Raw genomic sequence first — 57671 nt, 5'->3', positions numbered from 1 at the left:
GTCTGCTGCGCAAACCAGGCAAAGGGCAGGCCGAGATGACCCACATAGATCGTCAAAAGACTGGCGACACCCATGCACCAGGCGATCGGCACGCCAATCAGGAGAAGAAACGAAAAGCTGAGAATGAGAACCGCGATGGTCATAGCGCCCGCTCCTTTTCATGTTTGGAGACAAGCGGCTGGATGACCTTTGGCAGACGCGAAATCGCAATGCAGACCGCGGACAGTCCAAGGATCAGAACCGTCGCGGTTATCACGCCCGTTGGAAGACGCAGCACCGAGGTCGGGACCATCCAGGACCGCTGCCACACGGCCCAGCCGCTGATGAGGAAGGCAACTCCCATCGCGAGCAGAACCAGGGCGGAGATCGTCTCTAATACCGCCCGGAGCCGTGGAGGCGCGCTATGCTTCAAAGCCTCAAACGCGACGTTCTCGCCACGTATCTCCGCATTGATGACGCCGATGAAGGTTATCCAGATAAAGGCGATGCCGGCGACCTCGAACGACCACTCGACCCCACCGAACTCAAAAAAGCGAGCAATGACACCTAGAAGCGTCGAGCCGAACATGACGATGAAGGCAAGCACGCCGACGAATTCAAAAATGCGTTTCAGCCACCCTCGCCCGACGGGCGAGGGTTTCACGAGACTTTGGTTCATTGGATTTACCTCAGTTGGAAGCAGCGGCTTGCTTCACGGCGGAAACCAGATCGGCGCCCCACTCGGTCGAGAACTGGGCGTATACCGGCGCAACCAGCGCGGCGAAGGGCTCCGTGTTGACGGTGGTCACCTTGACGCCCTTGTCCTCGAGCTTTTTCTGGGTATCGGCATATGTCTTCGACAATTCGCCCCGATACCAGACCACGGTGTCGACTGCCGACTTCTTGACCGCCGCCTGCTCCTCAGGGCTCAGGGACTCGAACTTGTCCTTGTTCATATACCACCAATTGGCAGTCCAGATGTAGTTCGATATCGAGAGGTTCTTAGCCACTTCATACCATTTGGAGTCGTAATAGTCGCGCATCTCCGGCTCGACGGCCGCCACCACATGCGACTGCAGGGCGGTATAGACCTGGCCGAAGGGGATCGATTCCGCGAGGGCACCGAGCTGTTTCATCGTTGCGAGGATCACCGGATTGGGAGGTGTGCGGATCTTGACGCCAGCCAGATCGGCCGGCGTTTCGATGGCCTTGTTCGTCGCAAACTGGCGGAACCCGGAATCCAGGACGCCGAGCATCAGATAGCCGCGGTCTTCTCCAAGGTGCTGGACCTTCTGACCTTCATCGCTATCGAGAAACTTGTGTACATTGTCCGCGTCCTTAAAGAGGAACGGCAGCGACAGCACGTTGAGGCGCGGATCGATGGCATCCACCGCGCCGCCGAGGCCGATGTCGATTGCTCCTGCACCCACGCCGTCGGCGATCGGGCCTTCATCGCCCAACTGCGCATTCGGAAATATCTGTACCTTGACCGAGCCCTTCGAGATCTCGCTCACTTCATCCGCGAATTTCTGGACGGCCTGATTGATGAGACTTTCGGGCGCGGAAGCGTGAGCCAGCCTCAAGGTTGTTTCGGCATCCGCCGTGCTGGCCCAGAGACTCGACAGGCAAATAACGCCGCCGGCCATTATTGTGACAAAACGATTGCGTTCCATACGACGAAACATGAATTCCCCTTTACGTTCTTGTTGTGTTGACGCAGCATCAAGATAATCGGCGGAGCGGTGTTGAAAATGACAGATTTGTTATTCTCGCATAAGCGCCGCTGATACATGCCCGCAAGCTCAGGGCTCTCCGCATATGGCAGGCATTGCTACCGCCAGCCCCGGATGGTTACTTGAACAGGATGGGGAAATAGATCTACGGCCTGGGATGAATGCCTGGCGACAGGAGTATGACACATGCGTAACCTCGATAGCGATGCTCTGGCCAGCTTTGTGGCTGTGGCCGAAACCGGAAGCTTCACGGCGGCGGCCGAGAGGCTGGGCCGAACGCAGGCGGCCGTCAGCATGGCCATCGGCAAGTGGGAGGAGCGCCTCGATCTGCGTCTGTTCGACCGCGGCCATCGCCGCGTCACCCTTACGCCGATCGGGGAGAGGCTACTGGGATATGCGCGCCGGATACGCGCGATCGAAGACGAGGCTCTGGCCACTCTGCTCGAGGGCCGGAACGAAAGCCGGGTTCGGCTCGGCATGCCGGACGACTATCTGACGCTGTTCGGCACCGCTTTGATGCAGCGCTTCGTGCCGCAATACCCAAAGGTCAGCCTCGACCTTCAATATGATTTCTCCCACCGTCTTGAATATATGGTCGAAAGCCGCGAGCTGGACATCGCCATCATCACGCAGAATGCCGTGGAGCCGAAGGGGGAGATCATTCGGCTGGAAAAGCAGGTGTGGTGTGCAGCGGCCGATCGCTATCCGGAACGCGAGAACTGCATTCAGCTCGCGCTGTTTCCGGAAGGCTGCCGGGCGCGGCCGCAGGTGCTGTCGGCGCTAGATCGGGAAGACCGCCGGTGGCGCATCGTCTATTCGTCCTCCGACATCGCCGGTATCCAGCTGGCGGTTCATTCCGGAGATTTGTTGACGGTGCTTCCGGAGTCGGCAGTCCCGGCCACTTGGCGAAAGCTCGGACCGGAGGACGGCATGCCGGAGCTTCCGATCTTACGGCTGGCAATGGTTCTGCCGCAGCAACCTCGCCTGCCCGTAAGGCAGCTTGCCACATTCCTGCGTGCCGAATTTCAACGCTCGCTCGTCGAACCCGACGGTGACATCAATGCCGCAATGTTGACGGCGTGATCGATCGCGTTCGCTGCGATCGGTCATAGGCAATCACCATCGGAAAGTTCGGCATGGCGCCGAGATTGCTTGCCATCTTCGCCGTGGGTGTCACATTATAAGTATGAACGTCTGCGGCGCGCCTCATGAATGTTCGGCCACCAGACAGAGAAATGCGAGCAAGTGACGACCAACATCAGACATATCGCCAAGCTTGCAGGAACATCGGTCTCTTCGGTCTCGCGCGTGCTGAACAATAGCGGCTACACCTCGCCCGATCTCAGGGACAGGGTTGAAGCAGCCATTCGAACGCTAAAATATACGCCCAGCAAGGACGCGCGCATGCTGCGCGGCGCGCAGAGCCGGATGATCGGATTGATGCTGCCGTCGATCGACGTGCCTTTCTTCGGTATCCTGGCCCATGCCATCGAACAGGAATTGTTCCAGCGCGGCTATCAGACGCTGATCTGCAGCACGGCGGAAAACATCGACCACGAGGCGCGCTATATTTCCATGCTGCTCGCCCAGCGCGTCGATGGCGTCATCGTGGCCAGCGCCTTCGGCGGAGCCGAGCATTTCGAGGTGCTGCGGGACGCTCGAATTCCGATCATCGCCATCGACCGCGAGCTGAGCGGCATCACCGACGAAGCGGTCATGGCCGATCATGAGGAAGGTGGGTGGCTGATGGCGCGCCACCTGATTGATCTCGGCCACCGGTCGATCGCCATCGTCGGCGCGCCGGCCCATAGCCAGCCTGTCCAGCTTCGCCTCCGGGGTATTTCGGCGGAAATGGCCAGAAACGGGATCACGCCCGCCGCGGTGGCGATGGCCGAGGAACACAGCTTTGCCGCAACCTATCCGCTGGCGCGGGATCTGCTGGCGGCGCGGCCGGAGATCACGGCAATCATCGGCACGAGCGATATCTCAGCGATCGCGGCAATCCACGCCGTCCTGGATCGCGGGTCTTCCGTTCCGCGCGATTATTCGGTGATCGGTTTCGACGATTTGCCGGAGGCAGCCTATGTCTTTCCCCGGCTAACGACGGTCGCGCAGCCGATCCGCGATGTCGGGCTATGGGCGGCACAGAGGCTGGAAGCACTGATCGCGGAACAACAGACAGACCACGAGTCACGCCAGGCCACCGTCGTGAAAGTGCCAGTCACCCTGATCCAGCGCGACTCCACCGGCCCCGTCCGCAGCTAAGCCGGGCCGGATCCATAGCAAGGCTGGAACTAGGGTCGGACAATGACCTTGATTTCGCCCGGCAATGGCGCACCGCCCACTACGCCCGCGACCTCCTCGAGACCGATGGTCTTGGTCACCAGCATATCCAGCTCCAACACCCCGCTCGCGACCATGGCCGCAGCGCGCGAATGAGTGAACGGATTGAGATAGGCGGGCCTGATATCGACTTCGTTGATGAGCAGGTCGAACGGCAGGACTGGCACCTCGACACCCGCGGGTGTCACGCCGAAAAGCACAAAGGTGCCGCCGCGCCGCGCCATTTGCAGGCCGGTCTGCAAGGTTTCGGGAACACCTGCGCACTCGATGACGACATCCGCGCCGCCGTAGGTGACATCTCGAACAGCGGCAATCGCGTCCGAAGCTGTCGGATCGAAGGCATGCGTCGCTCCGAGATGCAACGCGGTCTGGCGTCTTGAGAGCTGCCGCGTGATCAGGATCACCTCGCTCGCCCCCGCCAGGCGGACCAATTGCACCATGAGCAGGCCGATCACGCCCCCGCCCAGGATCGCGACACTGTCGCCCGGACGGATTCCGGCCTTGTCGATGGCATGAAGGCAGCAGGCAAGCGGCTCGCAGAAGGCGCCATGCACAGGATTGAGATCGGCGGGCAGCGTGAAAGCCTGCCGGTGCGGCACCGCCACATACTCGGCAAAACCGCCGTCTCGCGTCACGCCGATTGCGGTCAGCCCCTCGCACAGGTTCGGTCGTCCACGCGTGCAGGCATGACAGCGGCCGCAGGCGATATTGGGGTCGACGGTGACGAGCTCGCCGCCGGCAAAGCCAGTGACATCAGCGCCCACTTCTTCCACGATGCCACTGAATTCATGGCCCATCGTGACCGGGATCGCCGTCGGATACTCCCCCTTGTACATGTGACGATCGGAGCCGCAGATGCCGGCGGCGAGCACACGGACAAGCAGTTCGCCCGGCCCGGCAACCGGTTTCTCGACACTGCGCATGGTCATGGACCCGATCGCTTCCAAACGGACGGCTTTCATTCTTCCCCTCCTCCTCGCTGGTGAACCGACATTGCGGAATGATCAGCTCATGACGTTGCCGCCATCGACATTGTAGCACTGCGCGACGATGTATGCTGCATCCGGCCCGGCCAGGAAGGCAGCCATGGCGGCCTGTTCTTCAGCCATGCCAAATCGTCCGGCTGGAACGGCGGCGGCCACGCGGCGCTTGACGTCGCCCGGCTGCAAACCCTCCCGGCTACCGAGTTTCGCATCGACAACGTCCCACATCGGCGTGTCGACCACGCCGGGAGCGATGGCATTCACGTTGATCCCGTACCGGATCAATTCCAGAGCGCAGCTTTGGGTGATGCTGATGACGGCCGCCTTGGAGGCACAATAGGCCACCGCCGGCCCCTCGCCGCGACGGCCGGCTTGGGACGAGAAATTGATGATGCGTCCGCCCTGGCCGCGCTCCACCATATGCCGGGCAACCGCCTGCGTCATGAAAATCACGCCCTCGACATTGACCTCGAAGACCCTGGCGGTGCGCTCGCGCGATATCTCCAGAATGGATTGCACCTCATAAATGCCGGCTGCATTGACCAGGATATCGATCTGGCCGCCGGCCTCTATCGAGAAGTCCACGGCGGCATCGATGCTGTCCTGGCTGGTAACGTCGAGCGCCACGCCCCAGGCATCGGGGCCGATCGCCTCCGCGACCCCTCGGCATCGTTCGCCATCCAGATCAGCCACGATGACCTTCGCGCCCTCCGCCGCGAAGCGTTCGCAGACTGCCTTGCCGATACCGCTTGCGCCTCCAGTGACCAATGCCACTTTTCCGGAAAGCCTGGTTGTTTGCACAGAGGTCATGGCGTCAACTCCTCGATCACCGTACCGCCACGGATGGCCGATGCGGCCGCTATACTGCATGGTTTCATGTCTACTCTTCCATTTGTGTGGATCATGACCGGAACCGCCTTCTCCCAAGGCGGCCCCGATGGGCTAACCGGATACCGGCGTCGTCTCCTTCGTATCCTCTAGAAGGACCGCCATGTCGGGGATGCCGTCGGTGGCCGTCGCCCCCGCGAGGCAACGGGCGGCCGCGCCATGAGCGACGGCGCATATGCGCTCGACCGGCCAGCCCTCATGCAAACCGTAGAGCACGGCAGCGCAAAAAGCATCGCCGGCACCGACTGTGCTGACGATATCGCTCGGATCGACGGGCCGCGAACGTATGACGACGGGCAACGCGCCGGGCGCAAACCAGAAGCAGATCTCCGGAGCATGGATGACCGCACCTTTGGCGACGCCCGCCGCAAGCAGGCGTTCGCCCGCTGTCAGAAGCTCCGTCTCGATCAGATATCCCTTCGCGTTGCGAACGGTAACGCCCGTCGCTCGGCCCGCTTCCATCTCGTTGATAACAAGGAAATCGCAATATGGCAGAGCGGCGCCAACCTTGGCCGCGAATTCCGGATCTTCGCTCGATACGAAATCGACACAGGTCGTCAGGCCCGCGCCCTGCGCGGCTTCCAGCAGGCGCGACGCTCCCGAACGGCCATCCGCATCAAGCCGGTCGAGACCGGGCAACAGCATCAGATAGCCGAGGTAGAACAGCCTGTAGCCGGCATTCGCAAAGGTCGCCGGGGAGACGAGTGCATCCGTGACCGCATCATTGGCGCCGCCATGATAGAAGAAGGTACGGTTCTGCCCCGTCACATTCATGACATGCGTATGCGCCGTTGCGTGATCGGCAAGCACGGTCAACCCATCGACATCGATACCGGCAGCGACCAGGCGCGACTTGACGATCTCCCCGTCAATATCCGCACCGATGCATCCAGCTGCCGCCAGCTTTCCGGGAAAGCCGAGCGAGGCCAGGTCGGTGACGACATTGGCGGCACCGCCGCCCACGCCTAGATCCTGGTGCAGGATATGGGCGAGATTACCCTGTTCGGGCCAATAGGACAGGGTATGGACGCGGTCGACAATGAAATTGCCCGCGCAAACGATACCGCCCGTCTTCTGCTTTTCGCTGCCGCGACCCTCCTCCCCGGTCCGCATCAGCAGCCTGCCTCATTCCAGAGGGGCCTGAGCGGCGGCTCGTCTTCCTCGATCGCGGCAAACCGCCCGATCGGCTCCAGAAAGAAGTTATCGCTATTGTCGTCGTTGACCTGGCTGACCTCGCCGACGAAAACCGGGCCACCACTTTTCCGACCGTAGAAGCGATGGTAAAGCCCGGTGCGGATCGTCACGCTCTGGCCGGGGGACAGAACCAGCGGTTCCCATACGGCGAGCTTGCGCGGCAGCCCATCCACCGGAACGGTCACATCATCCTTCGTTACATTGCCATCCGCGTCGGTCGCGGCGAATTCGATGACAAGATCACCGCCGGCGCGATTGATGATGTCTTCCATCTTTGCCGCGTGGCGATGCGTCGGCGTGACCTGACCTTCCTCGACGAAGAGCAGCTTTTCGGCATAGGTGCGCTCACCCTCAACGCCGATGATGCCGTTGCGCAGGCAGAACAGCACGAGGCCACATTCGGCGAACCGGCCCGAGCCGAAATCGGTAACGTCCCAGCCTAGCTGATGGGTACGCAGATAGCTTGCCGCCTGCGGATGGGCGGCAAAATCCGCCGCTGTCCAGTATCCCCAGTCCGGCAGCGACCAATGCCAGCGTTTAAGGGTTTCGCTCGCCCGTTGAAGGGCCGCATTGATTTCGGAGCGCTTCATCAGACCGTCGCTCCGTCATACTCAACCGGCACCACGATATCCTCACGCCCGGATTTGAGCGCCGCCGTCAGCACAGCATGATGCGCCTGTGCCTCGGCCGGTGTCGCGCAGCCGAAACCATTTGCATTTCCGCCGGCCAGCTCATCGACGAAGGCAGCCCACATCTGCTGGATGGCATCGGCGAAGCCGAACTCAAAAATCTTGCCGGTGATGGCCGGGAACAGCGAGCCATAGCCGAGATCCTCGGTGCTCCATGCCTGCGTGCCGCCGGTATAGTCCATCCACTGCCATTGGCGCGGCGACTTGGTGCTGAAGAAGGCGCTCTTCTTCATGCCGAGAATGCGAATGTACCAGGTGTTGGATTCACCGGGCGCGATGCGCCAGGTTTTCAGCACCATCGGAAAATCCTGATCCGCCGTGCGTACCCGGCTGCTGATCGTGGCATTATCCCAGGTGGTGCAGGGCAGCATGCCGCCCTTGCCATCGGGACGCTCGGTGACCTTCTTGACCAGTTGCGTGTGCAGGGTGGTCGGGCGCCAGCCGAGGCGCAGCGGCACATGCAGGACATGCATGCCGAGATCGCCCATGCAGCCATAGTCGCCGTTGATATCGGCCATACGCTTCCAGTTGATCGGCTTTTGCCGGTCGATATCCGAGGAATGCAGGAAACCGGCCTCGACCTCGAGAATATCCCCCATCTCGCCGCTCTCGGCGAGTGCGATGACCTTCTGCGCACCGGGGAAGAACGGCATTTCCGACGAGCAACGGACCAGAAGTTCGGGATGCTCGGCAAGAACCGCCATGATCTCGCGGTTCTGGGCAGCGTCCATGCCGAAAGGCTTCTCGCCGAGCAGATGCTTTCCGGCCTTCAGAATGTCGATATAGAGTTGCTGATGCAGCACATGCGGCACGGCGCAATAGATCGCGTCGATCTCGGGATTGGCCAGAAGCTCCTTATAGTCGGCGGTAAACTGTCGGACCGTCGGCACATGATCCCTGAACCAGTCGAGCAGCGTCGAATTGGTGTCGCAGACGGCGGCGATCTCCGGGCGCGCCTTCACATCGGCCAGATGCAGCCAGCGCGCCGCCGCACTTGCGAATTCGCGCCCCATCAGGCCGCAGCCGATAACACCAAAACGGAATATTTTCGTCATGACATTTCCTCCCCAGGAGCCCGTCAGGCGAGATGCAGCGAGGCTTGCTCGACAGATGCGTTTTCATGGACGATCGCCATCAGGGCGCGCGTCATGCCGCCGGGATTGTTGTGCTGAATGACGTTACGGCCATAGACGATGCCGCGTGCGCCCTGCTCCATCAACTGCTTGGTGCGGCGAAGGATTTCCTGATCCGAAACGCGGCCGCCGCCGCGCACCAAGACCGGAAGGCCCTGCGCGATCTCGACGACACGGTGATACTCCTCGACATTGTCGCACGGGTCGGCCTTGATGATATCGGCACCGAGTTCGGCTGCCTGACGCACCAGCGGCAGGATCTTGTCGATCGCGCCATCGACCATGTAGGCGCCCTTGGAATTGTCCTGCATGACCAGCGGCTCGACCATCAACGGCATGCCGTAGATCTCGCATTCACGCTTGAGGCTGTTCACGTTGCGCACGCAGGCCCGATAGACCTCTGGCTGGTTCGGCAGCATCAAGAGATTGACGACGACGCAGGCAGCATCCAGCGCCACGCCCTGCTCCACCGCCCTGTCGATCATTTCGGAAAACAGCGCCGACGGCAACGGATTGCCGTAGATATTGGCGATATCGGTGCGCAACACCAGTGCCGGACGCTGCTTGCCGGGAATGGCCTGCAGAAGCGGCGCCGTGCCCGGCGGAAGCTGGATGGCATCAGGTGCTGCATCCGCAATCACCTTGATAGCCGTCTTCATGTCCTCGATGCCGGCCAGAAAAGTCCGCTCATTGAACATGCCGTGATCGATGGCGACGTCGAAGCAATTTCCGGACACACCAAAAAGGCGGTTGAGCCGCGCGGATTTCATGAAGTTCCTCCCAATATGGTAACGTTTCCACATCGATACTAAGCGACGAGTACGGCGAGTCAAGGTGAATGTGGTATCGTTTCCACATTCGTCCATCTCGAAGTCTGAACCTATTGGCGCTCGATTACAAAAGCTGTCGGATTGAGGGATTTGACGGCCCTGACGCGAGAGCGTGGCTCAGTTCAAAGGATAATGGCGACCCGTGCTAATCCAAATCGATGAGACGCTGAGCTGTAAACTTGTCCGTCACCAGCGTATCGATGACGCCGACGCGCAGCGCTCCCGCGATTGCGGCGGTCTTCTTTTCTCCGCCCGCGAGCGCGACGACACGATCGACCTTCGCAAGCTCCTCCAGTGAAATCCCGATGACGCGTTCGTCGAGCGGCGTTTTCACCGTATTGCCCTTCAGATCGAAGAACCGGAGCGAGATATCGCCGACCGCGCCGGCCTCCGCCAGGTCGGCCAGCTCGCGCGACGAAAAGATGTTGCCGGAGCGCGCCAGTAGCTCGGATGGCTCGACGGCGCCGATCCCGACGATGGCGAGGCTGATCGCGCCGAAGAAATCGATGGTCTCGCGAACGAACGGATCGGCCATCATCAGAAGCTTTGCTTCCCGTGAGCTCGTGACGCCCTGTACGGTCAATAGCTTCGGTTCTCCGCCCGTCAACCGGGCCAATCTCGTCGTCAGCTGCGTTGCATGGGTTTGAACAGATGGGTCGCCCATCCCTCCGAGCGTCTGCACAATGTATTTCGCCTGCGCGCTTTTCTGAGGATGAATGTTTTCCACCATCTTGAAGATGGTCTGGCTCCAGCTCGAGACGCCGATGATCTCGCCCTGTGTCAGCGTCACTTCCAGAAGATGTGCCGCAGCTTCCCCGATCCGCTCCATGATCGCGCCGTCGCGATCCTCCGAACACTCCACAACGATGGCCTCAGGAAGATTGAAGCGTTCGCGAAGAGCACCTTCCATGTCGGCATAGGTGCCGGCAGGCGGGATGACTGTGGTTCGAACGATATCTTCGGCTTCCGCACGCTTGAGCATGCGCGAGACGGTTGCCTGCGACAGTCGCAGATGCTGAGCAATGTCCGCCTGCCGTTTATGCTCGATATGGTACATCTGTGCTACGCGGGAAATCAGCCGAAGTTCGTTGATGCGTCCCATATTTTCCCCAGCCGTGAATTTTTATTCACCATTAGCGGGCGGCGGGCCGAACGTCGAGCGGGCAATGGCATCGCTCCACGTATTAAGTTTCTCCGGCGAAATATTTGGCTGCGGTCCTATGAGCGTATTGCTGCGCGGCAAACGCGCGATAGTGTCCAGATCCGGCCACATGCCGAGCGACAGACCGGCCAAATAAGCCGCCCCCAAGGCCGACGCCTCCGGGGCTTCGCATTGAATGACTGAATGCTGCAACAGGTCCGCAACACATTGCATCAGAAACGTATTCTTGCTGGGGCCGCCATCGACATAGAGCGCACCGATCGTCCCGCCATTTTGGCTTTGCATCGCCGCAAAGACATCGTGAACCTGAAAGGCGATCGAGTCCGTCACGGCCCTGGCCATCTGCGCGCGTGTCGTGTTGAAGCCGATCTGAGAGAACAAGGCGCGGGCGTCCGAATTCCAGTAAGGTGCGCCAAGACCGACGAAGGCCGGCACGAAGCCGGGGCCACCAGGTTCTGCCGTCGATGCCAGTTCGATCAATGCGGCAACATCCGGCAGTCCAAGTACATCCGTCATCCATGGCAGGCTGGCGGCCGAGACAAGGATGTTTCCCTCAAAGGCAAAGGTCGGTTGTCCGGCAATGCGCCAGGCGACCGTGGTGGTGATGCCATTGCTCGGAGCGATGAAGTGCGGCAGCGTGGTCATGACGGACGAGCCGGTTCCGAACGTCACCTTTCCATCACCGGCCTTATAGGCTCCATGTCCGAAAAGCGCGGCGTGGCTGTCGCCGATTACCGCACGGATCGGTGTGCCATCGCGCACGCCAGGCACATTCGCGGTCGTTCCGAAATCTCCGGAACTATCCAGCACCTCCGGCAATACCTGTTTGGCGACGCCGAACAAGCCGCAAAGCTCGTCGCTCCATTGCTGAGACTTCAGATCGAAGAGCTGGCTTCGCGCCGCATTGGAGGCATCGCATACATGCCGCTTGCCGCCGGACAGGCGGTGGATCAGCCAGCTATCCACCGTGCCGATCCGCACCGGACGACCCGCCGGGGCACGATCGAGCAACCAGTGCACCTTCGATCCCGGAAACATAGGGTCGATGGGAAGACCGGTGATCTGCTCGACTAGATGCGAATGACCGCGCTCGATCAACCTTGCACAGTCTTGCGCCGTCCGGCGGCACTGCCAGCTGACGACGGGGCCGAGAGCCTCTCCGGTTTCACCATCCCAGATCGTCACCGACTCCCGCTGATTGGAAACCGCCACGGCTTCGATCGTGACCTGCGGTGCCGCTTCGATGCAGAGGCGCACGGCCTCGCAGACGGACTGCCAGATCCGGTTGGGATCCTGCTCGACCCAGCCGGATTGAGGATAAGAGATGCCGACCGGAGCCGCGCCACGCGAGATCAGCTCGCCTGTCTCCGATACCAAAATGGCCTTGGAGTTGGTGGTGCCCTGATCGATTGCCAGGATGGCGCGCATGAAAGTCTTCTCCACATCAATATCGGCGCATGAGCGCTGCTTCGAGAGCCGCTAGAAGCGCTTGCTCACTTCCGCTTCAACAGGGCAAGCGTTGCCTCTGCAATGGCACTCGGAGCCATACCAAACTCATCCAGCAGAAATTCGGCAGAGCCGGTCGGCGCATAGATGCCCGGGACACCCAGACGCTTCATCGGCACCGGCGCATTGTCGACCACGACCTCGGCAACGGCCGAACCGAGACCACCGTAGATCGAATGCTCTTCAGCGGTCACGATCGCACCGGTTTCCCTAGCGGCGGCGATGATGGCGTCTTCATCGATGGGGCGCACCGTTGCCATATTGAGCACGCGCGCGTCGACACCCTGCCTTGCCAATATGTCTGCCGCTTTCAACATGCGATGCGTCAATGTTCCATTGGCGATCAGCGTCACGTCCCCACCCTCCCGAAGAAGGTTCGCACGTCCGGGCACGAACTTGTGGCCCTCCGGAAGCAGATCCGGCACGCCGACACGGGACAGACGAAGGAAGCAGGGGCCGGCATAGCTTGCGGCCCATTCGATCGCCGCGGCTGTCTCGATCCGATCGCATGGTGCAATAACGGGCAAATTCGGCAAAACGCGGGTCCAGGCAAAATCCTCGATGGAATGATGCGTGGGGCCGAGCTCACCGTAAGCCATGCCTGACGAAATCCCGATCAGTTTGACGTTGGCATTCGAATAGGAAATGTCGGCCTTGATCTGTTCCAGGGCGCGGCCGGTCAGGAAGCAGGATGCGGCGCAGACGAAGGGGATGCGCCCGCCATTGGCAAGTCCCGCAGCGACGCCGACCATATTCTGCTCGGCGATCCCCACATTGATCAAGCGATCCGGAAACTTCGACTTGAAGCCGCCAAGCTTCGAGGAACCGACCGAGTCATTGCAGACGGCGACGATCGTCTGATCGGCCGATGCCATCGCTTCCAGCGTCGCGGCAAACGCATCGCGGCAGTCATGCAAAGCGGTAGTTGAGATGGGTGCGTCCATTAAAGTGCCTCCGACAGTTCTGCGACTGCGAGTTCGTACTGTTCCTTGTTTGGCACCTTATGATGCCAGTCGACCCGATCCTGCATGAACGAGATGCCGTGACCCTTGTTGGTGTGGGCGACGATGCAATGCGGACGGGCGCCCCGATGCTGAAGCGCCGGAACGATCTCCGCCATTTCATTGCCGTTGATCTCGGTGACCTCCCAGCCGAATGCTTCAAGCTTCGGCCGCAATGGCGCAACATTGTTGGTGTCGGCAAGGGCAGCACCCTGCTGGAACCGATTGTGGTCGATGATCAGCGTCAGATTATCCAGCCCGAACTGGGACGCCGCCATGATCGCTTCCCAGTTCGACCCTTCCTGCATCTCGCCATCGCCGGTCATCACATAGGTGTGGTAGCCTGCGGAGCTAAGCTTGCCAGCCTTTGCGATACCGATGGCGACCGGAAGGCCATGTCCAAGCGGACCGGTATTGGTCTCGACACCGGGAACCTTGTTGCAATTCGGGTGTCCGTTAAGACGCGAGTGCGGCTGCAGGAAGGTCGAGATCTCGTCCTCGGGAAAGAAACCGCGCTTCGCCAGGGTGATGTAGAGGGCGCATGCGGTGTGTCCCTTCGAGAGAACGAACCGGTCCCGCTCAGGATGCTTTGCGTTATCAGGATGGATCTTCAGCACATGGAAATAGAGCGCGGTGAGGATATCGATCGCCGACATCTCCCCGCCAATATGACCCGCGCCCGCCGCATATACCGCTTCCAGATCGCGCAGACGTATCTGACGCGCGATGCGCTCAAGTTCCTTCCACTGCATGACGCTTCCTTTGTGCATAAATATTCACTACCACATATTTTTGCATAAACTGCGTTCTAGTCAAGCCAATTTCTGAATATGACCCTGCGCGACCTCGAGCACTGGCGCCTACAGGCCTATTGACACGATCAAAAAGAGGCGGTAGTGCATTTTTCAACACTTGTGAATAATTATTCTATTGTGAGGATTAAACCTTGCAATCAGTGAATGGGTGGGAGGAACAATGTCCGCACTCGGTGTTCAAGAGCCGGCTCAACAGTCCAGGAATTCGCTGGCATGGCTCGGCGGAGCGACAGGTCCCCTGATTGGACTGCTGGTGCTCTGCGCATTCTTAAGCGTTGCGACCGATACGTTTCTTTCGACGCGGAACGCATTGAACATTCTCGACCAGATTACCGTCCTCGGCATCATGTCCGTCGGAATGACCTTCGTCATTCTCATCGGCGGCATCGATCTGTCGGTTGGGTCGGTGCTCGCTTTGTCGATGATGATCATGGGATGGGTTGCAAACGTCGCCGGACTGCCGATGGCGGTCGCCGTTCCGCTGGCGCTTCTTGCCTCGGCACTTAGCGGCCTGATTGTCGGCGTGATGGTGACGAGTTTCCGCGTTCCAGCCTTCATTGCAACGCTGGCGATGATGTCGGTCGCGCGTGGCGTCGCCAATATGATCACCGACGGGCAGCAGATCGTCGGCTTTCCGGATTGGTTCACGATGTTGGCGATCGACCGGCATTTCGGCGTGATGACGGCCACCGTCTTCGTGATGCTGGCCATCGTCCTCGTTGCCTGGCTTTTCCTGCAGTTCCGCTCGGAAGGCCGCATGCTCTACGCCGTCGGCGGAAGCCCGGAGGTCGCCCGCCTCGCCGGCATCAATGTGGCGCTCGTGACGATCGGCGTTTACGTCGTTTGCGCAATACTTGCCGGCCTGGCGGGGATTGTCCTTGCCGCTCGCCTCGATGCCGTCCAGCCCTCCAGCGGCTTCGGCTATGAGCTCGACACCATCGCGGCAGTCGTCATCGGAGGCACCTCGCTTTCGGGTGGGGCCGGCGGTATCGGCGGCACCCTGATCGGTGTGCTCATCATCGGCGTGCTGCGCAACGGTCTCAATTTGCTGAATGTCTCTCCCTTCCTGCAGCAGGTCATTATCGGCGTGGTCATCGTGCTCGCCGTCGGCGCTGAAACGCTCCGCCGCAAGAAGAGATGATGTGAGCGGCCAATTCGGCCGCCCATTCCAGAATTCCTCTCCTGGCAATTGGAGAGGATCAAAAGCTCAGGGGCGGAGGAAACACCCAGGGGCAAGGTCAAACCTAAGGAGGAACTGATGAAACTTTCCCGCATTCTACTGACGACGGCTGCCGCCCTCGCCCTTTCGCTCGGATCGGTGCAGGCCAAGGAAGTCAAGAAGCTCGGCCTCGCGGTCGCCAACCTTCAGGCAAACTTCTTCAACCAGATCAAGCAGGCCGTTGAAGCCGAGGCCAAGACCCGCGGCATCACGGTCGTGACCGTCGATGCGAAGGGCGATGGCCCGACGCAGGTGAACCAGATCCAGGATCTTCTCACCCAGAACATCGATGCCCTGATCTACATCCCGGCGGGTGCCGCGGCAGCGACCATCCCCGTGAAACTCGCGCACCAGGCAGACGTTCCGGTCATCAATGTGGACCGCAACGCCGATGGCGCTCCGGGCGACACGTTCCTGGCGACCGACTCCGTCGCCTCGGCCAATGCCGTGTGCAAGCACATCATCGAAAAGGCCGGCGGCAAGGGCAACATGGTGATCATCCACGGCCAGAAGGGCACGACCCCGGAAGTCGATCGCACCAAGGGCTGCATGGACGCCGTCAAGGCAAACCCGGGTGTGAAGATCGTGGCTGAACAGTGGTCCAACATGTGGAGCCAGGATGAGGGCTTCCAGATCATGCAGAACATGCTCCAGGCGCATCCTGACGTTTCCATCGTGTTTGCCCAGGCAGACGGTCTGGCATTGGGCGCGGCGCAGGCCATCAAGGTCGGCAATCCATCGCAGAAGATCGTCGTTGGTGGCTTTGACGGTGATACTGCTGCTCTCGAAGCTCTCAAGAACGGCGTTTTCGACGTCACCGCGACACAGCAGACCCAGAAGATGGGCCGCGCGGCCGTGGATATGGCCGTCAAGATCGTTGGTGGTGAGAAGGTGCCGCCGGTTCAGCTGATGGATGCGACGCTCACCACCAAGGACAACGTCGAAGGCTTCATCGCCAACCATCCATAAATTCAGGCTCGGGAGTGGTGATATGTCGGAACCGGTTCTCTCTCTTCGGGGCATCTCGAAGCGCTATGGCCCGCTTGAAGTCCTCAAGAACGTCAGCCTCGACGTTTACGCCGGAGAGGTTGTCGCCCTCCTCGGCGAAAACGGCGCCGGCAAATCGACCTTGTCGGGCATCATCGCCGGATCACGCACTCCTTCTGAAGGAACGATGACATGGCAGGGGCAGCCCTATGCCCCCGCCTCCCCCCGCGAAGCGATCGACAAGGGCGTTGTCCTGATCCATCAAGAGCTTCAGCTCCTGCCGGAACTGACGATTGCCGAAAACGTCTTCATCGGTCGTTGGCCTATGAAGAACGGGATCGTGGACCGGGCGCAGATGATCAAGCGCGCGCAGGAGCAACTGTCACGCTTGAACCTGCACATTCCCGCCACGAGAAAAGTCGCGGGCCTTTCGACGGCAAATCAACAACTGATCGAAATTGCAAAGGCTCTGGCGCTGGATGCAAAGCTGCTGATCCTCGATGAACCCACAGCCGCGCTCGGCGGCGCGGAAACCGAGGCTCTCTTCCAACAGGTTCGCAAGCTGCGCTCCGAAGGCGTCGGGATCATCTACATCTCGCACCGAATGGACGAAATCAAACGGATCACGGATCGCATCGTCGTGCTGCGCGATGGCGAGCGGGTCCAGGAATTCGCCGATAGCGCAACACCGGTTCGCACCATCGTCGAAAGCATGGTCGGGCGCTCGCTCGACAGACTATTTCCCGCCTTGCCAGTTCCGCAGGAGCGGCCGGTCCTCAAGGTCGAGGGTCTGACTGCCGTCGACGGTTCTTTCAAGGATGTGAGCTTCGAGGTCCGGGCCGGTGAAATTTTCGGGATAGCAGGGCTCGTCGGCGCCGGGCGAACCGAATTGGTGCGGGCCATTTCCGGCGCCGATGCCCTGAAAGCAGGTGTGGTTCGCCTCAACGGAGAGCAGCTAGCGCTGCGCAGCCCGGCCGACGCGATTGCAAGGGGTATCGTGATGGTGCCAGAGGATCGGAAGCTCCAGGGCCTCGTCGTCAGCCACCGCATCGGTGAAAATCTTGTCTACGCCAATTTGGACCGGTTCGGCCGCCGCTGGATCACACCGTCGATGAAACGCGACTTTGCGAGGAAAGCCATCTCGACCTTCGGGATCAAGGGGCGCGGCGACCAACTAGCCTCCGACCTTTCCGGCGGAAACCAGCAGAAAATCGTGATCGCCAAATGGCTGATGCGCGACCCCAAGGTCGTCGTTCTCGACGAGCCGACGCGCGGCATCGACGTTGGCGCGCGCGCCGGCATTTACGACATCATCGTCGGCCTTGCAAAACGCGGCGTCGCCGTCATCGTCGTCAGCTCCGATCTAGAGGAAGTGCTTGGCGTTTCGAACCGGATCCTGGTGCTTGCGCAAGGCAAGCAAGCGGGCATTCTAGATCGCGACCAGGCGAACGACGTCTCCATCATGGAATTGGCTACAATCTAAAACGAATGAAGAAAGGAAGAGCGATGCCTGACATCACTCTGAATGCGCCCAAGCTTTTCGATCTCGCCGGGCAGATTGCCTTTGTCACGGGTGCCGGCAGCGGCATCGGACAACGCATCGCGATCGGCCTTGCGCAATGCGGCGCGGACGTCGCTCTCCTCGATCGCAGGGACGATGACGGCCTGTCCACGACGGCGGGGTTTATCCGTCAGGCCGGTCGCCGGTCGATCCAGATCGCCGCCGATGTGACGAACAAGGCCTCGCTTGCTGAGGCGGTCGAGCGGACGGAAGCCGAACTCGGCCATCTGTCGCTGGCGGTGAATGCGGCCGGCATCGCGAATGCCAATCCCGCCGAAGACATGGAAGAGGATCAGTACCAGACCCTGATGGACATCAACCTCAAGGGTGTGTTCCTTTCGTGTCAGGCGGAAGCCCGTTCCATGCTCAAGCACGGCAAGGGTTCCATCGTCAACATCGCCTCCATGTCCGGCGTCATCGTCAATCGCGGCCTTAACCAATGCCACTACAACGCCTCCAAGGCGGGCGTGATCCACATGTCGAAATCCATGGCGATGGAGTGGGTGGGACGCGGCATCCGCGTCAACACGATTTCGCCCGGCTACACGGCGACCCCGATGAACACCCGGCCGGAGATGGTTCACCAGACGAAGCTTTTCGAAGAGCAAACGCCGATGCAGCGTATGGCAGCCGTCGACGAGATGGTCGGCCCCGCCGTGTTCCTGCTCTCGGATGCCGCAAGCTTCGTAACCGGCGTTGACCTGCTGGTCGACGGCGGATTCTGCGCCTGGTGATCGCAATGCCTCGTAAACTGATCGCCGGAAACTGGAAGATGAATGGTCTGGTCTCGGATCTGTCCGAGATCACGGCAATCGCAGCAGCGGCCGAGGGTGCCGATGCCGAAGCTGTCCTGTGCCCACCGGTCACGCTGATCGACAGGGCGGCGACCGTCGCCAAGGGAACCAAGCTGCGGATTGGCGGACAGGATTGCCATGGAAATTCCTCGGGCGCGCATACCGGCGACATCTCGGCCCAGATGCTCGCCGATATCGGCGCAACATATGTGATCCTCGGCCATTCCGAGCGCCGGGCGGACCACGGCGAGACCAGCGCAATGGTCGCCGCCAAGGCATCAGCCGCCTATGGCGCCGGGCTTAACGCCATCATCTGCGTGGGTGAAACCGAGGGCGAGAGGGCCAGCGGTGCCACCTTGGCTGTCGTCGAAGAGCAGCTTCAGGCCTCACTTCCCGATGAGGCCAGTGCCACAAACACGACCATTGCCTATGAACCAGTATGGGCGATCGGAACCGGACGGGTCCCGACGGAAGAGGAGATCGCCGAAGTCCACGCCGCCTTGCGCGCAGCGCTCTCCAGGAGATTTGGAGCCGAGGCGAATGACATCCGTTTGCTCTATGGCGGCTCCGTAAAACCGTCCAACGCTAGCTCGATTTTTTCCATTCCCGGAGTCGACGGGGCGCTTGTCGGCGGCGCGTCGCTCAAGGCATCCGACTTCATATCAATCCTGTCCGCGGCATCCGGCTCGTAAGCGAAAAACGGCTGCCGACGGAATCATGCGGACAATGAAAGGGAGGAGCTTCCATGCATCGCTTCGAAAATAAGACTGTCGTCATCACCGGCGCGAGCCGGGGGATCGGCGCGGCCATCGCGAAACGCTTCGCGCGCGAAGGCGCAAATGTGCTTGTCTCGGCAAACGAAGAGACCGTCCACGCCGTTGCGGATGACATCAGAAGCGGCGGCGGCCGTGCTGCGTCCTTCGTCGGCGATGTCACGGACAAGAGCAGCGTTATCGCTCTCTTCGACACCGCAGAACGCGAATTCGGCTCCGTCGATGTCTCCATCCAGAATGCCGGCGTCATCACCATATCGCGCGTCGAGAATCTTGCCGAAGCGGACTGGGACAAGGTGATGGCGGTGAACACAAAGGGTGTGTTCCTCTGCGCCCAGGAGGCGATCGCGCGCATGCGCAAGCATCGTCGCGGCGGCCGTATCATCAACACCGCGTCGGGCCAGGCGCGGGACGGCTTCATCTATACGCCTCACTATGCAGCCTCGAAGATGGGCGTCGTCGGCATCACGCAAAGCCTGGCCAAGGAAGTCGCGGTCGAGAACATCACCGTCAATGCCTTCTGCCCCGGGATCATCGAGACCGACATGTGGGCCTACAATGATCAGGCCTGGGGCAAGCTGCTCGGCAACTACGGCCCCGGAGAGCTCATGAAGGAATGGGTTGACGGCATCCCGATGAAACGGGCCGGCTCCGGCGAAGATGTCGCCGGCCTTGTGACCTTCCTCGCCAGCGACGATGCGGCTTATATCACCGGCCAGACGATCAACGTCGACGGCGGCTTGATCATGTCGTGAGTGCGTTCACCGGGCATGTCTTGACACTCCATAAGACCTACCTCGCGCTGCCGGCGCGGGGCATGCCGGGTAAGCGCGGGCAATAGCCTGCCCGCGCCAGATCGGTCAGCGGCTGATCGTCGCTTTCAGCGCATCGATGGATGACTGGATCCCGGCCTCGGTGGACATGGTGAAATCTTCCATCTCAAGGCTGACCCAATCGTTGTAGCCAACCATCCGCACGACAGAGAAGAACTCCTTCCACCATTGCAGATCGTGGCCTGCGCCCACCGCGACATAGTTCCATGCGCGGTTTGCAACATCGGTCACATCTTTCAATTCCAGCAGGCCGTTGACGTCGGCGAGCCCGCGTTCGATACGCGTGTCCTTGCCGTGGCAATGATGGATCGCGCTCCCGAGTGCCCGGGCCGAGGCGATCGGATCCGCGCCCATCCACATCAGATGCGATGGATCGAGGTTCATGCCCACCTTCGGGCCGACCTCGTTGCGCAGGCGGAACAGGGTTTCGGGATTCCACACCAGCATCGCCGAGAAGTTTTCGAGTGCGATTTTTTCGACGCCCGTTTCGTCCGCAAGCTTCACGAGACCATGCCACAGGGGGAAAGCGCGCTCCTCCCACTGGTAGCGGTCGCGCTCCGGCATCTCATTGGGCCAGCTCTTGGTGTAGACAAGCCAGTTGGGCACCATGTCGCCGGGTGCCGCCTCCGGCAGACCGGACATGGTGACGATTTTCTTCACCCCGATCTCGCCGGCGAGGCGAAAGGTCTCTTCCATTTCCTTGCGGTGACGCTTGCCCATGTCACCCGGATCAAGCGGATTGGCCGAGCAGTTCAGGGCGGCGATCTCCAGCCCCCGAGCCTCGATTTCCCTAAGCTTAGTCCTGAGAATGCCCTTGTCCGCCAGAAGTTCGTCGGCGCGGAAATGCGGAGCGCCAGACCAGCCGCCGCCGGTCATTTCGACGCCTTCGACGCCAAGTTCCACGCATTTGTCCAGCATGTCCGTGAAGGACAGGTTTCCCATCACGTCGGTGCAGATTGAAAGTCTCATCAGTTCATCTTTCCTGAAAAGAGGTATCGAGGCGCGCCGGGGGAGTAGGAGGAAACCGGCGCGCCTCTCCCGGGTTATTCGAAACGGACCCAGACGGAGCCTGCGTCAGCGGATCGCACGCAGTTTTCCAGCCAGCGCACGCCGTCGGTGCCCGCCTTGATGCCCGGATAGTGATGATCTTTGAGGAAGGCACCGTCGCCGCGCTTCTTCGCGTCGATGGCCTGCGCGATCCAGAGATAGATGTTCGACCAGCTGTCGCCGAGGCCCTCGGTGTGCAGCGCGCCCATGCGCTCATAGCGCAGGCTCTCATCTTCGAGGTAAGGCATACCGTGGTGAAGCACCTGCGGCGGCTGTCCCTGTACCTCGTAGATTAGCTCGTTGGGCTGGGTATCGGTCCATTCGACCGAGGCCTTGGATCCGACGAAACGGAACCTTTGGCTGGCCATGGAGCCGGCATTGACCGACGACACCCAGAGGCGGCCGACGGCACCATTGTCGTAGTGCGACAGCACGTAGGCATTGTCCTCAAGCGGCGCACGCGATCTGATGAACGACTGGCGGTCGCAGAGGAGTTTCTCGATCTTTAAATGTGGCAGTACGATCTGCGACATGTAGTAGATATGCGTTCCGATATCGCCGAGAACGAAGGTCGGACCCGAGGTCGCGGGATTGGTGCGCCACTTCTGCGCGTCGGATGCGTTGGCATCGTCGCCGGAGCTGAAACCGTGGGTGTACTGCATGTCAACGATGCGGATGTCGCCGAGGATCCCCTTCTTGACCATCGCCGCCATCTGATGAAGCAGCGGATGACCGGAGAAGCCGTAGGTGACGCCGACGATCAGCCCTTTGTCTTCCGCCAGCTTGGCGATCTCGTCGCATTCAGCCACGGTGAAGAACAGCGGCTTTTCGCAGATCACATGAAGGCCGGCTTCAAGGCACGCCTTGGTGATCTCGTAATGGGTGAAATTCGGCGTGGCGATGGAAACCACTTCCACGCCATCCGGGCGCTTGCTTTCCTCGGCAATCAGGGCCTTGTAGTCGTCATAGCAACGCTCGGATGCAACGCCGAGCTTCATGCCGAAATCGTGGCCACGCGCGACGTCGAGGTCGAAAGCACCGCAGATGAGCTGGTAGCTGCCATCCCGCAGCGCGCCGGTGCGATGCTTGTAACCCACCTGCCCCGTGCGGCCGCCGCCAACCATGCCCCACCGAAGAGGACGGTCGATAAGCCTTTCTCCGTTAATCATTTTCGAGCCTTTCAGAATGCTTGTTTGTTGGTGTTTGAGAAATGTTCGCCACGGCGCGCGTTCGGGAAAGCCGCTCTCCAATCGACGGGTATCCTTTGGCCGATCATGCTCGTTGCAAGAGCGCCGGCTCCAAGGGTCATTTCGCGCCCCAGTGCTTGTCGATATACTCCTGCATCTTGCCGCGCATGAACTTGCCGGAATGGTCTGCCCGTTCCTCCCAGGCAAAGACGCAGGCGGTCATGATGCCGTCGAAGCCGATCTCGGCGAGCGTCCCGAAGAAATCGTCCCAGGGCACTTCGCCCTGCCCGATGTCCAGATGCTGGTGAACGCGGGCCGTTGAGCCGGGGGGATTGACGATGTAGCGCAGGCCCGAGGATGCCTTATGATTGAAGGTGTCGCCGACATGGACATGGGCGAGGACATCCTTGGCTTCCCGCAACATGGCCTTGGTGTCGTCGCCGAAGTAGAAGGTGTGGGGTGCGCAATAGAGGAACTTGACGTTCTTCGAATTGACCGTGCGGATGATGTCGAGCGCGGGCTGGAGGGTCTCGCACCAATCTTCCGGATGAGGTTCGACATGGAGGTTAATGCCTTCCTTCTCGAAGATCGGCACCAGCTCCTCCATCGAGCGCCACCAGGCGTCCTCACACGCCTCGATCATGGAGCCGGTGTGGCAGCAATAGCAGGAGCCCTTGTCGGGATGGGGTCCGCGACCGAACTCCGAATTCATGGTGTCGACGCCCAACTCGACGCAAATCTCGACCGCGCGCTTCCAATGCTTGACCGCTGCCTGCCTTTCGACCTCGTCGTTCGATGCCCAGCGATACATGGGAAGCAACGAGGCTATTCCGACATTTGCGTCGGAAAGCGCCTTCTTGAAGGACTTGATGCGGCCGGGAAAAACGCGGGGTGCCTTGAACCACTCGAGGAAGTCTCCGCGCGGGCTCAATTCCATCCATTCATATCCAAGCTCGGCCACCTTTGAGGGCAGCGCATCGAGCGAGAGATGGCGGTGCATGAAGGGGTCGATTGCGATTTTCATTTCTGGTCACCCGTCTGAGAGTTGTTTGGCTAGGCCACCCGAACATCGGATGGCAGTGGTTCGGATGCCGCCGCGATCGCAGCGGCACCCGCTTGAAAGAGCCGCTACCCGGCGGAATGAGCCTGGATCTCGGCTTCCAGCTCGGCCATCGCCTCGCCGCCGGCCATAAGATCGGTGATCTCCTCGCGGGTCCGTTCGCCCTTGCGGAAATCCGCCGCCTTGGCGCCCTTGATCAGCACCGCGAAATGGTCGCCGACCGTCATGGCGTGGATGACGTTGTGCGTGATGAAGATCACCGCCAGGCCACGACGCCGTGCCTCAAGTACGATGCGCAACACATGCGCCGCTTCCTTGACGCCGAGTGCCGCAGTTGGCTCGTCGAGGATCAGAACCCGGGCTCCGAAATGGACGGCGCGCGCGATCGCCAGCGATTGCCGCTCGCCGCCGGACAGGCCGCCGATAAGACGGTCACCGTCGTCGATCCGGGTAATGCCGAACTCCCGGACGGCCCTTACGGCGACGTCGTTCGCGGTCTTGCGGTCGTAGATCTTGAACGGCCCGAAGCCCTTCGTCGGTTCACGACCCACAAAGAACGACCGACCGATGCTCATGAGAGGAAAGGTGCCGCCGAACTGGTGAACGGTCGCGATCCCCAGATCCGCCGCCTCGCGCGGGTTGCTGAAGGTGATCGGCCGGCCATCGAACTTCACGGTGCCCGTTGTCGGCTTGTAGACGCCGGCAAAGGTCTTGATGAGCGTGGACTTGCCCGCGCCGTTGTCCCCGAGAAGACACAGCACCTCGCCGGGGTGGACCCTCAGAGTGATGTCATAGAGGACATCGATCGGGCCGAAGGATTTGTTGACGTTTTCAAGTTCAAGGATCGGGGTTGCCATCTCACAGCCCTCCCTTTTTTCTCTTCGGCGAATAGGTAAGCGCCATCTGACGGAACGTATTGTTCATGAGAACCGCGACCAGAAGCATCACGCCGATGATCAGGCTCGACCAGTTGCGGTCGAAGGATGTGAAATAGATGCCCTGGTTGACCACGGCGAAGGTGATGGTTCCGAAGAAGATACCGATCACCGACCCGAAACCTCCCGTCAGCAGCACGCCGCCGACGACGACCGAGATGATCGCGTTGAAGATGAACGTCATGCCGCCCGACACCTGGGCCGAATTGAACAGGATGGCCTGACACATGCCGACGAACGAGGCGCCGGTGGCCGACAGGACGAAGAGGATCACGGTCAGCTTGGTCGTGGGAATACCGGCATTGCGCGCGCTGATCCTGTCTCCTCCCATGGCGAAGACCCAATTGCCGTAGGGCGAATAATGCATGAAGAAGACGAAGAGCGCGGTGATCGCCAGCCACCACAGGATGATCACCTGGAAGGAGCCGCCCAGGAACTGGCCGAAGACGAACTTGGCCCAGGGAGCCGCCGTCAGCGCCACGCTGGTCGTCCCGGTCACGAGTACCGAGAAACCGAGCATCAGACCCTGAACCGCGAAAAGCGTGCCGAGCGTTACGATCAGCGACGGAACGGCCGTTCGTACGACCAGCAGACCGTTGACCAGCCCGACGACGATGCCGAAAGCGATAGAGCCGAGCATCCCGACCCAGATCGGCAGTCCATAATGCCCCGACAGCACGGCGACGATCATGGATCCCGCCGGGATCATCGCACCGATGGAAATGTCGAGTTCGCCGGCGATCATCAGCAGCCCAATCGGGAGCGCGACGATACCCAAGTTGGCCGCGACGTTGAGCCAGCTCGCCGCCCCTGCCGGCTCAAGGAATTTCGTGCTGCCGAAGACGACAAAGAACACGAGGACGCCGATGAGGCCGAGGAAGGCACCTGCCTCCGGTCGGCGCAGGAGGCTGCCAAATGATAGGTTGTTCATGTAGGTTACCCCAGTTTTGGGCGTGACTATGCGAACGCCGGATCAACGATCCGTTCGCTGGACTGAAGGCGTCCGGCCTGCAAAGAGTCCTGCGGGCCGGACGTTACCGATTGAAGATCAGCGCACGCCCTTGCCGACGCCAGTCAGGGTCGCTTCGATGTTCGAAGCATCGACGATCCCAGGCCCGGTCAGGACCGGGGCGGTCGGAAGGTTCGTGCCGTAATCGATATGGGACGCAAGCAGCGTGACGCCGAGCAGGGACTGCAGGTAGGGCTGCTGGTCGATGGCGAAGGTCTGCGAACCGTCCTTGATCCTGGCGAGGCCGGAGCCGTTCAGGTCGAACGTGCCGTGGATTACCTTGCCGGCCTTGCCTGCCTGCTTGATGCCGCTCGCGCCCGCATCCGCATCCGTCGCACCGATGTTGATGACACCGTCGATCGTGTCATCCTGAAGCAGCGTGGCCTTGATCGCCTCGGCAATCGCGGTCTGGTCGCCGAAGCTCGTCGCCGGGAGCGGAAGCTGCTTACCCTTGCCGCCCTTGGCGACGATGCCGTCGATAACACCCTTACAGCGGGCTTCCTGATTGGCGGCGCCAGGCACGGTATTGACGCACAGAACGTTCTTGCTGCCCTTGGAAGCGAAATACTCGCCGCCCGCCTTGCCGGCCGTATATTCATCCGAGCCGACATAGTTGATGGCACCAAGTTCGCGTGCCTTGTCGATGCTGCCGGCGTTGATGAGAATGACCTTGATGCCGGCGGCGACGGCAGCCTTGATCGCTTCGTCTTCGGCCTCCGGCACCCAATCGGGAACGGCGATACCGTTCACACCCTGGCTAATGGCCGTCCGCACGAGCTGTGCCGCGTCCGGTCCGAGATTGTCGTAGGTCTGAAGCTGAAGGTAGGTGACGGATCCGCCGTTCTTCCCCACCACGAGAGAGGCATCGTCGATCCCCTTCTTGATGCGGCTCCAGAATTCGTCGTCGGTCTTGCCGCCGATGACGGCGATATTCGCCGCCATGGCTGAAGACGCGGCAACGACGCCGATTGCGAGTGCAGCACTCGTGAGCAGCCCATGCAGGGCGCGTCGTGAAAATTTCATCTGATTTCCTCCCAGCGAACTCACCGTGGATGTCTCCTTCATCCTCGGCGTCGCGAAAAAGAACTAGCAGACACGGTATCGGCGTGGAATATATCTTGCGCTGAAATGATATTTTTGTATCATTTCGTTTCAACCCGTAATGAGATATTTTAGCTCATGAAAAAACGCCCCACCATCGCCATGCTGGCTGAACTGTCCGGCGTCAGCATCTCCACCGTGAACCGGATCATGGGAGGATCCGGATCGGTGCGAGCGGAGACGATCCAGAGGGTCCAGAACGCTGCGGAGGAGCTTGGCTTCTATGGGCTTGGCGTCATCGAGGGCCGCAAGCAGGAGGCCATTCCGAGCTATCGTTTCGGGTTCCTGCTGCAGCAGTCGACCCGCGATCTCTACCAGCTGTTCGCCGCAAAGATCGTGGAGGCCGCAGCACGACGTCACAACGAGAAAATCGAAGCTGTGATCGACTTCGTCGACATCCTCGAGCCGCAGAACATCGCCGATCGGCTCGAAGCGCTCGGGAAACGCTGCGACGCGACGGCCGTCGTGGCCGGAGACCATCCCCTGATCGGCCAGACGATCCAGTCTCTCAAATCTCGGGGCAAGCCCGTCGTTGCCTACATTACCGACCAGTCCGCCTCCGCGCGCGCAGGCTACGTGGGCACGGACAACTGGAAGCTCGGGCGGACCGCCGCCTGGTTTCTCGCACAGATGACACCGGATGCGGGGCGCCTCGCGGTGTTCATCGGAAATCATCGCTATCAATGCCAAGACATATCCGACGCCAGCTTCCGGTCCTATATCCGCGAACACGCACCGCATCTCCAGGTCGACGATAGCCGGCCCACGCACGAGGAACCACAGGAAGCCTATCGCATGGTCAGCGAACTTCTGTCCGAGCTCGACGATCTCCGAGGCGTCTTCATCATTGGCGGCGGTATATCCGGGGTGTTGCGCGCGGTTCGCGAAGCTCCCGAGGAGAAAAGCAGGAATGTCCGCATCATCTGCCGCGACATCGGCCCGGAAACGCGAAAGGGGCTCACCGAGGGCCTGATCACCGCCGCTCTGTGCCATCCACTCGAACAGACCTCCGACGCTCTGATTGCCACGATGCTCGCCGGCTTGGATAATCGCAGCAGCACGACGATCCTGCAGCGCGTGGTTCCCTTCGAGATCATCACGCCTGAGAGCATTTGAACCATCGATCAACCAGCCACGTCCACCGGCAAACCGCGTCACAGGCTCCCCGGCTTGCGCCATGGCACGGGCACGCAGGAAGACATGCTCCATCCGCCAATGTTCGTTGGTGAAGCGCGGATCGTCAGCCCATTCATCCCAGCCGTGCAACTGACATTATCTACTTGATTTTATAGACCAAAGAAAACTTCGCCTCTCTGCTGGCCTAGTCGAAAAATACCGCCATTTGGGCCATGGCTTCGAAACGGGATCGCTGGCCGCAAAGCACAATCGGTCGCCAGACTTTGGAAGGAGAAGCCGCCACAACAGAGCAGTGAAAATGCCGACAATCGATTTTCGGAATAAAACGCTGCAGATATCCGTCTGGGCCGGCTGGTCCGCACCGACGCCCGGTAGTATCATCGACGCCGTTCGCAAATTGCCCAACGACGCTACGGCCTGACAATTCAAGGGAAGAGAAGACAGTGACGCACGATCATGGCCATGACGACCACCATCACCATCATGCCGACCACTGGCGCGACAATGGCGTGAAGGTCATTCCGGGCAATTCGCTCGATCCGAACACGGCGCAGACGCCGGGCATGAACCGGGCGACCGCCATCAGTAAGGCCCGCGCCGGTGCCGAGAAGATCTGGGCCGGAACGGTGACGATCCACGCCAATGCCAAGACCGGCGCTCATCATCACGGTGATCTCGAAAGCATCATCTATGTGGTCAAGGGCAAGGCCCGTATGCGCTGGGGTGACAACCTCGAATTCGTTGCCGAAGCTGGTCCCGGCGATTTCATCTTCGTGCCGCCCTATGTGCCGCATCAGGAAATCAACGCCAGCCGCGACGAGACGCTGGAATGCGTGCTGGTCCGCTCCGGCCAGGAACCCGTCGTGGTCAATCTCGATATCGAGCCAGTGGAAAAGCCCGACGAGGTCCTCTGGATCGACCCGATCCATAAATAAGTCCCGAGAATTTCCGGGCTCAGTCGAGCAGATCGGGTTCCGCCGCCACGATCGAGTCCCAAAGAGGCTGGAATGAGAAGTATCCGCCCTTGTGGGATCCGACCTGCGACGCGGTATGCCGCGCGATATCATGATGGATCGGCTTCGGCTTTCCGGCTGCTTCCGCGAGCAATTGCGCGCGCGGCATTGTCCATGGAGATGAACCACCATGCGGCAGCCTCCACCGTCGGACCGACCGTCAGCAAGCCATGGTTCTGAAGGATAACGGCTTTCTTGTTCCCCAATGGCTTGATCCAGAACTGATCGGGAAATTCCGGGTCGCGCACCGTAACATGGCCAGCCAGTCCCTAGTCGAAGCCATAGCGGGCAAACAGGCGGAAGGTGCCGGCAAGACGCTGCTTGCGATGCAGGCGCTCTTCCTCGACGGATGGAGACGTCTCCCGTTCGATCAGCTTGAACTTCTTCGGATGCTCTTCATGCTTTGTCATGATGTTATCCGTCAATAGCGGGTCAGAGGATCGACGACGTCGGAGAGCGGCAGGCCACGGACATAGGCATCGAGATTAGCGATAATCCGATCCTTCAGCCGCTGGCCGTTGCGTGTTCCAGACCAGGAAATGTGGGGCGTGATCAACACTTTGGGATGTCGATAAAGCGGGTGGCCTTCCGGCAGCGGCTCCGGATCCGTGACATCGAGTGTCGCGCCAGCGATGGTCGATCCGTCGAGGGCAGCCAGCAGTGCTTCCTGATCGATCAGCCCGCCGCGCGCCACATTGATAATGTGCAACCCCGGCATTGCCGATGACAAGATCCGCGCATCAAGGATGTGACGGGTCTCCGGCGTGAACGGAGCAGCCAGCAAGAGATGATCGGAGCTGGCGGCAAGTTCTTCCAGTCCACTCAAAAAGCGTACACCATCCTGCGCTCCGGATGTGCTCGTTCGCCGGACGGCGAGAACCTCCATGCCGAAGGCATCCGCGCGGGCGGCGACTGCCTTGCCGATCGCGCCGAAGCCGAAGAGACCGATCGTCTTGCCTTCGAGCGTACCGGTTGCGGATTGCGCGTATTGTTCCGGCGTATGGATAGCCACCTGCCGCAGGCGCTTTTCATGTTCGAGGATCGCCGCGAAGACATATTCGGCGATCGGGTTGGCGGTGATGCCACGCCCGCAACTCACCTTGGGTCCGTCAGCCGCGACGAACCAATCCGGATAGAAGTCGATGCCGGCCGAGGCGACTTGAATCCAGCGCAGATCGTTCGGCCATTCCGGCGGACGAACACCGGGCGCGGCTTTCCAGCGCGGACCTGGACGCGTCAGGAGAACATCGACGCCCTTCGGAATGTCCCACGCCCTTTCCTCGTCGTATCCGGGCACAATGACGGGTTGCGACCAGTGCGCGCCGAGCACATCGTCGAATTCCGCGCCCAATTGGTTGAGCACCACGGGACGACGGATCGAAGCGTTACCGGGTACCGCGTTTCTGGCGTCTACGTTCACGGTGGATTCCTCAGATTATCTTGAGTGGCGGGCCGTTGAACCATCAACATCGAGCGAAGCCATCTCCACCCCTAAGCGATTGCTATTGCCTGTATAATCCAGTTAAACTATAGATTATACAGGCAAATAAATTGCAAAACGGCGGATGCCGGAGATTGATTTTTTGGATAGCCTGCAAAGGGCAGCATCATGTTTCAGCAATGACTGGCAGCCCTGCGCCAACGCCAATAACGATGAAAAAGCGGGATGACGCGGATGGCAATCAACCGCCCCGAGAAACCGAGGTCCGGTCCACCTGAAGCACATTCCTGATACCTAGAAGCAAAAGTCAGAATGAGGAAACATGCCCATGGCCAGCCAGCCCGCCTCCACCCGCATCATCCTTGCATCGCGCCCATCCGGAACACCAACGGCGGCGAACTTCCGGCTCGAGCAGCAGCCGGTCCGGGATCTGGCCGAAGGCGAGGTTCTTCTCCAGATCCTCTATCTTTCCCTTGATCCCTACATGCGGGGCCGCATGGACGATGCCAAGTCCTATGCCAAGCCGGTCGACATCGGCGGCGTGATGGAAGGCGGCACAGTCGCGCGGATCGCACGCAGCCGCAACACGGCGTTCAACCCGGGGGATATCGTCCTCTCGCATTCCGGCTGGCAAAGCTATGCGATTTCCGACGGTACTGCGTTGCGCAAGCTCGATCCGGACGCAGCACCGATCACGACGGCGCTCGGCATTCTGGGAATGACGGGCTTCACCGCCTATGCTGGGCTTCGCAATATCGGCAAACCCAAAGCCGGCGAAACGCTCGTGGTCGCGGCGGCGAGCGGTGCGGTTGGCTCTGCCGTTGGCCAGATGGCGAAGATTTTCGGGGCTCGGGTGGTTGGGATCGCGGGCGGGCCTGAGAAGTGCGACTACATACGCAAAGAGCTCGGCTTCGATATGGTTATAGATCATCGTTCGAGCGATTTTCCCGCACAGCTCGCGGACGCCTGCCCGCAGGGAATCGATGTCTATTTCGAGAATGTCGGCGGCCATGTCTGGAGCGCGGTATTTCCATTGCTGAACGGCTTCGCGCGCGTCCCGGTCTGCGGGCTGATCGCGCATTACAACGAAGGCCCTTCCGTCTCGAGCGGACATGATCAGCTCCCGGCCGTGATGCGCGCCATCCTGCGCAAAAGCCTCACCATACGAGGCTTCATACAACGCGAATTCACTGACCAGCGTCCGGACTTCTATCGCGAAGCCGGGACATGGATCTCCGACGGCCGGCTCAAGTACAAGGAAGATATCGTCGACGGGCTTGAAAACGCTCCGGAGGCTTTTCTCGGTTTGCTGGAAGGAAGGAATTTCGGAAAGCTGATCGTGCGCGTCGCGTCCTGATCTTCCTTCAGTGGTCGAACATGCCGGTGCCCCGTCCCGACGGGATACTGGCAGACGCTGGATGCTCGGGTCTTGCTCCGTCCAACTTATGGATGAGCCTGATCTCGCAGGCGACCAGTTTCTGAAGCTGCCACAGGTTCCGGTCGCGAATGCCCCATTCCTCCAGGTGTTTCACCGTCAGGTACAAATATTCGGCACAGGAGCCGATGTGACCGCATGCCCTGGCAAGCACATGCGCGACCGTCTCCAGTGGCAGCTTGCGAGAAACCCGCTTGCCCCTCGGCCCTGCCCAAAAGACCAGGGCGCGCACCGGCCCTTGTGTTGTCTCGACCGGAATCCAGCGAACGGTCGAAATGTCTTCGAGCGTGCCGACTTCCCGGCGGATTTGGCCAAGACGGTCGTCGTCGACAAGCCTGAAGGCAACGCCGTTGCAGCGCCCGCCGCGATCGAGCGCCATCATGAGACCAGGCTGCGTTCGCGTTCCGCGCCAGCGCGTCATTTGGAGACAGAAGGATCGATGCCAGCCTCGTGCGGAACCCTGGCGCGACTCCACAGCATCAAAGTCCGGTTTCCATATCAATGATCCATAGGCAAAAACCCACAACGGGGCGCCTTCGGTTTCATGAAGGAGCCGCTTCGCCAGGGCCTCTATCTCGTCTTCCTTGAGGGGAATGCGGTAAGGCTCAGGGCCGGGATCGACCTCAGTTCGAAAACTGAGCGAAACCAACTCATCCGTCAAAACCATCTTTGATCTCTTAGACATCGAAAGTTCACCCCGTCGGATTTCGTTTCCTTATCGCTACCGGACCCTCATCATGATCGATGCCTGGAGACCGTTCGAAACGCCCAGACGTAGGCAATCCTCAAGCCGACGTACCAATTCGCCACTGATAAGGCGGTGGCGTTCCATTGACGGCGAAATCTCCGATGATGCGGTCCTTGTAAATGCGAGGATTGTGAGAGGAGAGCGTGCGCGCGTTGCGCCAATGGCGGTCCAGCCCGTTCGGCTTCTTGGTAGCCGAGGCGCCCAGTGCATCGAAAAGGGTGGTGGATGCCTGCAGGGTCAGGTCCGAAATGACGGTCTGGGCTTGCGCCGTTTCGAGTTCGGCAATCGCGTTCGCCTTTTCCTCCAGCTCCGGATCGTCGATGAAGCGGGTATCGAACGCCCGCTGGATCGCCGCTGCCGCCTGGAACACAATTGCACTTGAACTATAGGCGCCGCCACGGATGCGCCCGACGACCTGCAGAACCTGCGGGTCCTGGCTGGAACGGGGGCCGGCCGCATGGGTATAGGTCCGCGTGCGTTCCGCAACGGCCTTGGCGACATCATCGGTGATCGCCCGGCCGATGCCCGCAAGGGTCGCCAGATGGACGAGCTGATAGAAGGCAGCACCATACTTGAAGCGGTCGTCGTCAAGGACGATGTCGTCTTCGGTCACCTTAACGTTGGTGAATGTGGTGGTGCCGCTTGCCGTCAGGACCTGGCCGAATCCATCCCAGTCGTCGACAACCTCAACGCCTTCGGCATGACGGCGCACGGCAACCGCAATCCCCTCGCCATTCGCGTCGGAAGCGCCAACGTCGATCCAGTCGGCGTAGAGCGAGCCGGTCGTATAATATTTGGCGCCATTCAGAACCAGGGAGCCGACGCCGTCTGAGACATGCGTCGAGAAGCGATCGAGCCCCGCTCCGTTGCCAATCTCCGTCCAGGCACTGCCGACAATCTCGCCACGGCCGATCCGCTCGAACCAGACCTTCTGCCGCTGCGCCGACTTCGAATTGAGAATATCCTCGGTGAAGCCGAAATGGGCGCGCAGCGCCTGGGTGATGTTGGAATCCGCCGCTGAAAGCTCGATCAGGAGATTGAAGAATTCCGGCAGCGTTGCGCCCTTCCCGCCATGCTCGCGTGGCAAACGAACGGCACCGAAACCGGCCTCCTTGAGCCTTTTGATGGCGTCGAAGGGCAGATCGCGCTCCAGCTCGCGGCGATTGGCATCCTTGGCGATATCATTGAAAATCGGGCGGAACGGTGCCGCGATCGTCTCGTATCTCTCACTCGGGCCGGCGCCCCAGCCTTGTGCGATCTGTGTCATCAGTGTGCGTATCCCTGTTGGTCCTGTGTTTCGGCGCGATTGCCGCCGAGATAGAAATCATGGACGTCGTCGCGCGCCCGCAGCTCCTCCGCCGTCCCGGAAATGGCGACGCGGCCGTTTTCGAGAATGTAGCCGTAGTCGGCATAGCGCAGCGCCAGATTGACGTTCTGCTCGGCGATCAGAAAGCTGACGCCGCCCTGCTTGTTAAGCGTGTGGATAATCTCGAAGATCTCCTGCACGATGATCGGCGCAAGGCCCATCGACGGCTCATCGAGAAGCAGGAGGCGCGGCTTGGTCATCAGCGCACGGCCGATGGCGACCATCTGCTGTTCACCGCCGGAGGTAAGTCCCGCTTTCGTCCGACGCTTTTCCTTGAGGCGCGGAAACCAGCTGTAGATCTGTTCCAGATCGGCCTGCAGCTCGCGGCGCTTGGGGCGGCGCAGGAAGCCGCCCGATAGGATATTTTCCTCGACCGTCAGCTGCGGAAAACAGTGTCGCCCTTCGAGAACCTGAACGACACCCTTGGCCACCAGCCGCGAGGCGGAAAGGCGATTGATCGCCTCTCCGTCCCAGGTGATCAACCCTCGGCTCACATGGCCACGCTCCGGCCCGAGCAGGTTCGATATGGCTTTCAGCGTTGTCGTCTTTCCGGCGCCGTTGGCCCCGAGGAGGGCGACGATCGCGCCCGCCTCGACCTTGAGCGAGACATCCCTCACCGCCAGGATCGCTTGGCCGTAAAGAGCCTCGATAGTGCGGACCTCAAGCAGCCCGCCCTGTGTTGCGCCAACAGTGCTCATCGGTTCACCCGCCTGTTAGTTCGCCACCGGCTCGCGCGGAGGCAGGTTCTTTTCATTGGCGTAGGCGGCTGCCTTGGCGAAAATCGCATCCTTGAACAGCGGCCTGTCCCCCTTCAGCCAGCCGGTGACGGCATTCCATTTGGTGCCATCCCACTGCACGATCTTGGCGGCCGGCTGGCCCTCATGATCCTGCGGCGTCACCTTGAGCGGGCTCAGCAAGCCGGTCGCGCCAAGTTCCTCGATCCGTTCGGCCGTGATGTCGAGATGCTCGACGGCCCAATGCCCCTCTTCCTTGGTCAGCGGCCGGTTACCGAACTTCGCCTGTCCGGTGCGCAAAACTTCGGTGAAGATGATCGCCTGCACCAGGCCGGCATTGTAATAGACCGAACCGAATTTCGTGGGATCCTTGAGGTCGCCCTTGCCCGCGTCGATGATATTCTTCTTCAGCTGCTGGCTGATCTTGAAATCGGTGCCGGAAGGATAGACGGAGACGGCGAGATAATTCTTGGCCGCAGCACCGGCCGGGCGCGCGTCTTCCTCGGAGCCGGTCCAGATATCGCCGATGATCCGGTCCGCCGGAAAGCCGACGCGAGCGGCCGTCTTCAGGCCGACCGGCGACATCACGCCCCAGGCGCGGAAGAAGACCCAGTCGACACCGGCACGCTTGATCTGCTGCCATTGTGCCTGCTGCTGCTCGCCCGGATGCGGCACGGGAATCTGGATATCCTCGAAGCCATACTTCTTGGCGAGGATACCCATCGGCTGGATGGTTTCGCGTCCGTATCCGGAATCATGGTAGAGCGTGGCGATCTTCAGACCCTTCAGCTTGTCGTAGCCACCGACCTGATTGGCGATATGCTCAACGACGATCGAGGCTTCCGTCCAGTAGTCGAAGAGAAGCGGAAACTGGTAGGGGAAGACACTGCCATCAACGGCATCGCCGCGGCCGCCAGCGACCGACACGATCGGCAGCTGATCGATGCGCGCCTTGTCGGAAATCGCCGCATCGAAGCCGCTCGACGTGGTGAAGAGGGCGGCAACCGGCGCGCCGGCATAGCCGTTCTTGTAGCGCTCATAGCATTCGAATGCGCGCTCCAGCGTATAGGCAGTCTCGCATTCCTGGACGAAGATCTTGACGCCGTTGACGCCGCCCTTCTCGTTTATGTAGTTGAAATAATCACGATATCCGGCCCATTGCGGAATGCCCGATGGGGCGTAGGGACCGGTGCGATAGGAAAACAGCGGAAAGAGCTGCTGTCCTGTTCCCTCTTCCGCTAGGGATGGTGTAACTGCCGCAGATGCTGCGATGGCGATCACCCCGGCCAGCATGAATGCTTTCTTGAAAAATGACATTGGAAACCTCGTTGGTGCAATGAAAGAAGGCGGCGCCTGGCTGCTTGGGAGGAGGAACCCGACGCCGGAGGTTCGCCCTTGTTTGAAAAAGAACGTCTATGTCGCCGAGCGCTTCCATTTTCCGATGGCGGTGGTTGCCCGGCGTATGAGCGCGGCGAGCCCGTCCGGCTCCTTGATCAGGATCAGGATGATGATCACGCCGAAGATGACGCGCTGGAGATTGGTCAGTGCCCCTTGGTCGCCCAGGAACGAGAGGTTGGCGGCAAGGACGATGCGGTCGAGCAGGATCGGCGTCAGCACGATGAAGGCCGCGCCGAGGAAATTGCCGAAGATCGTTGCGGTGCCGCCGATCAGCACGATGAAGAGCACCTGAAACGACTTGTCGAGATTGAAGGTGTGGGCATCGGAGGTGCCGAGATAGGCGAACCCCCAGAGAACGCCGGTCACACCCAGAAAGAACGAACTGATCGCATAGGCTTGCAGCTTGCGGCGCGCGATACGGATGCCAATCACCGAAGCTGCGGTGTCCATATCACGGATCGCCATCCACTCTCGCCCGAGACGGCTCTTCACGATCAGGAAGGCGAGACCGATCAACGCCGTCGCAACTGAGATCGCTAGCAGGTATCGGCCCGCCGGAGACTGGAGATCCCATCCAAGAAAGGCGAGACGCGGCGCCGAGATCGTCAGCGACTGGCTGTCGTTGGAGAACCAGGTGAAATTGCTGAAGACCCATTCGAAGAAGAACTGGGCGCCAAGCGTCGAGGCACCGAGATAGAAACCTTTGATCCGAAGGGCCGGAAGCCCGAAGACGACGCCGGCAGCAGCAGCCACGAGGCCCGAGACCAGAAGCACCGCGGGAAGCGGCAGGAAGGGGGCTCGCAGGATCAGATTATAGGCAGTGAATGCCCCGATCGACATGAAGGCGGCCGATCCAAGCGAAACCAGTCCGGCATAGCCCATCAGAAGGTTGAGGCTGATCCCGGCAAGGCCCATGACCAGCGTCGGGATGATGATCGAGCTCAGCCAATAGTCGCTGGCGCCAAGCGGCACCGCGACGAAGAGCACCAATAGTCCGGCAATGACGGCCAGAATGAGCAGATTGCTCTTCGACGATGGGGAGGCGACCTCGGCGAGCACATTGTTGGAGACGCTCATGGATCAGACCCTTTCGATGGCGCGGTCGCCGAAAAGGCCGGCCGGGCGGACGAGGAGGAAGGCGACTGCCAGGATGTAGGCGAACCAGGTGGAGACGCTGCCGCCGACCAATGGGCCGATATAGATGTCGGCTAGGGATTCCGCCGCGCCGACGATCAGACCGCCGACGATGGCGCCGGGAATGGAGGAGAAGCCACCGATGATGAGCACCGGCAGGGCCTTCAGTGTGATCAGCGACAGCGAATACTGCACGCCTTGCCGCGCACCCCACAAGAGCCCGGCAACCAGCGCCACGATCCCCGCCACGCTCCAGACGATGCGCCAGATCTGCGGCAGGCGGATGCCGATCGACTGGGCGGCAAGCGTATCGTCGGCAACCGCTCGCAGGGAGATCCCCATGCGAGTCTTGCTGAAGACGACGGCAAGGACGACAACGAGCGCAATGACGATCAGCGAGGCGACGATATCGAACTGGCTGATCAATATGCCACCGAAATCGGTGGCGATATCATCGATGCCGATATCGAGCATGTGCACATCCGTGCCGAGGAAGAATTGTGTCGCACCCTCGATGACGAAGCTTAAGCCTAGCGTCGCCATGAACAGGGTCAACGGATCACGGTTGCGCAGGGGCCTGAGGACGAGCGCTTCGATCGCGACGGCCGTCGCGATCATCACGCCGGAGGTGATGGCAAAGGCGACCCAGAAGGAAACACCTCGTTCGACCAGCGTGACGAATGTCAGCGCCGAAAGGAACACCATCGCGCCCTGCGCGAAGTTGAAGACACCGGAGGCCTTGTAGATCAGCACGAAGCCAATGGCGACCAGGCCGTACATCAGCCCCGCGAAGAGGCCGGTGATCAAGGTTTCAAGAAAATATCCCATCATCGCCCCCTAATGAACCGTGCCGAGATAGGCAGAGATGACGTCGGGATTGGTCCGGATCTCGTCCGGCCTGCCATCCGCGACCTTACGGCCATAGTCCAGCACGACCACATGGCTCGCCAGGCCGAGCACGATGCCGACATCATGCTCGATCAGGACGATAGTGGTGCCGAAGGCGCGATTGACCTCGGCAATTACCCGGCTCATATCCCGCTTCTCATCCTGGTTCATGCCGGCCATGGGTTCGTCGAGGAGCAGGAGCTTTGGCGACGCGGCAAGCGCCCGTCCGAGATCGACCCGCTTCTGAACGCCGTATGGCAAGGTCGAAACGACCGTGTCGGCATAGGGTTCGAGGCCGAGGAAGGAGATGATCCTGCTGGACCGAGCCTCGAAATCGCGCCGTTCCTCGGCGTCGCGGCCGAAGCGGAAGATGTTTTCGAGGAAGCTTGCCTTGCCGTGGCGGGAAATGCCCGCAAGCACGTTTTCCCTCACGGTCAGGCGGCGAAATAGCGCGTTGTGCTGAAAGGTGCGGCCGATGCCGAGATGAGCCGCCTTGAAGGGATGGATGGCCTCGAACCGCTCGCCATCAAAGACGACATCGCCGGAATCAGCCCGGTAAACGCCGTTGATGACGTTAAGCAGCGAGCTTTTGCCCGCGCCGTTGGGGCCGATCAAAGCGCAGATCTCCCCCTTCGCGACATTGAAGCTCAACGCGTTGAGCGCGCGCACGCCCTTGAAGGACAGGGATACGTTATGGAGTTCGAGCAGACCGGGCATCACGCACCGACCGATTTCAACGGCAGGGAAGCGTCGCCCGCCTCCGCCTCGCGCCGCTTCACCGCCTCGATATCACGGAAGCCGTCCGCCGGGTGGTTGACGGGCAGGTAAGGTCCGTCGCCGAAGAGTTTTTCACGTAGGGTTCCAGGCTTGTAGGCGGTCGGATAGACACCACGCTTCTGCAGTTCCGGCACGATATGGCCGACGATATCCTCGAAGCTGTCGGGCGTCACCGCATAGGCGATATTGAAGCCATCGACATCCGTCTCTTCGACCCATTCCTGCAGGATATCGGCGATGCGTTCGGATGAGCCGACGAAGACAGGTCCCATGCCGCCGATGCCGCCGAACTGCGCGAGCTCGTCGATGGTCCAGGACTTGTCGCCGCCGGCAATGTGCTCGACGAAAGAGTGGATCGCGTTGGTTTCGATCCGCTCCACCACGTCGGTCGGCGCATATTGCCCGAAGTCGATGCCGCTCCAGCCGGACATGAAGGTCAGCGAGCCGTCATAGGAGACGTAGCGCTTGTAGTCCTCGAACTTCTTCTGTGCCTTCTCTTCCGTCTCGTCGGTGATGACGGTGATCAGCGTATAGATGAACACCTTCTTCGGATCGCGGCCGGCCGCGGCGATGCGCTGGCGAATATCGGCGACATAGTGCTTGAGGACGGATTTCGTCGGTGCGGCGACGAAGATGCACTCGGCATGCCCCGCCGCAAATGTCTTGCCAGGCCCTGAAGCACCGGCCTGATAGAGCACCGGTGTGCGCTGCGGCGAAGGCTCCGAGAGATGATAGCCCGGGACCTCGAAATATTTGCCCTTGTGGCCGATCTCGTGAACCTTGGACGGATCGGTGAAGATACGGCGGTCGCGGTCGCGCTGCACTGCGCCCTCTTCCCAGCTTCCCTCGAAGAGCTTGTAGAGCACCTCGACATATTCGGCCGCGACTTCGTAGCGGTTATCGTGCCGGCGAAGCCCGCCTTGCCCGATATTCTTCGCGCCGCTCTCCAGATAGGAGGTGACGATGTTCCAGCCGACACGACCCTTCGTATGATGGTCCGCCGTCGAGAGGCGCCGCGCAAAGGTGTAGGGATGCTCGAAGGATGTCGAAGCCGTGATGCCGATGCCGAGATGTTCCGTCGCAAGCGCGATGGGAGCCGCAAGCTGTAGGGGATCGTTGACGGGGATCTGTGCCGCCTGCTCGATCGCGTGGTAATTGGACCCCTTGTAGACGTCGTAATAGCCAATGACGTCGGCAATGAAGACGCCATCGAAAACGCCACGCTCCAGCGTGCGGGCGAGATCCTGCCAGTAGTCCAGATCCTTGTATTTCCAGGATTTGTCGCGAGGATGCGCCCATAGACCCGGCGATTGATGACCCACGCAGTTCATGTCGAAGGCGTTAAAACGAATTTGACGGCTCATGAAATTCCCCTGCTGAGTACCTGAACGGGCAGATGGGGAAATTAGGCGGGCCAGTCCATGCAATACAGGAAATCTATGGTTTTAATGTACAAAAAGGGGGATTATTTTGCCTCTCGGCCCAGCATGTAAAGGATTGATAAAATTTGGCGCCTGCCAGGCCACAGGCTGCGGCTGCTCTGCTCGACAGCGGCTCCACCAAGGATCTAAATCGAAGCGTCTGATCGTGAGCGCGATGCGTCAAAAGCTGCCAAGCTCATAAGGAGTGAACCGGATTGGCGGGAGACGACGACCGTCTCGTTGCTGGCTGGACGAACCTCACCGGGGGTGCACGACAAGGCGCGCAGCAAGATCAAACCAGCCAGCGACGTGGGTAAAACCAAGTCAATGCGGCAAGATAGTGACGCTTACGTAAGGCCCACTCTTTTCGCAAAAGGAAGACGCCGTCTCCGGGGCTTTTTCAACCGGAGTCTGGAAACCGGCGACGCCCGCACTCCATTTCACTTGGTTGGAGCAAAACACATATATTCTACAAATTTAGTAGAAAATTGAAATTCCCTTCTCAGCTCCGCGACTTAAATCGCAGCGATGCCCTTTGCCAATCGCGATCCTTCTCGGGAAAATATCCTCGTTGGCATCCCCATAAGAGTGCTGCCAAACGACGTTGGAGTGAAATCAGGAAGGAAACGCGAATGGCATTTCGCCCATTGCATGATCGTGTCGTCATAAGGCGCCTCGAAAGCGAGGAGAAGACGCGGGGTGGCATCATCATCCCGGACACCGCCAAGGAAAAGCCCCAGGAGGGCGCCGTGGTCGCCGTTGGCCCGGGGCTGCGCGATGAGAGCGGCAAGCTTGTGCCTCTCGACGTCAAAGCCGGAGACCGCGTGCTGTTCGGCAAGTGGTCCGGCACCGAGATCAAGATCGACGGCGAAGACCTGCTGATCGTCAAGGAAGCCGACATCCTCGGCGTTGTGGCCTAACACGGCCTTTTAGGAAGGAAATCATCCATGGCTGCCAAGGAAGTCAAATTCTCCACCGATGCCCGCCAGCGCCTGTTGCGCGGTGTCGATATTCTCGCCGATGCCGTGAAGGTGACGCTGGGACCGAAGGGCCGCAATGTCGTCATCGAAAAATCCTTCGGCGCGCCCCGTATTACCAAGGACGGCGTTTCTGTCGCCAAGGAGATCGAGCTTGAGGACAAGTTCGAAAATCTCGGCGCGCAGCTTTTGCGTGAAGTCGCCTCCAAGACCAACGATCTTGCCGGTGACGGCACCACGACGGCGACCGTACTCGCACAGGCCATCGTTCGCGAAGGCGCAAAGGCGGTTGCCGCCGGCCTGAACCCACAGGACCTGAAGCGCGGCATCGATCTTGCGACTGCCGAAGCCATCCGCAGCATCAAGGAACGCTCCCGCAAGGTCGCATCCTCCGAAGAGGTCGCGCAGGTCGGCACGATCTCGGCCAATGGCGAGAGCGAGATCGGCAAGCTCATCGCCGAGGCCGTCCAGAGGGTCGGCAATGAAGGCGTCATCACCGTCGAGGAGGCAAAGACCGCCGAAACCGAGCTTGACGTCGTCGAGGGGCTGCAATTCGACCGGGGCTATCTTTCGCCCTATTTCGTCACCAATACCGAAAAGCTGATCGTGGAATTCGAGGATGCCTATATCCTGCTCCATGAGAAGAAGCTGGCGACCCTCCAGCCTCTGCTGCCATTGCTGGAAGCCGTGGTTCAGACCGGCAGACCACTGCTGATCATCGCCGAGGATGTCGAAGGCGAAGCACTGGCGACGCTGGTCGTCAACAAGCTGCGCGGCGGCCTGAAGATCGCCGCCGTCAAGGCGCCAGGTTTCGGCGACCGCCGCAAGGCGCTGCTCGAGGACATCGCAATCGTCACCGGCGGCGAGGTCGTCTCGGAAGACATCGGCATCAAGCTTGAAAACGTCACGCTCGATCAGCTCGGCCGCGCCAAGAAGATCCGCATCGACAAGGAGACCACGACGGTTGTCGATGGAGCCGGCGAGAGGGCCGAAATTGCCGCACGCGTGCAGCAGATCAAGACGCAGATCGAGGACACCAGTTCCGACTACGATCGCGAGAAGCTACAGGAGCGCGTCGCAAAGCTGGCCGGTGGCGTTGCCGTCATTCGGGTCGGTGGCTCCACCGAAATCGAGGTCAAGGAAAAGAAGGATCGCGTCGACGATGCACTGAACGCGACACGCGCCGCGATCGAGGAAGGGATCGTGCCGGGCGGCGGTGTTGCGCTGCTTCGGGCAAAAACCGCGGTGAACGCCCTGAAGAACGATAATCCCGACATCCAGGCCGGGATCCACATTCTCCAGAAGGCGCTTGAAGCCCCGATCCGGCAGATCGCCGAAAATGCGGGTGTCGAAGGTTCGATCGTCGTCGGCAAGGTGCTTGAGAGCAACTCTCCGACCTTCGGCTTCAATGCGCAGACGGAGAAATACGTCGACCTCCTCCAGGAAGGCATTGTCGACCCCACCAAGGTGGTTCGCACCGCGCTTCAGGATGCCGCCTCCGTTGCCGGTCTTCTGGTGACGACCGAGGCGCTGATTGCCGAAGTGCCCAAGGAGAAAACGCCGGCTCCGGCAGCACCCGGCGGTGGCTTCGACTACTAAGGCCACCTATGCAACGTGTCACCGGCGGGGCCACCGTCGGTGATGCAGCCAGCGCGCTGTCGATCCCAAGCCGTACGATTTCGCGCATACCCGGCCTGATCCTTTCGTCACGACAGCGACCAGCCTGAACGTGAGACGCGCCAGAAGCGAAGGAACCTCATCAATGCCTGAACCCACGAGAACATTGCCCGTCATCGATCTCAGTCGTTTCGCGCCGGATCATCCTGGACGCACGCAGGCACTCGATGAACTGCGCCAGGTGTCTCGCAGCATCGGCTTTTTCTATCTCACCGGCCATGGCATCCCGCAGGAGGAAATTGACGCTCTGACGGCACTTGCGCGTCGTTTCTTCTCCTTGCCGGAAGACAGGAAGCTCGAAATCGAGATGCGCAAGTCGCCGCATTTTCGCGGCTACAACCGCGCAGGCTTCGAATATACGCGGGGATCCCAGGATTGGCGCGAGCAGGTAGATTTCGGCGCCGAACGCGAAAAGCTGACCATTGCCGCCGGCGATCCACCGTGGAAGCGGCTGATCGGACCGAACCAGTTCCCCTCGTCACTGCCCGAATTGCGGCCGGCCGTGCTCCAATGGATCGACAAGGTCACGGCCGTCGGCATCAATATCCTGCAGGCATTCTCGGAAGCGCTCGGCCAGAAACCGGACGTCTTTTCGCCGATCTACAGCAATGGCCCCAACCAGTTGCTCAAGATCGTGCGCTATCCCGGCCGCGATCAGACCGAGAGTGATCAGGGCGTCGGGGCGCACAAGGACGGTGGCTTCGTAACGATCCTGTTGCAGGATGTCGTGGGCGGTCTGCAGGTCGATGACGGCAAAGGCGGCTGGATCGATGCGCCACCGGTGCGCGGCACTTTCGTCGTCAATATCGGCGAACTGCTCGAGCTGGCATCGAACGGCTATCTGAAAGCGAATATCCATCGCGTGGTCACGCCACCCGCCGGCGGCGATCGTCTGTCGATCCCGTTTTTCCTCGGCGCCAATCTGGCCGCGAGCATCCCGCTTCTCGACCTGCCGCCGGCGCTCGCCACGGAGGTGCGCGGCGTCACGCGGGATCCGCTCAATCCCCTGTTCCGCGAGGTCGGGCGCAACGTGCTGAAGTCACGCTTGCGTTCCCATCCCGACGTGGCGCGAGCCCATCACGCCGATCTGCTGGTGGAACAGGAACAGCAGGCGACACCGGCCTGATGCTTCAGGCCAAAAGGCTCCAGGCGCGACGCCCGCATTTTTCAAGTTTCCGCTAAATATTAGATATATATGTCAAATCAAGACGCAAAATAGGTCGGTCCATATGTCGCCTTTGAAGCGCGGCGGAGGCATTATCAGCACAGTCAACGCGATCGGCGTTTCCCTCCTCCCGGTCTCGCTGCGTTGGCTGTTCCCTCTGGAGGTTTGACCTTCAAACTTAAAGGGCTCTGGTCTATGCCGAGAGCCCTTCTTTCTTTTCTGTCGTGCCTAGTCATCACGCCATCAAATGGCTCCGACCCTTTTTGCCCTCTCTCGCCTAGACTTCATTCTCGAGCGCGAGCACGGCGAAGGTGGCAAGCCAGTGCTCACCCATGTAATCGGAAGCGATGTGCGGGAGGCCCGTGGCCAAGTGATGGTCGGCCGCTTCCAGCATGATGGCACGGCGGGGATCGTCCGCGGGCAAAGCGGCGACCAGAGAGCGCCAGCACCAGGCCCGGCTGAGATTCAGCCCGTCGAGATGGGCGATCTTACCATCAGTACGATCCGTGACCGTTGCCGGTCGGAACAATGTCGACGGCTCATGCTCCGCAATCCGTGGCAGGAAACGGTCGAACCACGGCAGAAAATCTTTCCCGGGCAACAGGCGGCGCATGCACTCCGCCTCGACCAGGGCGGAAGACTGGAATTCGTCGCCGCTCGGCTCTCCCCAGGCAGGGCAATCAGCATCGGCGCCATACCAGCGCCTGGCCGTGTCGACGAGAAGGTCCGCCAACGCGGCATCCTGTGTGACTGCGGCATAATCCGCCGCCATCCTCAGCCCGAAGGCCGTGTTGAAATGGGTGCCGACCCTTATGGGATAGGTCGAGAGCGGCAGGAAATCACGGAAACGCTGCGCGATGACCTGCGCCAGCGGCGCAAGTGCCCGCGACCAGCGCAGGTCATCCAGCAACGCCAACTCCGTCGCGAGCTTCAGCAGCCATGCCCAGCCATAGGGCCGCTTGAAGCCACGCGCCGTCGGTGCTGCGAAATAGGCGCATTCGGCGGCGACCTTCTCGGCAACGAATTGCTCATCGAACAGGGCGCGAACGCTGGCGGCAAACGGAAGTTCGGGAAACCGGCGCAGCAGGCGCGCCAGCAGCCAATAGCTGTGCACGCAGGAATGCCAGTCATAGCTGCCGTAGAAGATCGGATGCAGATCGCGCGGCGTACGGGCGTCCTCCGGTCCCGAGAGCGCGTGATCGAGGTTGTTGGGATATTCACGCTGAACATGACCAAGCGCGATGCCGGCGAACTGCTTGGCCAATTCAGGTGTCAGGATGGAGAGCGTCACGGTCGGTCCTTTGCAAACGATAGGAACAATGGAAGGTCCGTATTTCCTGGGCCATCGGCCCCTCCCATGTCGTCGGACCTGAATTTTTCACAGATCGTCTCATATCAGCAAATTTCTTCGTCTGAAGCCATCGGAAAGTCCATAACTTTTATAGACTACCACAGTCTCCGATAGCTATAAGTTGGGCATGCATCTGTCGCGGACCCGACCTTTGCCGGCGACGGATCGAACCGACAAACGCAACCTGACGCTGGCACGATGTCCGGCTTGAGGAGGTTTTCTTGACTTCGTCCTGTTTCGGGAAAACCATCGGAGGTCAGTTGGCGGTGAGGTTTGCAGTGACCGCGCTGTTCGTAGATCAAGGTAAAAGGGGGATTATCGATGACGCGATTTGTGACACGGTTTGCCGTAGCGGCCGGGATGGGCTTTTTCTCGGTTATGGCGGGTGCCCGGGCCGATGAACCAGGGCTCTGGAAGGTCTATAACGACGCCTTCAAGGGCGCGAAATACGTAGATCTGACCCATACGATCACCCCGAAAATTCCCGTCTGGGCGGGTTTCGGCAATTCAACCTTTGCACCCTCAAAGGCTGGTGCGGATCTGGAAGGCTTCGCCAAAAAGGGTGATGTCTACACCTATGACAAGCATGGTTTCGAAGCGACGAGCTACCTGTTGACGACGGATCAGCTCGGCACGCAGCTCGATCCACCGGCCCATTGGGCGCCAGAATATGCCGCAATCGACGAACTGCCGGCGACCTTCGCGGTGCGGCCGCTGGTCGTCATCTCCATCGAGGACAGGGTCAAGACCGATCCCGGCTATCATCTGCAGGTCTCCGACATCAAGGACTTCGAGGCGAAGCACGGAACGATCCCGGAAGGGTCGGTCGTCTTCGTCCGCTCCGGCTGGTCAAAGAAATGGCCGGATCCTGCGCTTTCGGCCACCACGCCCTTTCCCGGCGTCAGTCTGGACGCGCTGAAATTCCTTCATCTGGAGCGCAAGATCCTCTTTCATGGCCACGAGCCGCTCGATACCGACACCACGCCCAATCTCGAGGGCGAACATTGGCTGATGCACAATGGTTATGCGCAAGCCGAGGGTGTTGCCAACCTCGATCAGGTCCCGGAAACCGGCGCGCTGGTGGCGATCGGCTATCCGAAGTTCGGCGGCGGGCTGGGCGGCTATGCCCGCTATATCGCCATATGCCCGCCGGATTGGCCGCATGGCGTGACCATCGGCTCCGTGCCCGAGGCACCGCTTACAAAATTCGACAAGCCACTTCACTACGATGAGGCGGCCGGCATGCGCGTTCGATAGGACGCGCGACCAAACCCAACTTTTAGAAATGCAGGCCCACCACATGAGCAGCAATTCCGAGTTTCTCTGGTATATCCCGAACGACGTGAAAGCCGGCCACCGGGGCGATGCCACCGTTGAAAACCACAATAGCCTGGAGACGTTGACCACCCATGCGAAGGCGCTGGAGGAACACGGCTGGAAAGGCGCTCTCATCGGCACCGGCTGGGGCCGGCCCGACACTTTCACCGTGGCGGCCGCGCTCGCCGCGCGCACCACGACCTTCGAACCGCTCATCGCGATCCGCCCGGGCTATTGGCGGCCGGCGAACTTCGCGTCCGCCGCGGCCACGCTGGATCAGCTGAGCGGCGGGCGGGTGCGCGTCAACATCGTATCGGGTCTGGATAACCTCGCCGCATATGGCGACAGCGAAGGCGATCAGGCGCACCGCTATGCCCGCACCAGGGAGTTCATGCGGCTGGTTCGCAGGCTATGGACCGAAGAAAACGTCACTTCCACGGGCGAGCATTTCGGGGTCACCGAATCCACCGTGGTGCCGCGCATCGAGGCTCGCGGAAGCCGCCGGCATCCCAAGCTCTATTTCGGTGGTGCCTCGGAGGCGGCCGAGCGGGTTTCTGCCACGGAGGCCGATGTCCAGCTCTTCTGGGGTGAACCGCTCGACGGCGTCCGGGAGCGAATCGAACGGCTCAAGGCGCTGAGCAAGGCGCTGGATCGCGACCTCCCGCCGCTGGAGTACGGGTTGCGGATCACCACGCTGGTCCGAGATACCACGGAGCAGGCCTGGGCCGACGCCGAGACGAAGGTCGCCGAGATGGCCAAGAGCAAGGGCGCCGGCTGGAACGACCATCGGCAGTCCATCGCGGTTGGCCAGCGCCGGCTGCTCGATCTGCACGAACGCGGCGACGTCCTCGACGACAACCTCTATACCGCGCCGGGCAAATTCGGCGGCGGTGGCGCCGGCACCACATGGCTGGTGGGGTCTGCCGATGACGTCGCCCGTTCGCTGCGCAAATATCAGGATCTGGGCATCACGCATTTCGTGCTTTCCGACACGCCGTACCTGTCCGAGATCAAGCGGCAAGGAGATCAACTGCTTCCGCTGTTGCGCTGAAGCTGGAGGCACTCGTCGCCATCAGAACTCCTCCCAACTTCCGGTCGACGTAGCGGCGTTCCCCTGGAAAGCGGTCGCCAGCTTCGCGGTAAGCCGGCGCGCCGGCGACGCGACGGGCTTCGATATTGTGCTGGCAGCGGCAATGGTGGCGGGTTTGCCGCGATTGGAGGTGATTTGGGCGCCGATTCTGAACTCCGACAACAGATGAAACAAGGCTTCGGCCTCGGATGCCAAGCTATGGGCCGCGGCCGTGGCCTGCTCGACCATAGCAGCGTTCTGCTGCGTACCCTGGTCCATCGTGTTGACGGAGGTGTTGATTTCCTTAAGCCCCGTCGCCTGTTCCTTCGACGCCTCCACGATCGCCCCGACATTGCCGTCAACCTGTTGAACCTGGACGACAATCTCTTCCAGCGCTTTTCCGGTTTCGCCGACCAGGGAGACACCGTTTCGGACATGGTCATTGGACGTGTTGATCAGGTCCTTGATCTCTTTCGCGGCCTTTGCCGAGCGCTGGGCAAGCTCGCGCACTTCCTGCGCAACGACGGCAAAGCCTTTTCCCGCTTCGCCCGCGCGCGCTGCCTCAACCCCCGCATTCAACGCGAGGAGATTGGTCTGGAAGGCGATCTCGTCAATGACGCCAATGATATTGCCAATTTCGGTCGCCGACGTTTCGATCTTGCCCATGGCCTCGACGGCGCTGCGCACGACGCGACCGGAGTGCTCGGCGCTTTCCTTTGTCTTGCGCACGAGATGACCGGCTTCCTGCGCACGGTTGCTCGACCCGGAAACGGTTATCGTGATCTCCTCCAGCGCCGCAGCTGTTTCCTCCACCGAGGCAGCCTGCTGTTCGGTTCTCCTCGCAAGATCGTCGGAAGCGGAGCGAATTTCCTGGGCACCCGATGCAATGGCGCTCGCATTCTCGGCGACCTTTTGCATCGCCAGTCGCAGTCTCTCCACGGCCTGGTTGAAATCGACGCGCAACTGGTCGAGCGATGGGATGAACGGGTTCGTAATCTGGCGCGTCAGGTCGCCACTCGCCAACCCTTGAAGGCCGTCCGCCAGCTGATTCACAGCGGCATTGGTTTGTTCCGATAGAGTGTTGCGTTCCACAGCCTCGGCTTCGAGCCTCTTGCGTTCGCCAATGGCCCGCGTCGCCTCGGTATCCGCGTCTCGCTCGGCCTTGGCGGAGATTGCATCCCGAAGTGCGGCGACGGCGCGGGCCAGCATACCGATTTCATCGCCACGCTTTTCCAGCTTGCGGTCGCCCTCCATGTTGCCTTCCGCCATCGACCGCAATGAGTTCTGGAGCTTGTGTAGCGGCCCGGTAATGGAGCGCGCCGTAAATGCAGCCGCTACGAATGCCAGGAGAATAGCAATTCCGAGCGCAGTCAGAGCAAGCGAGTGGAAGCCGCCAGCAGCGCTTTGAACCTCGCCTCCGATCGATTTGTTCAGGGCCTCCTGATAGTCGATGAACTTGTTGATCGCTTTCAGCCAGGCGACGAACTGAGGTCTGGCCTGCTCCAGAAGGATTTTGCGGGCTGCGTCTCCATCGCCTTTTTCCTGAAGCCCGATGATCTCGGCAACCAGCGGATTGGTCTTGGCCTGAACTCCGGCGATTTCGTCGAGGATCGTCTTCTCCTCGGCCGTAGCACCGGCCGGCGAAGCGATCATCTCCGCCATCTTTTTTTCATTTTCCGAATAAGTCGAGGCGAGCTTCTCAATAACCTTCACAGCAGCCTGTCGTTCCTCCGCCGATGTCACGAGCGTTACGTCCCGGATCGCAATTGCTCTGTCATGAACGCTGCCTCGGTAATTGATAGCGTAGCGCTGCTTTACGCTGTTGATGTCATTGATCAATCCGAGATTATGATCGATCTTCCCGACCTGACCGGTTGAATAAAATGTCAGGCCGATCATCAGAAGGAGCAGGAAACCAAATCCTGCCGCCAAGCGAGTAACGATGCCGAATGCTTTCAGACTTGCCATGAAGGTTCCCCACCCGAGATTTTGATTTTTTGCTGCTGGCGCCAAGCATCAGCGGCAAACAGGGCAAGGGAACGTTGCACCGGATGAGGGCCTGACATTGCCGACCCTCAATCATCCCGAAATTTCCGGGCGCTCAATCATGCGCCCACACCCCGGTCTCCACCTGATGCTACATTTCTGGGACAATATGGTTTACATTGCGTAAACCTCATCAATACTCCCGAGAATAATTGCAGATGAACATCTGGGGCATATAATATTATGTAATTTATCCATTAAATTATACTGCGCTACTATACTTAAACAACCATAGTCGTACCTAATGTTGAAATTCCCCCACTCAATTAGACCACCTTCCATCCAAACAGAGACAACCCGCCGGCAACTTACCGCCGCCGGCGGGTGATGGGCTTGCATAATAAACGAGCACCGACACTTAGATCCGGGGCTCGGGAGCAAAACCTGCGCCTTTGCTCCTGTCGGCCTTCCTCATTCCTTCACCGCGCCCGTCATCGATGAAACGTAGTAGTCGACGAAGAAGGAATAGAGAATGACGACCGGCAACGAGCCGAATAGGGCACCGGCCATCAGCGAACCCCACTCGAAGACATCGCCGCGCACCAGTTCCGTCAGAACGCCGACCGGAATGGTCTTGTTTTCCGAGGATTGGATGAAGGTAAGCGCATATATGAACTCGTTCCAGGAGAGCGTGAAGGCGAAGATACCAGCCGATATCAGCCCCGGCACGGCAAGCGGCAGGATGATCTTCATGAGGATCTGCCACCGGCTGGCGCCATCGACCAGCGCGCTTTCTTCCAGCTCGAAGGGTATCGACCTGAAATAGCCCATCAGCAGCCAGGTGCAGAACGGGATGAGGAAGGTCGGATAGGTGAAGATCAGAGCCAGCCTGGAATCGTAGATCCCCAGCTTGAAGACGATGAAGGCCAGGGGAATGAAAAGAATAGACGGCGGAACGAGGTAGGCCAGGAAGATAAGCAGCCCGATCGAACGCGAGCCGGTGAAACGGATGCGCTCGATGGCGTAGGCGCCGAAAACGGAGGCGAGCAGTGACAGAGCCGTCGATCCAACCGCCACCAATATCGTGTTCCAGAGCCAGCCTGGATAGGAGGTCTCGAAGAACAGGTATTTGATGTGATCGAGCGTCGGCTCGACGACCCAGAAGGGGCTGTAATTGTCATAGTCGGTCAACTGCGCGTTCGGCTTGATGGCCGTTATGGCCATCCAATAGAACGGAAACAGCAGCACGAAGACGAAGACCGCCATCGGCAGATAAAGCATAACGATCCGCCGAGGCAGGCGGTTGAGATAGCTCATGCCTTCGACATTGTCGGTCAGGACCGGATTGGCTGTATTGGCTTTGGTGTTCATGGCGTTCTCCCGATCTTAGTCCTGTCCGCCCTGCTGCCATTTGCGGCGTTGCAGACCGAAGAAGCTGAACATGATGGCGGCAAGCAGAAAGGGGATCATTGCGACGGCGATCGCCGCACCCTCACCAAGCTGACCGCCGGGAATGCCGCGCTGGAAGGACAGCGTTGCCATAAGATGCGTCGCGTTGACCGGACCACCCTTGGTCAGCACATAGATGAGCTGGAAATCCGTAAAGGTGAACAGCACCGAGAACGTCATCACCACGGCGATGATCGGCGTCAGCATCGGCAGCGTCACATGACGGAAACGCTGCCAGCTTGTGGCGCCATCCAGGGATGCCGCCTCCTGAAGCGAAGCCGGAATGGTCTGCAGACCGGCAAGCAGCGAAATCGCCACGAAGGGAATGCCGCGCCAGACATTGGCGACGATGACCGAGATGCGCGCATTGATCGGATTGCCGAGGAAATTGATCGGGCTGTCGATCAGGCCCATCTTCATCAAAGACCATGAGATAATGGAAAACTGGGCATCGTAGATCCACCAGAATGCCAATCCCGACAGCACCGTTGGAACGACCCAGGGCAGAAGCACGATCGCCCGGAAGAACGACTTGAACGGCAGATGCTGATTGAGAAGCAGCGCCAGCCAAAGACCGAGCACGAATTTCAGGATGGAAGCCACGAAGGTGTAGAGCAGCGTATTGAAGACCGACAGCCAGAAGACGGAGTCCTGAGCCAGGAATTCATAATTCTCCAATCCGACGAAATTGCCCGTGCGCCCGATCCGCGTGTCGGTGAAACCGAGCCAGACCCCAAGTCCGAGCGGATAGGTGAGAAAACAGACGAGAAAGATGGCCGCCGGCAACATGAAGAGGAAGCCGAGCATATTGTTGTTCCGCATGAGCGATCTGATCGGACTGCGCGTCGCATCCCCGGAAGTCACGGTCGACATGGTAGTATCTCCTGATGGGCGGTCGCAGCATGCCGTCACCGGCATGCTGCAGATCTTCGCGCGGGATCAAACCTTGTAGTAACGGTTCGCCCGGCGCTCAGCTTCCTTCATCGCATCCTCCGGCGTCATCTGGCCGGTCACGGCGGCGGCGAACATGTCGACGAGCACGTAATCGGCCATCACGCCTGCCGAAGCATAGCCCAGTGGACCGGCATAGCCGTTCGGACGCAGCGTTTCCGAAGCCCGGGCATAGGGCGCATGCACCGGATCGGCGGTCCAGACAGGATTGTTGGCAAAGGCCTTCAGGGGTTGGCAGCAATAGGCACTCGATCCCTGGAGCCAGGCGTTCATCTGGTCGCCTTCCATCATGAACTTGATATAGGCCTTGGCTGCTTCCGGATATTTGGTATGGCTGAAGAGAAGCAACGAACTCGTCTGGTGCAGCTCGACGCTCTTGCCGATGGGACCGATCGGGAAGTTTGTGCTTCGGATGTCGGCCGCGATCTCGGCGAGTTTCGGATCTTTCTTGGCCGCGTAATAGACCGACACGCCGTTTGCGATCAGCGATACCTGTCCGGCAAGGAAGGCCCGGTTGTTGTTGATGTCCTGCCAGCTTTCCGTGCCGGGGATGAAGGTGGCATAAAGCTCCTTCGCATAGTGGATGGCTTCCAGCGTCTCGGGGCTGTTGATCGTCACCTTGCCGCTTTCGTCCACCATCTTGCCGCCATGGCTCCAAAGCAGCCAATGGGCGTAGTTGTTGCCGTCGCCGACGGCCTTGCCATGCGGGAAACCGGCGGGTGTACCCTTGGCCTTCATTGCCTTGCAAAGCTCAAGGAACCCAGCTGTGTCCTTGGGGAATTCGCTAAAGCCCGCAGCCTTCACATGGCTGTCGCGATAGACGACGGCATTGCCGATCGCGGTCAGCGGCATGGCGATGAACTTGTCGCCACGGGTTGCATAGCCGCGCAGGCCGTCATACCAGCCGCCATATTTGTTGCCGAGATAGGTGGCAAGTTCGGTCAGGTCGACCAGTTTGTCCGGATACTGGTGAGCATCGTCGAACCAGCACATCACCATGTCGGGACCGGAACCGACATTGGCGGCGACGGCCGCCTTCGGCCGGATGTCCTCCCAGCTCTCCTTGTCTACACGAACCTCGACGCCAGTCGCCTCCGTGAACTTCTTGGTATTGGCAAGCCAGGCATCCTCGTCCCCCTTGACGAAGGGCGTCCAACGAAGAAGCCTGAGACTGGCCCCCTTTTCGGGCGTGTAGGTGGGTTCGGCCTGGGCGAAGGCCGGGCGCATGCCGAGCGGTGAAAGGCCGGCGATACCGGCTACCGCCGCCGATGCGGCAAGAAAGTCACGTCTCTTGAATGTCATGATATTCTCCTCCTTTGAAAACGGGAGCCAATCCCCCGGCGCCCACCTTCCCGCTTGGTGAACGACGACCTCGCATCCGAACCTGCCGGATGCCTCCGCATCGACGGGTGAGCAGGAAGACTCCTCTTCCTCCAGTTCACCGTTGAAGCGGCATCAGATACTCAATCTCTGCCCGCCTTCGGCGTCGAAGAGATGGACATGCGGCGCATCGATGGAAATGCGCAGCATATCGCCGGGTCGGGCATCGATCCGCTCCCGGAAGATGCAATTGACGTCGCTACCGCCAAACCGGACAATCATCTGCGTCTCATAGCCGGTCGGTTCGATCACGGTGATTTCCGCCGGCAGACCGTTGGGGTCGAGCGCGATATATTCCGGACGCAGCCCATAGACGAGATCGCGGCCCTTTGCGCTGGCAGGCGGATTCGCGACGGGCAGGATGGTTCCGTCCGACGCGATGAACTGGCTGGCATTTTCCGAATTGAGGCGGCCCTTGATCATGTTCATAGCCGGCGAACCGATGAAGCCGGCAACGAAGAGATTGGCGGGCGTGTCGTAGAGATCGAGCGGCTTTCCCACCTGCTCGACGACGCCGTCATGCATGACGACGATCTTGTCGGCCATAGTCATGGCCTCGATCTGATCATGCGTGACATAAACGGTCGTGGTACCAAGGCGTTGATGCAGCTCCTTGATCTCCGCGCGCATGGCGACGCGGAGCTTGGCATCAAGATTGGAAAGTGGCTCGTCGAAGAGGAAGACCTGCGGATCGCGCACGATCGCCCGACCCATGGCGACACGCTGGCGCTGGCCGCCCGAGAGCTGACGCGGATAGCGGTCGAGAAGTTTGGTAAGGCCCAGGATTTCCGCGGCCTTGTTGACCCGCTGATCCATGTCGGCTTTCGGCGAGCGTTTGAGCATCAGCGAGAAAGCCATGTTCTGCGCCACCGACATATGCGGATAGAGCGCATAGTTTTGAAACACCATCGCGATGTCGCGGTCGCCCGGCGGGATCCCGTTGACGGCACGATTACCGATCCGGATCTCGCCGGCGGAAATATTCTCAAGCCCGGCCAGCATTCTCAGAAGCGTTGATTTTCCGCATCCGGACGGCCCGACCAGGATCACGAACTCCCCGTCGGCAATCTCGATATTTACGCCCTTGATGACCGGGAACGCCCCGAATGATTTCCTGACATCGACAAACTCGACACCTGCCATAAAAGTCCCTCCCCAGAACTTGTCCCCTTTTTGACCCCCATCTGCCGGTCGTCCCCTCCTCCGGGATAGTCACCGCCAGAACGCGCGCCAATTCTACTTCACTATTCTATCCCCTGCCGACGAGCGGCATCTTTGTCGCCATCACCGTCATGGTCAGGACATTCGCCTCCAGCGGCAGGCCCGCCATATAGACGACCGCGCGAGCTACATGCTCGGCGGAAATCGTCGGTTCGCTGGCGATTTCCCCATTCGCCTGCAGCACGCCCGAACTCATCCTCGCGGTCATGTCGGTTGCGGCGTTGCCGATATCGATCTGGCCGCAGGCGATATCGTATGGCCGTCCGTCGAGCGCGGTCGATTTCGTAAGGCCGGTGATCGCATGCTTGGTCGCCGTATAGGGGGCGGAATTCGGCCTTGGCGTCGTCGCCGAAATCGACCCATTGTTGATGATACGGCCGCCGCGAGGCTCCTGCGACTTCATCAGCCGGAAAGCCTGCTGCGTGCAAAGAAAGGCGCCGGTGAGGTTGGCCGCAACCACGCCGCTCCACTGTTCGAAGGTGATGTCTTCGAGCGGGATCGCCGGAGCGCCGCTGCCGGCATTGTTGACGAGAAGATCAAGTCGCCCAAACTCGGCTTTGACCTTGCCGAAGAGGTCAGCGACCTGCTCGGCAGCGCCGATATCGCAGGCGATCGCCCGCACGGTAGCGCCGGTCTCGGCTGCAAGTTCGCTGGCGGCCTTTTCCAGCACATCGCTGCGGCGGCCAGTGATGACAACGACATAACCCTCCGCGCTCAGCGCCCTGGCGATGCTGCGGCCGATGCCGGTGCCTCCGCCGGTGACGAGAGCGACCTGGGTTCTTTGTGCGGCTGCGGATTGCGGCATCTCAGATATTCCCTCCAAGCTCATCATCGATATGGATCCGGATGATCTCATCGAAATTGGTTTCCGCCCTGAAACCGAGTGCGGTCGCGCGCCGCGCATCGAAATCCGTCGCCCATCCCGAAACGATCGAGCGGATGGCGGGGTCGCTCTCGCGGCGGATAAGTTTGACCGCTTTCTCGCCCGCGACGCGGCGCAGAGCCTCGATCTCCTCGCCGACAAGCGCGGACAGGCCGGGCATGGTGAGATTTCGGCGCGGCCCGATCCTACTGCTATCGATGCGCGCGGCATGGATGAAAAAGCCGACAGCGGAACGCGGGCTGGCAAACCAGTGCCGGACGCTCTCGTCCACCGGCAGCACGGCTTCCTGATGGACAAGAGGCTCGCGCAGGATGTTCGAGAAGAAGCCGGAGGCTGCCTTGTTGGGCTTGCCGGGCCGGATGCAGATCGTCGGCAGGCGAATGCCGATGCCGTCGAAGATCCCTCGCCTCGAATAATCGGAAAGCAGGAGTTCGCAGATCGCCTTTTGCGTGCCGTAGCTCGTCAGAGGCGTCGTGAAGAAATCGTCGCCGATCTTGTCCGGAAAGGGCTGCCCGAAAACAGCGATGGACGAGGCAAAGATGACACGGGGATTGTATGGCTCCCTCTGCCCCTCGTGCCGGATGGCTTCAAACAGCGAGCGCGTGCCATCGAGATTCGTGCTGTAGCCTTTATCGAAATCCGCCTCGGCCTCGCCGGAGACGATCGCCGCGAGATGGAAGATCAGATCCGGCCGCATGCCGGAAAGGCTGGCCGCAGCACCGGCATCGGAGAGATCGACCGTCAGCGCGGTGGAAATGGATGCGAGTGCGGCCGGCACCGGCGGCGCAATGACATCGACGAGTGTCAATTTGTCGATCCCACGGCCAAGCACTTCCGCTTCCAGAGCGATCTTTTCCACTAGCTTGCGGCCAATCATGCCGGCCGCCCCGATAACCATCACATGCATATCAGTCAGATCTCCTCATGCTCGCTGGCTTGAACCGCCTTGTCGGTGGCCAGCAGAATTCTGGTCGTTTCGTAAATGCGGGTCAGATGATGTTCGAACGCCGCGACGACGGCCTCCCGGTCATGCCGCGTGAGGGCCTCGAAGATGGAGAGATGATCGCTATAGCTCGCCTCGATAGCGCCCGGCTTGGACATGGCGTTGCGTCGGTAGTGCATCATGTAGGTGTATAGATCGGTGACGAAAGCAGCCAGAAGCGGGTTCCCGCAGGCGCGATAGATCGCAACATGGAACTCGCGGTCGCAGATCAGGAAACGCATCGCATCGTCTCCGCCGAGGCGTTGCGCCTCCAACAGGGCCTGCAGCTTTGCCAGCGTCGCCTCATCGATCCGTTCGGCGGCATCGCCGACGACCTTGAGTTCGATATGGAGACGCGCTGCGTGAACCGATTCCAGATCGTAGCTGTCGATGGCGTTGGGAGAGGCGATCGTCACCGTAATGTGGCTGAGATCGACCTTGCAGACGCGGCTGCGGCTGCCATGCGAAATCTCGATAATGCCCTGCCCGGCAAGCGTCTGGATAGCACCGCGCACCGTTTCGCGGCTGACGTGGAGAACATTGGCCAGTTCGCGCTCGCCCGGCAGCTCGTCGCCCGGCCGCAACATGTTGGTGGCGATCAGAACCATCAGCTTCTCGGCGATGACGTCACGCGCCGTCCGGCGGGCGAGGCTTCGCGCGATATTCGGTACCTCGCTTAAGATCGGACTTTCGTCCATCGCACCCTCCGGTCCACTGGTTGGTCCAGCAGATCAGTTTATTAAGGGTTGTGAAGTGGAGCCCGTCAAGACGATTTCGTCGCCGCAGCGCAGCAGAAATACGGCCAATCCCCCCGCACTGCCGCAATCTGGGCGCGAAGGATGGAAACAGCAATTTGAGACGCGCACACCGGCAAGGAAGAATCACTATCCCCGCGCACTCTCCCTACGGCAACGCCTACTCCCCATCGTCACCAGGGGAATCGCATATGGTTTCTATTGGATTGAATTGTTGAGGAAAAAGGATTCTCTAAAGGTCTTCTGATTTGGTT

General features: G+C 60.4%; 55 protein-coding genes (1 of these 55 running past the window's edge). 16 read left to right on the top strand and 39 right to left on the bottom strand.

The features are described 5' to 3' along the window. The 3 genes in view from AC1RO0_RS27020 to AC1RO0_RS27010 are tightly spaced (at most 10 nt apart) and all read right to left on the bottom strand, a layout consistent with a single transcriptional unit that may run on beyond the window. Positions 1-143: the 5' portion of a TRAP transporter large permease gene (locus tag AC1RO0_RS27020; RefSeq protein ID WP_007700472.1), read on the bottom strand. It extends 1144 nt beyond the left edge of the window; 143 of the gene's 1287 nt are visible here — the first part of the coding sequence; its start codon is at positions 141-143; its stop codon lies beyond the left edge, outside the window. After that, the gene (locus AC1RO0_RS27015; protein ID WP_498595642.1) at positions 140-658 is read right to left on the bottom strand and encodes a TRAP transporter small permease; all 519 of its coding nucleotides are present in this window, start codon (positions 656-658) and stop codon (positions 140-142) included. Before AC1RO0_RS27015 ends, AC1RO0_RS27020 begins: the two co-directional genes overlap by 4 nt. A gap of 10 nt (positions 659-668) precedes the next feature. After that, positions 669-1664 (bottom strand): TRAP transporter substrate-binding protein, encoded by a 996-nt coding sequence (locus tag AC1RO0_RS27010; RefSeq protein ID WP_498595641.1) that lies wholly within the window; start codon positions 1662-1664, stop codon positions 669-671. A 234-nt stretch (positions 1665-1898) separates the two neighbouring features. Between AC1RO0_RS27010 and AC1RO0_RS27005 the strand changes: the two genes are divergently transcribed. After that, positions 1899-2795, top strand: coding sequence for a LysR family transcriptional regulator (locus AC1RO0_RS27005; RefSeq protein ID WP_498595640.1), 897 nt, complete (start codon positions 1899-1901; stop codon positions 2793-2795). 162 nt (positions 2796-2957) lie between these two features. Continuing rightward, positions 2958-3977: a LacI family DNA-binding transcriptional regulator gene (locus tag AC1RO0_RS27000; RefSeq protein WP_498595639.1), complete on the top strand. Its 1020-nt coding sequence runs from the start codon at positions 2958-2960 to the stop codon at positions 3975-3977. A 29-nt stretch (positions 3978-4006) separates the two neighbouring features. On the opposite strand, the gene AC1RO0_RS26995 is transcribed toward AC1RO0_RS27000, so the two are convergent. From AC1RO0_RS26995 to AC1RO0_RS26950, 10 genes are all read right to left on the bottom strand, one after another. Next, the gene (locus AC1RO0_RS26995; RefSeq protein ID WP_498595638.1) at positions 4007-5017 is read right to left on the bottom strand and encodes a zinc-dependent alcohol dehydrogenase family protein; all 1011 of its coding nucleotides are present in this window, start codon (positions 5015-5017) and stop codon (positions 4007-4009) included. Between the two features lie 42 nt (positions 5018-5059). Continuing rightward, complete coding sequence (locus AC1RO0_RS26990; RefSeq protein ID WP_498595637.1) at positions 5060-5848, bottom strand: L-iditol 2-dehydrogenase; 789 nt, start codon at positions 5846-5848, stop codon at positions 5060-5062. 132 nt (positions 5849-5980) lie between these two features. Next, positions 5981-7039, bottom strand: a complete 1059-nt coding sequence (locus AC1RO0_RS26985; protein WP_498595636.1) for a carbohydrate kinase family protein — start codon at positions 7037-7039, stop codon at positions 5981-5983. Beyond that, positions 7039-7710, bottom strand: coding sequence for a D-lyxose/D-mannose family sugar isomerase (locus AC1RO0_RS26980; RefSeq protein WP_498595635.1), 672 nt, complete (start codon positions 7708-7710; stop codon positions 7039-7041). Before AC1RO0_RS26980 ends, AC1RO0_RS26985 begins: the two co-directional genes overlap by 1 nt. After that, positions 7710-8864, bottom strand: coding sequence for a Gfo/Idh/MocA family protein (locus AC1RO0_RS26975; protein WP_498595634.1), 1155 nt, complete (start codon positions 8862-8864; stop codon positions 7710-7712). Before AC1RO0_RS26975 ends, AC1RO0_RS26980 begins: the two co-directional genes overlap by 1 nt. 23 nt (positions 8865-8887) lie before the next feature. After that, positions 8888-9712 carry a class I fructose-bisphosphate aldolase gene (locus AC1RO0_RS26970; protein WP_498595633.1) on the bottom strand — a complete coding sequence of 275 codons (825 nt, stop codon included), beginning with the start codon at positions 9710-9712 and terminating at the stop codon, positions 8888-8890. 205 nt (positions 9713-9917) lie between these two features. Beyond that, positions 9918-10874: a sugar-binding transcriptional regulator gene (locus AC1RO0_RS26965; RefSeq protein ID WP_498595632.1), complete on the bottom strand. Its 957-nt coding sequence runs from the start codon at positions 10872-10874 to the stop codon at positions 9918-9920. A gap of 21 nt (positions 10875-10895) precedes the next feature. Next, positions 10896-12362 (bottom strand): FGGY family carbohydrate kinase, encoded by a 1467-nt coding sequence (locus AC1RO0_RS26960; RefSeq protein WP_498595631.1) that lies wholly within the window; start codon positions 12360-12362, stop codon positions 10896-10898. A gap of 65 nt (positions 12363-12427) precedes the next feature. Continuing rightward, positions 12428-13384: a transketolase family protein gene (locus tag AC1RO0_RS26955; RefSeq protein WP_498595630.1), complete on the bottom strand. Its 957-nt coding sequence runs from the start codon at positions 13382-13384 to the stop codon at positions 12428-12430. After that, positions 13384-14193 carry a transketolase gene (locus AC1RO0_RS26950; RefSeq protein ID WP_498595629.1) on the bottom strand — a complete coding sequence of 270 codons (810 nt, stop codon included), beginning with the start codon at positions 14191-14193 and terminating at the stop codon, positions 13384-13386. The genes AC1RO0_RS26955 and AC1RO0_RS26950 overlap by 1 nt, the downstream gene beginning before the upstream one ends. A gap of 223 nt (positions 14194-14416) precedes the next feature. Here AC1RO0_RS26950 and AC1RO0_RS26945 point away from each other — a divergent pair, with 223 nt between their 5' ends. The 6 genes from AC1RO0_RS26945 to AC1RO0_RS26920 all read left to right on the top strand — a co-directional run bounded on the left by AC1RO0_RS26945 (position 14417) and on the right by AC1RO0_RS26920 (position 20345). After that, entirely contained in the window at positions 14417-15397 is a 981-nt protein-coding gene (locus AC1RO0_RS26945; protein WP_498595628.1) for an ABC transporter permease, read from the top strand. 117 nt (positions 15398-15514) lie between these two features. Next, positions 15515-16444, top strand: coding sequence for a sugar ABC transporter substrate-binding protein (locus AC1RO0_RS26940; RefSeq protein WP_371111991.1), 930 nt, complete (start codon positions 15515-15517; stop codon positions 16442-16444). Between the two features lie 22 nt (positions 16445-16466). Further along, positions 16467-17945, top strand: a complete 1479-nt coding sequence (locus AC1RO0_RS26935) for a sugar ABC transporter ATP-binding protein (RefSeq protein WP_498595627.1) — start codon at positions 16467-16469, stop codon at positions 17943-17945. Positions 17946-17968: 23 nt separating this feature from the next. Next, a complete protein-coding gene (locus AC1RO0_RS26930) occupies positions 17969-18757 on the top strand; it encodes an SDR family oxidoreductase (protein WP_498595626.1) in 789 nt (262 codons plus the stop codon). Between the two features lie 5 nt (positions 18758-18762). Then, positions 18763-19509, top strand: coding sequence for a triose-phosphate isomerase (tpiA, locus tag AC1RO0_RS26925; protein WP_498595625.1), 747 nt, complete (start codon positions 18763-18765; stop codon positions 19507-19509). A 53-nt stretch (positions 19510-19562) separates the two neighbouring features. Beyond that, positions 19563-20345 (top strand): glucose 1-dehydrogenase, encoded by a 783-nt coding sequence (locus tag AC1RO0_RS26920; RefSeq protein ID WP_498595624.1) that lies wholly within the window; start codon positions 19563-19565, stop codon positions 20343-20345. Positions 20346-20450: 105 nt separating this feature from the next. Here AC1RO0_RS26920 and AC1RO0_RS26915 read toward each other — a convergent pair whose 3' ends face one another. The 6 genes from AC1RO0_RS26915 to AC1RO0_RS26890 form a co-directional block, all read right to left on the bottom strand. Next, entirely contained in the window at positions 20451-21392 is a 942-nt protein-coding gene (locus tag AC1RO0_RS26915) for a sugar phosphate isomerase/epimerase family protein (protein WP_498595623.1), read from the bottom strand. Between the two features lie 74 nt (positions 21393-21466). After that, positions 21467-22639 (bottom strand): Gfo/Idh/MocA family protein, encoded by a 1173-nt coding sequence (locus tag AC1RO0_RS26910; RefSeq protein WP_498595622.1) that lies wholly within the window; start codon positions 22637-22639, stop codon positions 21467-21469. 136 nt (positions 22640-22775) lie between these two features. Then, the gene (locus tag AC1RO0_RS26905) at positions 22776-23681 is read right to left on the bottom strand and encodes a sugar phosphate isomerase/epimerase family protein (protein ID WP_498595621.1); all 906 of its coding nucleotides are present in this window, start codon (positions 23679-23681) and stop codon (positions 22776-22778) included. A gap of 104 nt (positions 23682-23785) precedes the next feature. Next, positions 23786-24574: an ATP-binding cassette domain-containing protein gene (locus AC1RO0_RS26900; RefSeq protein ID WP_498595620.1), complete on the bottom strand. Its 789-nt coding sequence runs from the start codon at positions 24572-24574 to the stop codon at positions 23786-23788. Between the two features lies 1 nt (position 24575). Next, positions 24576-25583: an ABC transporter permease gene (locus AC1RO0_RS26895; RefSeq protein ID WP_498595619.1), complete on the bottom strand. Its 1008-nt coding sequence runs from the start codon at positions 25581-25583 to the stop codon at positions 24576-24578. 117 nt (positions 25584-25700) lie between these two features. Next, positions 25701-26684 carry a sugar ABC transporter substrate-binding protein gene (locus tag AC1RO0_RS26890; protein WP_498595618.1) on the bottom strand — a complete coding sequence of 328 codons (984 nt, stop codon included), beginning with the start codon at positions 26682-26684 and terminating at the stop codon, positions 25701-25703. 156 nt (positions 26685-26840) lie between these two features. Here AC1RO0_RS26890 and AC1RO0_RS26885 point away from each other — a divergent pair, with 156 nt between their 5' ends. Continuing rightward, positions 26841-27878, top strand: a complete 1038-nt coding sequence (locus AC1RO0_RS26885; RefSeq protein WP_498595617.1) for a LacI family DNA-binding transcriptional regulator — start codon at positions 26841-26843, stop codon at positions 27876-27878. A gap of 464 nt (positions 27879-28342) precedes the next feature. After that, entirely contained in the window at positions 28343-28834 is a 492-nt protein-coding gene (locus tag AC1RO0_RS26880) for a cupin domain-containing protein (RefSeq protein ID WP_498595616.1), read from the top strand. Positions 28835-28962: 128 nt separating this feature from the next. Here AC1RO0_RS26880 and AC1RO0_RS26875 read toward each other — a convergent pair whose 3' ends face one another. The 3 genes from AC1RO0_RS26875 to AC1RO0_RS26865 all read right to left on the bottom strand — a co-directional run bounded on the left by AC1RO0_RS26875 (position 28963) and on the right by AC1RO0_RS26865 (position 30332). Beyond that, a complete protein-coding gene (locus tag AC1RO0_RS26875) occupies positions 28963-29118 on the bottom strand; it encodes a class II aldolase/adducin family protein (protein WP_498595615.1) in 156 nt (51 codons plus the stop codon). A 63-nt stretch (positions 29119-29181) separates the two neighbouring features. Next, positions 29182-29322 carry a hypothetical protein gene (locus AC1RO0_RS26870; protein WP_498595614.1) on the bottom strand — a complete coding sequence of 47 codons (141 nt, stop codon included), beginning with the start codon at positions 29320-29322 and terminating at the stop codon, positions 29182-29184. A gap of 11 nt (positions 29323-29333) precedes the next feature. Further along, positions 29334-30332 (bottom strand): NAD(P)-dependent oxidoreductase, encoded by a 999-nt coding sequence (locus tag AC1RO0_RS26865; RefSeq protein WP_498595613.1) that lies wholly within the window; start codon positions 30330-30332, stop codon positions 29334-29336. A 349-nt stretch (positions 30333-30681) separates the two neighbouring features. Here AC1RO0_RS26865 and curA point away from each other — a divergent pair, with 349 nt between their 5' ends. Next, complete coding sequence (curA, locus tag AC1RO0_RS26860) at positions 30682-31710, top strand: NADPH-dependent curcumin/dihydrocurcumin reductase (protein ID WP_498595612.1); 1029 nt, start codon at positions 30682-30684, stop codon at positions 31708-31710. A 7-nt stretch (positions 31711-31717) separates the two neighbouring features. Here curA and AC1RO0_RS26855 read toward each other — a convergent pair whose 3' ends face one another. From AC1RO0_RS26855 to AC1RO0_RS26820, 8 genes are all read right to left on the bottom strand, one after another. After that, entirely contained in the window at positions 31718-32473 is a 756-nt protein-coding gene (locus tag AC1RO0_RS26855; RefSeq protein ID WP_498595611.1) for a gamma-glutamylcyclotransferase, read from the bottom strand. A gap of 100 nt (positions 32474-32573) precedes the next feature. Continuing rightward, a complete protein-coding gene (locus AC1RO0_RS26850; protein ID WP_498595610.1) occupies positions 32574-33803 on the bottom strand; it encodes an acyl-CoA dehydrogenase family protein in 1230 nt (409 codons plus the stop codon). Further along, positions 33803-34600, bottom strand: coding sequence for an ABC transporter ATP-binding protein (locus AC1RO0_RS26845; protein WP_498595609.1), 798 nt, complete (start codon positions 34598-34600; stop codon positions 33803-33805). The genes AC1RO0_RS26850 and AC1RO0_RS26845 overlap by 1 nt, the downstream gene beginning before the upstream one ends. A 15-nt stretch (positions 34601-34615) precedes the next feature. After that, complete coding sequence (locus tag AC1RO0_RS26840) at positions 34616-35953, bottom strand: ABC transporter substrate-binding protein (protein ID WP_498595608.1); 1338 nt, start codon at positions 35951-35953, stop codon at positions 34616-34618. 96 nt (positions 35954-36049) lie between these two features. Beyond that, positions 36050-37111: a branched-chain amino acid ABC transporter permease gene (locus AC1RO0_RS26835; protein ID WP_498595607.1), complete on the bottom strand. Its 1062-nt coding sequence runs from the start codon at positions 37109-37111 to the stop codon at positions 36050-36052. A 3-nt stretch (positions 37112-37114) separates the two neighbouring features. Beyond that, a complete protein-coding gene (locus AC1RO0_RS26830) occupies positions 37115-37996 on the bottom strand; it encodes a branched-chain amino acid ABC transporter permease (RefSeq protein ID WP_498595606.1) in 882 nt (293 codons plus the stop codon). 9 nt (positions 37997-38005) lie between these two features. Then, a complete protein-coding gene (locus AC1RO0_RS26825; protein WP_498595605.1) occupies positions 38006-38773 on the bottom strand; it encodes an ABC transporter ATP-binding protein in 768 nt (255 codons plus the stop codon). Then, positions 38773-40197: an LLM class flavin-dependent oxidoreductase gene (locus AC1RO0_RS26820; RefSeq protein WP_498595604.1), complete on the bottom strand. Its 1425-nt coding sequence runs from the start codon at positions 40195-40197 to the stop codon at positions 38773-38775. Before AC1RO0_RS26820 ends, AC1RO0_RS26825 begins: the two co-directional genes overlap by 1 nt. A gap of 689 nt (positions 40198-40886) precedes the next feature. Between AC1RO0_RS26820 and groES the strand changes: the two genes are divergently transcribed. From groES to AC1RO0_RS26805, 3 genes are all read left to right on the top strand, one after another. After that, a complete protein-coding gene (groES, locus tag AC1RO0_RS26815; protein ID WP_498595603.1) occupies positions 40887-41174 on the top strand; it encodes a co-chaperone GroES in 288 nt (95 codons plus the stop codon). A gap of 27 nt (positions 41175-41201) precedes the next feature. Continuing rightward, entirely contained in the window at positions 41202-42830 is a 1629-nt protein-coding gene (groL, locus tag AC1RO0_RS26810; RefSeq protein ID WP_498595602.1) for a chaperonin GroEL, read from the top strand. 163 nt (positions 42831-42993) lie between these two features. Further along, positions 42994-44034 carry an isopenicillin N synthase family dioxygenase gene (locus AC1RO0_RS26805; RefSeq protein ID WP_498595601.1) on the top strand — a complete coding sequence of 347 codons (1041 nt, stop codon included), beginning with the start codon at positions 42994-42996 and terminating at the stop codon, positions 44032-44034. 316 nt (positions 44035-44350) lie between these two features. Here AC1RO0_RS26805 and AC1RO0_RS26800 read toward each other — a convergent pair whose 3' ends face one another. Further along, positions 44351-45364 carry a DUF2891 domain-containing protein gene (locus tag AC1RO0_RS26800; protein ID WP_498595600.1) on the bottom strand — a complete coding sequence of 338 codons (1014 nt, stop codon included), beginning with the start codon at positions 45362-45364 and terminating at the stop codon, positions 44351-44353. A 381-nt stretch (positions 45365-45745) separates the two neighbouring features. Between AC1RO0_RS26800 and AC1RO0_RS26795 the strand changes: the two genes are divergently transcribed. Together AC1RO0_RS26795 and AC1RO0_RS26790 are read left to right on the top strand one after the other, a co-directional pair. Continuing rightward, positions 45746-46681 carry a cyclase family protein gene (locus AC1RO0_RS26795; RefSeq protein ID WP_498595599.1) on the top strand — a complete coding sequence of 312 codons (936 nt, stop codon included), beginning with the start codon at positions 45746-45748 and terminating at the stop codon, positions 46679-46681. Positions 46682-46724: 43 nt separating this feature from the next. Then, positions 46725-47792 carry an LLM class flavin-dependent oxidoreductase gene (locus tag AC1RO0_RS26790; protein ID WP_498595598.1) on the top strand — a complete coding sequence of 356 codons (1068 nt, stop codon included), beginning with the start codon at positions 46725-46727 and terminating at the stop codon, positions 47790-47792. Between the two features lie 21 nt (positions 47793-47813). Here the strand turns inward: AC1RO0_RS26790 and AC1RO0_RS26785 are convergent, their stop codons facing one another. The 8 genes from AC1RO0_RS26785 to AC1RO0_RS26750 all read right to left on the bottom strand — a co-directional run bounded on the left by AC1RO0_RS26785 (position 47814) and on the right by AC1RO0_RS26750 (position 57360). Further along, complete coding sequence (locus AC1RO0_RS26785) at positions 47814-49778, bottom strand: HAMP domain-containing methyl-accepting chemotaxis protein (RefSeq protein WP_498595597.1); 1965 nt, start codon at positions 49776-49778, stop codon at positions 47814-47816. 489 nt (positions 49779-50267) lie between these two features. Next, a complete protein-coding gene (locus AC1RO0_RS26780) occupies positions 50268-51167 on the bottom strand; it encodes a carbohydrate ABC transporter permease (RefSeq protein WP_498595596.1) in 900 nt (299 codons plus the stop codon). 15 nt (positions 51168-51182) lie between these two features. Beyond that, positions 51183-52118, bottom strand: a complete 936-nt coding sequence (locus AC1RO0_RS26775; RefSeq protein ID WP_498595595.1) for a carbohydrate ABC transporter permease — start codon at positions 52116-52118, stop codon at positions 51183-51185. A gap of 66 nt (positions 52119-52184) precedes the next feature. Further along, positions 52185-53498, bottom strand: coding sequence for an ABC transporter substrate-binding protein (locus tag AC1RO0_RS26770; RefSeq protein ID WP_498595594.1), 1314 nt, complete (start codon positions 53496-53498; stop codon positions 52185-52187). Positions 53499-53651: 153 nt separating this feature from the next. Continuing rightward, on the bottom strand, positions 53652-54719 hold the full coding sequence (locus tag AC1RO0_RS26765) for an ABC transporter ATP-binding protein (protein WP_498595593.1): 1068 nt from the start codon (positions 54717-54719) through the stop codon (positions 53652-53654). Between the two features lie 106 nt (positions 54720-54825). After that, a complete protein-coding gene (locus AC1RO0_RS26760) occupies positions 54826-55602 on the bottom strand; it encodes an SDR family oxidoreductase (RefSeq protein WP_498595592.1) in 777 nt (258 codons plus the stop codon). A gap of 1 nt (position 55603) precedes the next feature. Continuing rightward, entirely contained in the window at positions 55604-56587 is a 984-nt protein-coding gene (gene denD / locus AC1RO0_RS26755; RefSeq protein ID WP_498595591.1) for a D-erythronate dehydrogenase, read from the bottom strand. Positions 56588-56592: 5 nt separating this feature from the next. After that, positions 56593-57360: a FadR/GntR family transcriptional regulator gene (locus AC1RO0_RS26750; protein ID WP_498595590.1), complete on the bottom strand. Its 768-nt coding sequence runs from the start codon at positions 57358-57360 to the stop codon at positions 56593-56595. Positions 57361-57671: the final 311 nt, after the last annotated feature.

It is taken from the genome of Rhizobium sp. GW821-FHT14E12, assembly GCF_058803745.1.
This window is presented reverse-complemented; position numbering and strand designations above follow the sequence as displayed.

Coding starts and splice junctions, on each gene's coding strand:
- AC1RO0_RS27015 (WP_498595642.1), bottom strand. CDS start 658: ATGAACCAAAGTCTCGTGAAACCCTCGCCCGTCGGGCGAGGGTGGCTG.
- AC1RO0_RS27010 (WP_498595641.1), bottom strand. CDS start 1,664: ATGTTTCGTCGTATGGAACGCAATCGTTTTGTCACAATAATGGCCGGC.
- AC1RO0_RS27005 (WP_498595640.1), top strand. CDS start 1,899: ATGCGTAACCTCGATAGCGATGCTCTGGCCAGCTTTGTGGCTGTGGCC.
- AC1RO0_RS26995 (WP_498595638.1), bottom strand. CDS start 5,017: ATGAAAGCCGTCCGTTTGGAAGCGATCGGGTCCATGACCATGCGCAGT.
- AC1RO0_RS26990 (WP_498595637.1), bottom strand. CDS start 5,848: ATGACCTCTGTGCAAACAACCAGGCTTTCCGGAAAAGTGGCATTGGTC.
- AC1RO0_RS26985 (WP_498595636.1), bottom strand. CDS start 7,039: ATGCGGACCGGGGAGGAGGGTCGCGGCAGCGAAAAGCAGAAGACGGGC.
- AC1RO0_RS26980 (WP_498595635.1), bottom strand. CDS start 7,710: ATGAAGCGCTCCGAAATCAATGCGGCCCTTCAACGGGCGAGCGAAACC.
- AC1RO0_RS26975 (WP_498595634.1), bottom strand. CDS start 8,864: ATGACGAAAATATTCCGTTTTGGTGTTATCGGCTGCGGCCTGATGGGG.
- AC1RO0_RS26970 (WP_498595633.1), bottom strand. CDS start 9,712: ATGAAATCCGCGCGGCTCAACCGCCTTTTTGGTGTGTCCGGAAATTGC.
- AC1RO0_RS26965 (WP_498595632.1), bottom strand. CDS start 10,874: ATGGGACGCATCAACGAACTTCGGCTGATTTCCCGCGTAGCACAGATG.
- AC1RO0_RS26960 (WP_498595631.1), bottom strand. CDS start 12,362: ATGCGCGCCATCCTGGCAATCGATCAGGGCACCACCAACTCCAAGGCC.
- AC1RO0_RS26955 (WP_498595630.1), bottom strand. CDS start 13,384: ATGGACGCACCCATCTCAACTACCGCTTTGCATGACTGCCGCGATGCG.
- AC1RO0_RS26950 (WP_498595629.1), bottom strand. CDS start 14,193: ATGCAGTGGAAGGAACTTGAGCGCATCGCGCGTCAGATACGTCTGCGC.
- AC1RO0_RS26945 (WP_498595628.1), top strand. CDS start 14,417: ATGTCCGCACTCGGTGTTCAAGAGCCGGCTCAACAGTCCAGGAATTCG.
- AC1RO0_RS26940 (WP_371111991.1), top strand. CDS start 15,515: ATGAAACTTTCCCGCATTCTACTGACGACGGCTGCCGCCCTCGCCCTT.
- AC1RO0_RS26935 (WP_498595627.1), top strand. CDS start 16,467: ATGTCGGAACCGGTTCTCTCTCTTCGGGGCATCTCGAAGCGCTATGGC.
- AC1RO0_RS26930 (WP_498595626.1), top strand. CDS start 17,969: ATGCCTGACATCACTCTGAATGCGCCCAAGCTTTTCGATCTCGCCGGG.
- tpiA (WP_498595625.1), top strand. CDS start 18,763: ATGCCTCGTAAACTGATCGCCGGAAACTGGAAGATGAATGGTCTGGTC.
- AC1RO0_RS26920 (WP_498595624.1), top strand. CDS start 19,563: ATGCATCGCTTCGAAAATAAGACTGTCGTCATCACCGGCGCGAGCCGG.
- AC1RO0_RS26915 (WP_498595623.1), bottom strand. CDS start 21,392: ATGAGACTTTCAATCTGCACCGACGTGATGGGAAACCTGTCCTTCACG.
- AC1RO0_RS26910 (WP_498595622.1), bottom strand. CDS start 22,639: ATGATTAACGGAGAAAGGCTTATCGACCGTCCTCTTCGGTGGGGCATG.
- AC1RO0_RS26905 (WP_498595621.1), bottom strand. CDS start 23,681: ATGAAAATCGCAATCGACCCCTTCATGCACCGCCATCTCTCGCTCGAT.
- AC1RO0_RS26900 (WP_498595620.1), bottom strand. CDS start 24,574: ATGGCAACCCCGATCCTTGAACTTGAAAACGTCAACAAATCCTTCGGC.
- AC1RO0_RS26895 (WP_498595619.1), bottom strand. CDS start 25,583: ATGAACAACCTATCATTTGGCAGCCTCCTGCGCCGACCGGAGGCAGGT.
- AC1RO0_RS26890 (WP_498595618.1), bottom strand. CDS start 26,684: ATGAAATTTTCACGACGCGCCCTGCATGGGCTGCTCACGAGTGCTGCA.
- AC1RO0_RS26885 (WP_498595617.1), top strand. CDS start 26,841: ATGAAAAAACGCCCCACCATCGCCATGCTGGCTGAACTGTCCGGCGTC.
- AC1RO0_RS26870 (WP_498595614.1), bottom strand. CDS start 29,322: ATGACAAAGCATGAAGAGCATCCGAAGAAGTTCAAGCTGATCGAACGG.
- curA (WP_498595612.1), top strand. CDS start 30,682: ATGGCCAGCCAGCCCGCCTCCACCCGCATCATCCTTGCATCGCGCCCA.
- AC1RO0_RS26855 (WP_498595611.1), bottom strand. CDS start 32,473: ATGTCTAAGAGATCAAAGATGGTTTTGACGGATGAGTTGGTTTCGCTC.
- AC1RO0_RS26850 (WP_498595610.1), bottom strand. CDS start 33,803: ATGACACAGATCGCACAAGGCTGGGGCGCCGGCCCGAGTGAGAGATAC.
- AC1RO0_RS26845 (WP_498595609.1), bottom strand. CDS start 34,600: ATGAGCACTGTTGGCGCAACACAGGGCGGGCTGCTTGAGGTCCGCACT.
- AC1RO0_RS26840 (WP_498595608.1), bottom strand. CDS start 35,953: ATGTCATTTTTCAAGAAAGCATTCATGCTGGCCGGGGTGATCGCCATC.
- AC1RO0_RS26835 (WP_498595607.1), bottom strand. CDS start 37,111: ATGAGCGTCTCCAACAATGTGCTCGCCGAGGTCGCCTCCCCATCGTCG.
- AC1RO0_RS26830 (WP_498595606.1), bottom strand. CDS start 37,996: ATGGGATATTTTCTTGAAACCTTGATCACCGGCCTCTTCGCGGGGCTG.
- AC1RO0_RS26825 (WP_498595605.1), bottom strand. CDS start 38,773: ATGCCCGGTCTGCTCGAACTCCATAACGTATCCCTGTCCTTCAAGGGC.
- AC1RO0_RS26820 (WP_498595604.1), bottom strand. CDS start 40,197: ATGAGCCGTCAAATTCGTTTTAACGCCTTCGACATGAACTGCGTGGGT.
- groES (WP_498595603.1), top strand. CDS start 40,887: ATGGCATTTCGCCCATTGCATGATCGTGTCGTCATAAGGCGCCTCGAA.
- groL (WP_498595602.1), top strand. CDS start 41,202: ATGGCTGCCAAGGAAGTCAAATTCTCCACCGATGCCCGCCAGCGCCTG.
- AC1RO0_RS26805 (WP_498595601.1), top strand. CDS start 42,994: ATGCCTGAACCCACGAGAACATTGCCCGTCATCGATCTCAGTCGTTTC.
- AC1RO0_RS26795 (WP_498595599.1), top strand. CDS start 45,746: ATGACGCGATTTGTGACACGGTTTGCCGTAGCGGCCGGGATGGGCTTT.
- AC1RO0_RS26790 (WP_498595598.1), top strand. CDS start 46,725: ATGAGCAGCAATTCCGAGTTTCTCTGGTATATCCCGAACGACGTGAAA.
- AC1RO0_RS26785 (WP_498595597.1), bottom strand. CDS start 49,778: ATGGCAAGTCTGAAAGCATTCGGCATCGTTACTCGCTTGGCGGCAGGA.
- AC1RO0_RS26780 (WP_498595596.1), bottom strand. CDS start 51,167: ATGAACACCAAAGCCAATACAGCCAATCCGGTCCTGACCGACAATGTC.
- AC1RO0_RS26775 (WP_498595595.1), bottom strand. CDS start 52,118: ATGTCGACCGTGACTTCCGGGGATGCGACGCGCAGTCCGATCAGATCG.
- AC1RO0_RS26770 (WP_498595594.1), bottom strand. CDS start 53,498: ATGACATTCAAGAGACGTGACTTTCTTGCCGCATCGGCGGCGGTAGCC.
- AC1RO0_RS26765 (WP_498595593.1), bottom strand. CDS start 54,719: ATGGCAGGTGTCGAGTTTGTCGATGTCAGGAAATCATTCGGGGCGTTC.
- AC1RO0_RS26760 (WP_498595592.1), bottom strand. CDS start 55,602: ATGCCGCAATCCGCAGCCGCACAAAGAACCCAGGTCGCTCTCGTCACC.
- denD (WP_498595591.1), bottom strand. CDS start 56,587: ATGCATGTGATGGTTATCGGGGCGGCCGGCATGATTGGCCGCAAGCTA.
- AC1RO0_RS26750 (WP_498595590.1), bottom strand. CDS start 57,360: ATGGACGAAAGTCCGATCTTAAGCGAGGTACCGAATATCGCGCGAAGC.